Raw genomic sequence first — 55,393 nt, 5'->3', positions numbered from 1 at the left:
ATTCGTCGAACAAAGCCCGATTCTCGGTTTCGCGGTTGAGCCAGCCTTGCAGCGCGCGGGTCGAGGCCTCGGCCTGCACCGCCTCTGCCGGGCAATCGGCATCCTTCTCCGCCGTGTCGATCCCGACCACGCTGCTGTCGCCCAGCTTGTGCGTGTCGCCATCGACCACGGAGTAATAGCCGCGGCCCTGCCCGCGGCGGGTGCAGGGCCCTTCGATTACCTGCGGTTCGCTCGGCAGGAAGCCCGGGCACGGGAAAGGCGCAGGGCTGTGTAACGGGATTACCACCGGCCACATGCCACCGGGTTGCCAACCGTACCGCGATGGCAGAAAGACCTATTGCGTCAACGCGCTAGCGGCGTCTCGCTGACCGCCTATCGAGGGGAGATACAGCGGTGTCGAAATTGCAGGTGCTCGAACTCGCGACCTATTATCTGATCGCGGTCAATTTCCTTACCTTCCTCGCCTTCGGCTACGATAAGATGCAGGCCGAGAGAGGCGGCTGGCGTGTGGCCGAGGCGACGCTGGTGTTCTTCGTCGTCATAGGCGGTATCGTCGGCGCGCTCGCCGGCCGGGCGCTGTTCCGGCACAAGATCCGCAAATCCTCCTTCACCGCCAAGCTGGGGGGCGGGGCACTGCTCAATCTGGGCATCGTCGGCGGGCTTGTTGCGTTGGAGAACCGGACATCGCCCGAAGAGCAGGCGAAGCTCGATGCGGTCATGGCGAGCGTCCATTACCCCGGCTGCAACGAAGTGCGCGCGGCGGGCAAGGCGCCGCTGCGCTATGGCGAGCCGGGCTACCGGACGGACATGGACGGCGACGGCGACGGGGTGGCCTGCGAACCGCATTACTGAGCGCTCGCGCGAACGGCTTGCGTCGTATCGGCCACGGTGCGAAGCTGCACGGGCACCATCCCGTGACAGGAGTATTGCCATGACCACCCGTTTCACCGCCGCTGCGCTGCCCTTGGCCGCCGCATTCGCTCTCGCCGCTTGCGGCGAAGCCGAGGACACCACCTATGAAGTCGACGCGACCGATGAGGGCGGCGGCGAACTGATCGTGACCGAGGAAGTGCCCGGCGCGGTCGAGGTCGACACGCCCGACACGCCGATGACCAATGTGCCCGAAGAGGGTGCGGAAGAAACCGCCGAATAGCACTCAGAACCCCTCTCGCACGCGGGAGGGGCGGCTACCTAGCCCTTACCAGCCCCACGCGGCCGGCGGCGTTTCCACCGGCGCGCTGGCATCGATTTCGACGCGGAACAGCCGGGTCGGGTCGTTGCGGCGCGTGAGCTGGTAGGCGAAGCGCGCGTCGGCGCTGCCGCGCCGGGTGACTTCGATCCGCCAGACATTGGTCAGCGAGGCGGCCAGCCCTTCACGGGTGAACAATGCCACGCTTTCGGCGTCCACGGGGAAGTCCTGCGCGCCCGCGCTGCCCGCGTCGGCAGTCGTCCCGCCATAAAAGGTCACTGCATCGGCCTCGCCATCGGCATGACGGTGGTCGTGCTTGAGCGTGAAACGCGTGTCTGCGCCGGTGCCCTCGCGGGTCACGATCCACGTGCGACTGCGGTTCCAGGGTTGTTCTTGTCCTACCGCTTCGCTGCCTGAGGACGGTGGCGCTTCCTCGACATGAAAGGCGATCGCCACGCGGGTTTTGTCGCACTCGGCCCAATGCGCGACCATGCGCTTGCCCGCCCAATCGGTATCGCGCGCATCCGTGCTGGCGAGCCCGCCCGCATAGGCCTTGCCGCAATGGCTCGACAACGCCTGCCAGAATGCCTCCTGCGGGTGGGCAAGGGTGCCAGCGGCGGGGCCGGGCGCGGGCGCGCAGGCGGCGAGGGCGAGAGCCGCGAGCGGCAGGAGAAATCGGGCGATATGCATCGCGCCAGCCTAGGGGCTTGGCCAGCCAACGCAAAGCCCGATGAATTTCGCGCTCGCGCCGCATGCCCACGCAAAAAGGGGCGACGGGATTGACCCGCCGCCCCCGATGCGGCCGCTGTGCGGGAAGAGGAGGGATCGCCCGCCGCGGCCGATCGTCTGGTTTATCCTCAGCGCTCGGGCTGGGTATCCACTGTGGTCTCCGCCTCGGCATCGACCGCGGCGTCGACGCCGGGTGCCGACGCATCGGCATTGGCGCTGCCATCGACCTGCGTTTCGAGATCGGCAGCCTGCTCCGTGCGCTCGGCGGTATCTTCGAGGCGGTCCTGAGCGGCGTCGGTCGCTGCCTCGGTCCGCGTGCGGGCCCGCATTGCGGCGGTCTCGGCCCGATCGGTCACGCTGTCGGTCGTGCGCTGGGCGCGGTCGAGTGTCGGCTGTGCATCGACGCGGGCATTGGCGGTCGCATCGACGGCGCCGGTGACCGGTCCGGCAAGCTGCGCGCTTGCGGCGGTGGCGCCGGTGGTGGCAAGCAGGGCGGCGGCTAGTGCGGTAAGCTTGGTCATATCTGCGTATCCCGTTTTCGTTCTTGGGACCCGGGATACGGCGGGGGCGGCAATCCGGCTCCCGCAATTGCGCCGAAATGTGCCTGGGAATTGGCGGGGCGAGCCGGTTCATCACCCGTTTATCGCGGGTTTATCTGCGGTTCAGGAAGCCCAGCCATTGCCGCCCCTCTTCCAATTTCTTTGCCTCGCGGCTCTGCCACCGCTATTTCGCCGCCGATGAACGAGACACGCGATATCCATGCCAAGGCCGAAACGCTGATCGAGGCGCTGCCCTATTTCCAGCGCTATGCGGGGCGCAGCTTCGTGGTCAAATATGGCGGCAATGCCATGGGCGACGAACGCGCGGCGCGCGAGTTTGCCGAGGATGTGGTGCTGCTGAAAGCGGTCGGTATCAATCCGGTGGTGGTCCACGGCGGCGGTCCGCAGATCGGCGCGATGCTCGAAAAGCTCGGCGTCGAGACGACCTTCGTCGATGGGCTGCGGGTCACCGACAAGCAGACCGCCGAGATCGCCGAAATGGTCCTTTCGGGCGCGATCAACAAGGCGATCGTCGGCTCGATCGCGCGCGCCGGGGGCAAGGCGATCGGCATCTCGGGCAAGGATGGCGGGCTGGTCACCGCGACCAAGCTGCAGCGCACGCGCAAGGACCCCGACAGCAATATCGAGAAAGTGCTCGATCTCGGCTTCGTCGGCGAACCCGCCAGGGTCGACACGGCGATCCTCGAAACCGCGACCGGCGCGGGGATGATCCCGGTGGTCGCGCCGATCGGCGTGGGCGAGGACGGCCATACCTACAATATCAATGCCGACACCATGGCGGGCGCGCTGGCGGCGGCGCTGGGCGCGGCGCGGCTGCTGCTGCTGACCGACGTTCCGGGCGTGCTGAACAAGCAGGGTGAGCTGCTCACCGATCTGACGCCCGCCGACATCCACCGGCTGCGCGATGACGGGACGATCTCGGGCGGGATGATCCCCAAGCTCGAAACCTGCGTCCAGGCGGTGGAATCGGGCTGCGAGGCGGCGGTGGTGCTCGACGGGCGCGTGCCGCATGCGATGCTGCTCGAATTCTTCACCGCCCGCGGCGCGGGTACGCTGGTCAGCCGCGGGGCCTAACCCGTCGGATGGGGGTAGCGCGGGGCGTGTCGCGCTTGTAGGACGCGCGACACGGCAGCTTCAAGGGAACGCTCGATCACATGCAGGCGCTCAGCACTATCTACCAGATCATCGCCATGCTCACCAACGTACTGGTGATGCTGATCATCATCCAGTTCATCATCGGGCTGCTGTTCGCCTTCAACGTGGTGAACCGGTCGAACGAGTTTCTCGCCGGCTTCTACATGGCCATCAACCGCTTCCTCGAGCCGGTCCTGCGCCCGATCCGCAACCTCCTGCCAAATACGGGCCAGATCGACTTCTCCCCCCTGGTGCTGATCATCCTGCTCAACATCGTCCTCATCGTTCTCGGCAATGTGATCTACGGCTGATGCCGGCGCAGGTCATCGACGGCAAGGCATTCGCCGCCAGGCTGCGCGAGCGCGTTGGCCAGGAGGCGGCGAAATTCGCGGAGGCGGCGGGCCGCAAGGCGGGCCTCGCGGTGGTGCTGGTGGGCGAGGATGCGGCGAGCCAGGTCTATGTGCGCAGCAAGCACAAGGCGACCGTGGCCGCGCACATGGAAAGCTTCGAGCACCGCTTGCCCGCCGATACGGCGGAGGCCGACCTGCTCGCGCTGGTCGCGCAATTGAACGCCGATCCGGCGGTCGACGGTATCCTCGTGCAGCTGCCGCTGCCCGACCATCTCGACGAACAGGCGGTGATTGCCGCGATCAGCCCCGACAAGGATGTCGACGGCTTCCACGTGACCAATGCCGGGCGCCTCGCGGTCGGGCAGAGCGGCTTCGTGCCCTGCACGCCGCTGGGCTGCATGATGTTGCTCACCGACCGGCTAGGCGATCTGTCGGGCCTCGAGGCGGTGGTGATCGGCCGCTCGAATATCGTCGGCAAGCCGATGGCGCAGCTGCTGCTCGATGCCAATGCCACCGTCACCATCGCGCATAGCCGCACCAGGGATCTGCCCGCAGTGGTCCGGCGCGCGGATATCGTGGTTGCGGCGGTGGGCCGTGCCGAAATGGTCAAGGCCGAATGGCTCAAGCCGCAAGCGACGGTGATCGATGTCGGTATCAACCGCTTGCCGCCCGAACCGGGCGCGGACAAGGGCCGGTTGGTCGGTGATGTCGACTATACCGGGGCGCAAGGCGTCGCTGCGGCGATCACGCCGGTCCCCGGCGGGGTCGGACCGATGACGATCGCGGTGCTGCTGCGCAACACGCTGGTTGCGGCCTATCGCAACGCCGGTCTCGACCTGCCCGAAGGCGCGCTGTGAGACTGGCGATCGCCCTGCTGGCGCTGGCGCTGACCGCTTGCTCCACGGGCCCGAACCCGCGCGATCGCTATGCACGGATGCTCAAGCCGACCGCCAATCCTTCGAAGGTGGTCGCCGCCGAACTCGGCTTCGCGCGCATGGCGCAGGACGAGGGGCAGTGGACCGCCTTTCGCGAATATGCCGCCGATGACGGCGTGATGTTCGTCCCCGAACCGGTCATCGCGCGCGACTGGCTGAAGGGCCGGGCGGACCCCGCGCAGGCCGTGCGCTGGCAGCCGCATCACGTCTGGTCGAGCTGCGACGGCTCGCTCGCGGTGACGCGCGGTGCCTGGCAGCGGCCCGATGGCTCAAACGGCTATTTCACTACCGTCTGGCAACGCCGCCGCGATGGCGAATATCGCTGGACGCTCGACCAGGGCGATAGCCTCGAGACACCGCTCGAAGCCCCCGAATTCGTGCGTACCGATGTCGCCGACTGCCCCGCTCGCGGGCTCGCCGCCGAACTGCGCGAACAAGCCGAACAATCGCGCCCGGTGACAGGCGGTACCTATTTCGACCAGGTCAGCGCGGACAGCAGCCTGTTCCTGACCTTCGTCGTGTCGCCCGACCTGTCGCGCAACTGGAAACTGATGCTGCACCGCGACGGCATGATGGTCGACGCCATGACAGGCAGCGTAATCGCACCTTCGGAGGATTAGCATGACCGCGCTGTTCTTTTCGGCTTTCATTACGCTGTTCGTCGTTATCGATCCGCCCGGCTGCGCCCCGATCTATGCCGGTCTGACCAAGGGCGCGGCGCCTGCCGAGCGCCGCAGCATGGCGATCCGCGCGGTGGTCATCGCGGGCATCATCCTCATCGGCTTCGCGCTGTTCGGCGAGGATCTGCTCGACGCGCTGCATATCGAACTCGACAGCTTCCGCATTGCGGGCGGCATCATGCTGTTCCTTATCGCGCTCGAAATGGTGTTCGAGAAGCGCACCCAGCGGCGCGAAGACCGGGCCGAGAAGGTCGCTGCGACGCCCGAGGTCGAGGATGTCTCGGTGTTCCCCATGGCGATGCCGATGCTGGCGGGTCCCGGCGCGATCGCCGCGATCATGCTGCTGACCAATGAAGCGCGCGGGACCGAGGAAACGCTGGTCGTGCTCGGCGCGATGCTGGCCGTGCTCGCGCTGACCGCCGCGGCGCTGATTGCCGCGGGTCCGCTGATCCGCGTGCTGGGCGACCGGGTCGAAGCGGTGATCACGCGGCTGCTGGGCGTCCTGCTCGCCGCGCTCGCGACGCAATATGTGCTCGACGGGCTGAAGGGCACTTTCGTCGGGTGACGCGGTTCCGTGCCGGTTCAGTCCGGCGCCTTAGATAGACCCCATGCACCGCTTCGCTTCCTTCCTGATGCTCGTCTGGTTCATGGCGGCGTCTCCTGCGATGGCGCAGCCGCTGCCCGACTATTCCATCGCCGAGCTCGAAGCGGCGATTGCTGCGGGCAAGCTCGATCGCATTGCCGTGCTTGCCGCAGAACAGCATGGCGAGACGGTCTATGAAAAGCGCTTCGATGGTGAAGCTGCGGGAACGCCGATCGATATCCGGTCCGCGGGTAAGTCACTCACCGCGCTGGCGGTGGGCGCAGCGATTGCCGACGGCGCGCTGGCAGGGGTGGATGTCGCGGTCTGGCCTTATCTCGGCCATCCCCGCGGTGAACCATGGAATTCGATTACGGTCGCGGACTTGCTCGGCATGTCGTCCGCGCTCGATTGCAATGATTGGGATCGCAAGTCGCCGGGGCAGGAAGAGCGCATGTATCGCACGCGCGTATGGCGCGATTTCGCACTCGCCTTGCCTGCGCGGGACTATGTGCGCGACCAGCGAGGGGAAGGGACATTCTCCTACTGCACCGCGGGGGTCTTCCTGCTCGGTCAGGTGGTCGAACGCGCCACGGGCGAGCGCTTCGACGCCTATGTCCAGCGCCGCTTGTTCGATCCGCTCGAGATCGACGGCTTGGCCTGGCGGCACTCGCGCAGCGGGGAAATCCAGTCGGGTGGGCAATTGACCATTGGTTCGGATGCACTGCTCAAGATCGGGCGCATGGTCCTCGATGGCGGACGCTGGAAGGGCGAGCAGCTGCTACCCAAAAGCTGGATCGACGCGATGCTCTCGCCGCGTCACCAGCTTGGCGAGCATGTCTATTACGGACATCTGTGGTGGTCCACGCCGATCCGGTCGCCGCGCGGCTATGAAGGGGCGTGGATGATGAAGGGCAATGGCGGCAATTTGGTCGCCATCCTGCGCGATTACGACGCGGTGCTGGTGGTGCAGGCGGAAAACTACAATCGCGAGGATGCCGATCGGCACGCCTTCACCGCGTTGGCAGCGTTGCTCGCCAGCCTGGAGCCGCCCGAAGCGGCTACTGCAAGGTAACGATTTCGTCGCCGTCGTCGCGCAGCGCGAAGAACTGCATCAGCTGGATCATCAATTCGCAGCGCTGCTTGAGGTCGGGCACTTCGAGCAGGGCCTGTTTCGAGGCCGGGTCGAAGGGGGCGATCTGCGCAACGCCATTGATCAGCGTCTCGTCGTCGAGCCGTGCGACCGAGTCCCAATCGACCGAATAGCCCTGCATGTCGGCAAAACGGCGCGCCTCGAATTCGAAGCCGGCCCGCTCGACGCTGGAAAGCACTTCGTCCTCGGGCTCCTCGATCAGCTCGGCCTCGACCTGGCGAAAGGCGGTTGCGACATCGATTTCGCGCAGCACGCGGAAGCGCGATTCGCCGTCGAGGACGATGTTGTAGCGCCCGTCTTCGAGCGCCTCGACATCCGCGATCCGTCCTACGCAGCCGATCTCGTAGAGCGGGGCACCGTCCTTCGACTTCTGCGGCTGGATGATCCCGATCAACCGGTCCTTGGCCAGCGCATGCCCGACCAGGTCGCGATAGCGCGGTTCGAAGACATGCAGCGGCAGCTGCAGGCCGGGAAACAGGATCGCACCGGGAAGCGGGAATATGGAGAGACGGACGCTCAAGCTGCCGCTTACCCGAAAAGGAGCCTGGAGAGGCGGCGGCGCGTGCTCACCACCCACGGATCTTCCAGCCCGACGGCTTCGAAGATCTGCAGCAGCTTGGCCTTGGCCGCGCTCTCGTTCCACTCGCGATCGGCTTCGAACATGCCCAGCAGCTCGTCGGCTGCGGCATCGCGGTCGCCCGCGGCGAAGGCCGCCTCGACATATTCATAGCGCGCCTGCATGTCGCCGCCGGCGGCCTTGTCCTTGAGCGCTGCCAGTTCGCTGTCGTCGACGCGGTTGCCGGCCAGTTCGAGCGCGGTCTTGGCCTGCTCTACCTGCGGGTCGGCGGCCAGCGCCGGATCGGCTTCGGCAGCCGCCAGCGCAGCCTGTGCCTGTTCGATATGCCCGGCCTGCACCAGCGCGCGGACCAGTCCGGCATGCGCGGCGGCATTGTCGGGTGCCATCTGCACGACCTGCGCGAAAATGCCCGCGGCGCGTTCGGCATCGCCTTCGGCCAGCACGTCTTCGGCCATGGTCACGAATTGCGAGACATCCTGCTGCGGCTGTCCACCCGCGGCGCCCTGCTCCCCGCCCGCCTGGATCGGCAGCTGCGCAAGGATCTGGTCGAGCGTCTGCTTCATCTGCGATTCGCTGCGCGCATTGGTCAGGTCGGCGACCGGCTGGCCCTGGAACAGCGCATAGACGGTCGGGATCGACTGGACCTGGAACTGCGCGGCGATGAACTTTTCCTCGTCGACATCGACCTTCCTGAGGATCACGCCCTTGTCGGCATATTCCGCCGCGACCTTTTCGAGCATCGGCGCGAGCGCCTTGCACGGGCCGCACCATTCGGCATGGAAATCGAGAATGACCAGCTGCGACATCGACGGTTCGACGACCTCGGTCTTGAAGCGTTCGACCGCTTTCTGTTCATCGATGCTCAGACCCATGCTCGCCACGTAAATCCACCTTTCGTTCGAAAATCGCGTCTGCCCCATGTGGGCATTCGCACGCCAATGTGAAGGAGCGCCGGTCCACCCGCAAGAGCCGCAAAAATTCTGCATTTTTCGGCTTGCGGGACTCAGGGACCGCTGCTAGTTGGCCGCCTCCCCACCGGGCCTACGGCTTCCGGTAGCGCCAGTGAGCGGGCGTAGCTCAGGGGTAGAGCACAACCTTGCCAAGGTTGGGGTCGGGCGTTCGAATCGCCTCGCCCGCTCCATCTTTCGTAGTCAACTCAACGGTTTAAAAGAACTGTTCTTGAAGCTGACTAGCGATTTTCACGGCAGGTGACCACCGGGTGACCACCGCTTTTTCGCTGGAGAACAGGTCGTCTCGGACGGCTAGATATTCGCCAGACGCGTACCAACCCGTCCCACCGCCGATCCTGCGAGGGCACTGGCGATTCGCGACATCGGTGCGAAAGGCGGAGCATGACACGGCTCGTTATCTCTTCGAGACTACCGACAACTAGCTGGCCATATTGTGGATCGGAATGCCCGCTCGCCTTCATCACCTACATTGGCGAATTCGCCAAAGCGCGGCGCCGGGCAACAAGTACTGCATCGGGCCGAAGATGACCGACTGCTTTGAGTCCCGAAAAGTAGGTATTGCTGACTATTTTCTTCCAACCTTGACGATTTATCAAAGACCCGCGAGCCATTGTTATTCGCGACCGGGTGTCGATGCGTATGTCCAGGCTGCACGCTAAAGGTATCGATGCGCCTGCCAACGGGCGTTTTCATCGCCCGGTCACATCCGCAATTTGCGGGCTGATTTATAATGGCATTATAAGTTGGCCGTTTTCTTTGCTCAGCTTCAGTCTTGGGGTTGCGACACAATGAGTCGTGAATCCAGAAAGAGGAGTAAGTGATGAAGGATTTCGAACATAATGAGAATGAGGTCATTGACCTCGGAAAGGCCTCGGTGGAGACCAAGGGCAACGCCCTGTTCGATATCGATGTGAGCAGCGGCCGGCTGTCTTACGCGACTGGCCTCGCCGAAGGCTGAGCCTCGCGGGGGCGCGCGTTCTTGCAGGGCGCGCCCCTTCGCCGCGATCCTACCGCCGTGACCGAGTTGAGCAACAGCGATATCGCTTGGGCCGAATGCAGCGGCAGGTTCGTTTTTCTCGACATTGCGCAAGATCGCTACTTTCAGCTGTCAGCGCCTCGCGAGGAGGCTTTTCGCGCCCAGGTTGAGGGCCAAGACTGGTATCAACCTACCGCTTTCCCGCGCCCACCTGAATGGACCAGACCGCGTATTGTTTCGCCCGAGATCCATGAGGGGCCCTTCCGGCTTGCCAGCGTTTCTGCGGCAATCTGGACCCAGCGCCGGGTCGAGCGCCGAATTGAAGCGCGTTCTTTCCGCGAAGTCCTGCTGGAGCTGAAACGCCTGAAAGGTCCGCTGGTGACCAGTGATACAAGTGAGACCGAGCGGGCTATTGAGCTTCGCGCCTTTGAACACGCCCGGCTCCTGCGCAGTGCAGCAGATCGCTGCTTGCCGCGCTCGATTGCGCTATCTCTGCGGCTGGCCCGGCGCGGTATCCACGCCCATATTGTTATAGGCGTCAGAAGCGATCCGTTCGGCGCTCATTGCTGGGTCCAGCACGGCGAGGCCGTGCTCAACGACACTGCCGAGGAAGTGCTGCGGTACACGCCGATACTGGTTGTATGACCACACTGCGCTTTGCTCTCGCATTGCCGCGCCTCAGATCGGGGGCGTCTGCTCGGCTGCAGACGATGCCAAGCCTGAAGGATCTGTGCGGCGATATCCCGCGGCTCTGGACAGCGAGAGACACGCGTGTCGCGGACCTTAGCTCTGCCGGATGTGTGATCGGCACGCTCTTCTCCCGGGACACCGCGCATCGCGTTTCTCAGTTGCCAGAGGTGGGTGCTCGCTCTGCGAAATGCCTCGCCGCCAAACTCGCCGCGAACTTCTGGGGTGCCTATATCGCAATTCTGCCCGATCAGGACCGTAGCGATTTGGCTGTACTGCCGGATCCTTCCGGACTGGTTCCGATCTACCGCCTGGTGACAACAACCCATGTGGTGCTCACCTCTGATCCGAAACTTTTCGAGCAGGCCTGCGGCAAGAGGATGAGTATATCTTGGGATTCTCTGGCTCGCTTTTCGATGTGTTCCGAATTGCGCGCGAGACAAACCTGCCTCGTCGGTGTCGACGAGCTTCGGCCCGGTGCCTTGACCTATCCGGCTGCTTGCGATTCCGAAGAATTCCCAATCTGGCGCGCGCAGCAGTTCCTGCCGGGCAGACTATCGCTCTCCTATGATGAAGCGAGATCACACCTTCGTGAAATGGCGATCCGTGTCATGGGCGCATGGGTCGACGAGCTTGGGCCCGTAGCAGTGGCGGTGTCGGGCGGCGTCGACTCTTCCCTCGTCTGCGCCGCGCTTGCGAGGGCGCAAAAACCGTTTTCCTGCGTCACGCTCGCGACAGCGGACAGAAGCGGCGACGAGCGGGACTATGCTCGCCTTCTGGCGGAGCACCTGGGTGCAGAATATGCCGAGCGGATTTACGATCCTGCGCGTTTCGATCCCCAAATCAGCGCCTCGGCCGGTCTTCCGCGTCCGAGCCGCAGATCGTTTCTGTCGACCATCGATGCGCTGCTCGCCGATGCCGCAGGTGACCTCGGAGCGCAGATCGTCTTCGATGGCAATGCCGGCGACAATCTGTTCTGCTTTCTTCATTCAGCGGCGCCGGTCGTCGACCACTTGCGTGTTGAGGGACCCGGACGCGGTGCGGTCGCAACCATTCTGGACATGTGCCGGGTTACCGGCTGCGATTTGCCTGCCATGGTCAAGGCGACGCTAAAGCGTTTGGTGCGCCGCCCATGCGGCGAATGGCCTTGCGACCGGCGTTTGCTTGCCGATCATCTTGCATCGGATGAGCCGCTGGACCCCGTAACACCCTGGGTCGATATCGATGTGGGGCGCCATGGGGGGAAACACGATCATCTTGCCCTGATTATGCGCGCCCAGCACCATGTTCACGGGCTTGGCATCGGGCCTGAACGCTTCTCACCACTGATGAGCCAGCCTTTGCTCGAATTGTGCCTGAACATCCCCACATGGCTTTGGGCCAAAGGCGGTCGCAATCGTGCGCTCGCGCGCGACGCTTTTGCCGCTGACCTTCCGCCGAGCCTGTTGGCACGCACCTCCAAATCAGGACCAGACAGCTTCATCCGCCTCGCGTTCCACCACCATCGAAGCGCCCTTCGCGAATTGTTGCTCGATGGCCTGATTGCACGGAATGGATTGCTCGACCGCGCAAGTGTTGAAGCCGCATTTGAACTCGATACGTCGCTCGATGGATCGACCATCTACCGGCTTCTGGATCTGGCCGAGGCCGAAACCTGGACCCGGTCATGGCAATAAGGATTGCCCGTCGAAACATTTCAACTCTTCGGAAGAGGGGGCGCCTTCCATCTCGCTCCACCGCCGGTATTGCTGCACCCGTGCCGGATCGCAGTTGATACGATCCATCAGCCAGAATTCGAACCATTCGGTCGATCGCTCGTAGATCGCCTGCCGGTGGGCGGGCTGCCATTTCACATGCGTTTCGTTCTCCAGCACGTAGAGTTCGATGGCCCGCCCGCGATGCGAATAGGTTTCTATCACATCGAGGCCGCCTTCATATTCGCTGTCGCCAGTCTGGATGAGGATCGGCACATCTACCGTGTCGACATTGAGGATGAGCGACATGGGTCTCCAGAATTCTTCGGTCCCGGCCTCGAAGTGGCGGTAGCCCATCGCGCGAACGAAGTCTGTAAACCGGGGCCCGGCTGCCGTCGGATAGGAATACATATCTTCGCAGCATGAGCCCATAGAGGCCACTTGGAACAGGTCGGAGTTGATAAGAGCCCACTGCACTGTTGATCCGCCGTCGCTGAATCCGCTGATGCCCATCCTCCCGGCATCGACCGCACCCGTTTCGATGGCGAGCTCGAGCGCGATCTCCAGGGACGACTGCACTCTGCGGCGGTCGATCCAGTCGGCGCGGTTGGCGCGGACAAGCTCCTCTTCACTCGTTGCGGTGAGCGCTGCAGCCGAGAAGGTCGGGCGATCAAAACTGAGCACAGCAAAGCCGCGGTTTGCCAGCGGGTGGATCGGCACTTCGTCGCCGGTCCCGCCGCGCAGGAAGCCGTCACTGGTGTATTGCACGACCACCAATGGGTGTTGCTGCCCCGGTCTGTGATCGGGCGGCAGAACAAGATCGGCGAAGCTTTCCGAACCATATGCATTGCGAAACCGGAGCCGCTGTACGGTTCCGAAAACTGCGTTCGCCAGGTCTGGGTTGGGATCGTAGACCACCCGCTCGGCGCCCGTTCGGATATCGATGGCAACGATGCGCCGGGGCCTCGCAGCCCCTTCGCGCGCGCAGATCAGTTCGTTTGCAAAAGGGCTGCACCCGATCAGAACGTCATCGGTTGTCAGCAGCGAACGGGGCTGGCCCTCCTCCATATCCCAGCGCAGGATCGCCATCTGGCTGTTCGCCCAGCCCGTTCCCTGGAGGGCAAGCAATGTCTGGCCTGCGGTTGTCCACCACAGTTGGCGGATCCCTTCGCACGCCTCCGCATCGCAGGAGATCCGGCTGCCGCCGGGCTGCATCACTGCGATGCGCGATGGACTTATCAGCCGGTCGGGATGCTTGGGTTCAAGCCACGCCGCATATCCATCCGGCCCTGCGGCATATTCGCGTGCTTGCGCAGGCAGAGTGGCAGGCCGGTGGGCAACGAGAAGCTCGGCCTCGCTGGCTGTCGCCGGACGGACGCTGCCATCGCCGAGGGCCACGAAGACATATTCCGGGGCAATCTCACCAGTCGGGATCGGGCGGTCGGCAAATTGCGGGGAGAAGCGATCGTCAAACAGGAAGCCTCGCGCAGCCTCTTGCGCAATCGCTTCTGCCTGCTGGCGAATGCCCGGACGTGTTTGCACGATGAGGCCATTGCCGTCAGCCGTCCAGGCAAAGCGGTCGACATCGTCGGGCATGGCCGTTGCCCGATGCGTTGGATTTCCGCCTGCTGGATCGGCAATCCAAACCTGCGTCGAACCATCGATGCGCTTGAGATAGCCGATGCGTGCGCCGTCAGGAGACCAGCGGGGCGCATTGGGCCTGTCCCATCCACCCATGATCGTCGGAAAATCGCGGAGCGGAAAGTCATCCCGGATAAACTCACCGCCCCTGTCGATTTCGGTTTCAGTCTCGCTTCCATCCATCGTGGTCACCATGAGCCTCAGGCAATACGCATTGGCTTGCGGGTTTGCGCGCTTCACAACAAAAGCGATCCGTTCGCCATCGGGCGAGATTTCGAACGCCGAAGGCGCGCCGGTCGGAGCTGTCCTGCCGATGTCCGCAATCCGGACCTGGTCGTCGAGCGTGAATGCCGATCTTTGCGCTTGCGCGCTGCTCGGCGTTTCATCGAACAAAGCACACGGGTCCTGGTCGCCAGGATCGATATATGCCGTCGGCACGATAGTCTGCGAAAGAGCGGCGGCAAGCAGTATGATTGTCACCAGTGCCTCCGGATGCCGAAGGTGACGAACCGCCCGATCGGCGAATAATTGGTTGAATCATAGGGTGTGTCGGTCGGCCCAGTCTGGCCGAGCGTTTCGGGTTCGTCGTCGAACAGGTTCTGGATCGTGAGCGAGATTTCGAGGCCTGGTTCGCGGCCCTCACCGCGAACAATTTCATAGCTCAGGCCGAGATCGACCGTGGCGCTGGGCGAAAGGCGGCGCTCTTCCTCGAAGCGGCGGTCGCGCAGCGCGCCGATATAGTTGGCGGCGATATTGGCCGCGAACCCGCCAGACTGATAGCGTGCCGTACCTCGCGCACGGTAGCGTGGTGGATTGAAAACCGTTCCGGCGAGCTGAACCTCGGGCAGATCGGGCGTGACCTGTTGCTGGCTATCGAGAAAACTGCCCGAGAGATCGAAGGAAAGTGACTGTTCGTCGCCCAGGTTCTGGTTCCAGGCGATCCTCGCATCCACGCCTTCGATGGCCCAAACCGCAACGTTTCTGTTCCGGTTGTCGACAAAGGCGGCAACATTGGCGGGATCGTAGGGGGAGCCCGAGAAGTTTTCGAGACCGAATAGCGATCCAGCAATGAGCTCGGATAAAGTTGTCGGATCGGGAGAGAAATCGATCAGGTTTGCAAACCCCGGGTCGCGGAAAGCAGCCGCAATCGAGCCCGCAATAGGTCGCACCACCCGGTCTTGATAGCGAATGTCGTACCAGGTGGCCGAAAACGTCAGTTCGGGAATGGCGACCGGCTGCAGTTCCACACCCGCGGTCCAGCTGCGCGCGCGTTCCGATGTCACGTCCGGATTACCGCCGCTTGTGAAAAACACCGTGTCGGACCCCGTTCCGGCGCCGAATACGGCCGCTGGCAGCAGAATGGTCTGGTAGGGTATGAAACGCTGAAAGAGGGTCGGAGCCTTGAACGAGCGCGCCCAGCTGCCGCGCAACGTCAGCCCTTCGACCGGTGTGTAGCTCAAACCAAAGCGCGGCGTCGTCTGTTGATCGAGGCCTGGATAATCTTCGTGACGCGCCGCCGCCGAAAGGGTCAGCTCGGCGACTCCATCGATTGCATTACGCGGCGAAACGACCGGCAGGAAGAGTTCGCCATAGGCGAAACGCGCGCGCTGCGTCTTGTCGAAAGCGATCAGTAAATTTCCCGCTTCGCTGCGGCTGAAATCGAGCGTGTTGTTTCGCAGACCCCCGCCGACAGCCAGACGCGCCTCGCCTCCGGGAAGCGTGAACAGCGGACCCTCCAGACCCGCTTCGAGTGAGAAAACCTCATTGCAAAAACATCCCTCGGTCACGCTCGACGACCCGTCCTGCAGCGCGAAGGCGGTTCGGTAGTGCGTCCGGTCGCGGCCGAACACTCCCAGCACTGTTGCCTGCCAGTCTCCTGCGACGTCGAATTTCAGTGACGGGGCGAGCGTATAGGATTCCACCTCCGGATCGGCTTCCGATCGAAATGCCGATGATGCGGCCACGAGCGTTGAGCTTCGGCTTGAATAAAGCGCGTCGATACTGGCCTCGAGGCCGGGCGCGAGTTCGTGATGTGCCGAAAGCGTAACGGCATGGCGTTGCTGCGAGGGGAAGAGCGTGGTCTCCGGATCAAGCGAGCTGGCATAGGAGCGCTGGCCAGCCTCGATCGCCGAATTGTTTGCAAAATCGTAAGCGACGAAGAACCCGCCCCCGCTCCAGCGCGTGCCCGCCACTATATCGGCCTGCTGGCGGAAATTGCCGCCATCCGTGCTTGCGCCGATCTGCGCGGATGTCGTGATGCCTTCAAAATCGCGGCGAAGGATTACATTGACCACGCCCGCGACCGCATCTGAACCGTAGAGGGCCGAGGCTCCGTCCGGAACGATTTCAATCCGGTCGACCGCCGCGAGCGGGATGGATGAAATGTCGACCCCTGCAAAAGCGGAATCATAGGGTAGCCGGTGGCCGTTGAGGAGTGTCAGCGTCGCATCTGGTCCGAGACCGCGCAGATTTGCGCTTGAGGCCGAGTTTACGTTGCTGTTGGCGAACCCTGCGCCTGATCCAATACCTGGATTTTGCCCGCCGGAAAAGTTCTGCGGAAGTGTCCGGATCGCTTCGCCGAGATCGATCTGGCCCGCTTCGACGATCGCCTCGCGGTCGAGCGAAATTGTATCGCCAATGATCCGCGCGCCCCGGATCCGCGTTCCTGTAACGACGATCGCGTTGTCCCCGCTGGCGACATCCGAATGATCGTCCTGCACTTCATCGACTTCACTCTGGGGCGGCCCTGCGGATTGGGCGAGAAGCGGCGAAGAAAAGCCTGCCAGGGCGGTTCCTGCCAAGAGCGCCGTAATTGTCCGGATTGTCGATTGCATTGTCATCTCCCTGATCTGTTGCGATTATGTCGCCACAGGGAATGACGCAGGCATTCACGAGCACCTTAGTTTCAAATGAAATTAAATTTGCAGAGCCTGATCTTTGCGCGGTAAATCTGTCGCGCGCATTCAGACCCGATCAGCGAAAACCGTGCGAAGATGCGCGAGCGCTTTCATCATGTGATAATCGACTGTCGGCAGCGCGATGCCCAACTCTTGGTGGATCTGGCGGTAGGATTTTTTCTCGAAGCGGTTCATCCTGAAGATGCCCGCCGTTTTGTCGGGCAACTGCGCCAACGCGGCCTCGAAGCGCCCGGTCGTCTCTTCCACCTCAATTCTGTCTTCCTGCTTGGCGCAGCACGGCGCATCGGTGTTTTCGACCAGTGGCACCGTCTTGATACGGCATTTCTGTCTGCGGGCTTCATCGACCAGCAGATTGCGAGCGATCCGGAATAGAAATCCTGCCGGGTTCCGGAGATCTGTCAGTTGCGGGCTGGTCGCAGCGCGCACGAAAACGTCCTGAACCAGATCGCGGGCTCGCTCACGACCGACGCAGCGCGAAAAATAGGCAAGCAGGCATGCGCTCTCTCGGCGGTACAGGGCGTCGAGCGGGCAGGGCGAGCTTACCCGAGCTTGCGGTGCCGGGGTTCGCAGCGCGGAGCTCGATAGTCGATGATCGTCTCGCAGGGTGTCGGCAGAAAGCTGGTTCATGCAATGGACTGGGAGGCAACCGCAATCGGCGGCTCCTCATCGCAAGCCGAATGCGGGATCCAGAACTGTGCCGCCGTTCAGGACGTATCGACGTCCCTTGACCGGTTGGGCCGCCGGGCCTTGAGCGGACCGGCGTGCATGATGGCTGGCGGAAATATCCACGCGGTCGGCGCCAGAGTTTCAAACCGCGCGGGTCGAATGTGCCCAAGACAAAAGCAGCTTGCAAGGGGCAAGTGCCTCCATTTTCGAGGCAGCATGATACCCGCCCGGCGTTGCGGTCGCGCCGATATAAGGCACTCACATGCCTAGTACTGGGGAGGGCTCCTCCACATGCTTGGAATGTCCGCTGTTATCCCGCGGCGCTAGCCATCCGAGCCGAAAGGAGGTGCTCTATGGCTCGATCATCTGCCGACGATACTGGTACAGGCGACTTCGATTTTTCGGACTTCGCGCAGGAATTCCTGCGACGCAATCCGGCGTACAAGGATCAATATGCCGGACTTCATTTGCGCGATACCGGCGACAAGAAACCATCCGCCGCGCGGCGAATGGCTCGGTCATGGGGCCTAGAATTTCCCGTTCGATCCGAGTGTTTCGGCCACAGACAGCCCGGCGATCTGGAGAAGCGATGCCAATGCAAGCGTCGTTATCGTGGCTGGCGGCGCCCGGGACCTTGCCGGAATCAGAGGCACATTGGCTGAGTGCAAGGTGATTGCCCAGCACGAGAACGATGCCGGACAGCACATGGTGGTTTCCGATACGCGAAATCGTCACCGCGTCCTGTTGGCGCGCGAGCCATCTCCCGGCATTGATGGCTATGTCGTCCCCGACGATGCCGATCTTGGTGTCCGCGTAGCAGCTCTCAGTGAATTCGACCGGTCGAAAGAAGGCGCGGCGACAAAGGCGCACCATCGGCTCCTCAAGCCATCTGCTTACAAAAGCTACAGGCTGAGCATCCTGCTCGCCATTCTCGATCTGCTCGAAGACGCTTCACCCAAGCAGGTGACATTGCAAGAGGTCGCCAAAGCACTGATCTATCCCGGCCTTAAAGTCGGCCGCGCGATCGACTGGAAAACATCATCGCATCGCCGGCAGACACAGCGTCTCGTCGCTGAAGCGCATCGCATGGCGGCTGAGGGTTATCGTGAATTGCTCAATCCCTCACGGGGCAAGCGTTGTGCGAATTAACTGGCGTCGAAATCGTATTCGCCCGGCTGGCCTACCAGTCACAGGCCAGACGAATATCAGGCCTACGTCCTTGCAAAGACTTCCCAAATTCGCTGAAGTCGTTATGCCTCTCCTTGTGGCGCGATCTGCATCTCGCGACCGACGCCGCAAGGAACCCGACCTTCGGGGGCGCAACTGCAGCAGCCGGAACCGGTGCAATGGAAGCGCCGGGACTGGCCACCAGCAGCGATCGGACGGCGGCGTGTTGGATAGCGCCCTGCCGATCGGACGGGCAGGGCTATGCAGGCTTATTTCGCGGAGGAATTCGCATCCGAACTGGTCAATGTCCAGTCAGACGAGGAACTCGACGAGGCGCTGAAGCAAGTCTCTCGGCGGCTTGGCTTCGACCACTTCGCCTTGAGCCTCGAGCTGCGTTCAGGATCGTGCGAGGCTCCCGGTTTGCTCCTGCATGATTATCCCGACGAATGGGCCAAGGTGTATGTCGGGTTCGATCTGGCCGGACAGGATCCGGTCCGGCGAGCCTGCGACAAGTCGTTTGTCGGCTTTGCGTGGGGCTCACTGGGCGAACTGATCCCGCTAACTCGCGGTGATCGCCAGATGCTGGCGGTGGGGCGCGAATGCGGAATCGGTGATGGCTACACTGTCCCGCGACATTTGCCCGGTCTTGCGCGCGGAACGTGTACATTTGCGGTCTGCCCCGACCGAGACCTGCCACACAGTCGCTTTGCGGTCGCAGAAATGGTCGGTACGCTCGCGCTGAGCTGTGCACTGGGACTGGGCTCAGCTCAATCCGAGGAATCGGTACCGGTCCTGAGCGATCGGCAGCGCGAATGTCTTCTGTGGGTCGCACGAGGCAAAACCTCAGCCGAGACGGCCATGATCCTTGGGATTGCGACCGAAACAGTAATCCAGCATCTCAAAATGGCGCGAGAACGCTATCAGGTTCACTGTAAGCAATCTTTGATCGTTTCGGCGCTGTTCGATGGTCTGATCGGGTTTTCCGATATCATCCGATGGCGCGATGCGGGATGAATGGCGAAACAGAAGCTCTAAGGCCGGAACCGCTCGGAGACCGTCAATTGCTGACCATCACGCTCGATGGAAAGTGAATATTCTACGCCCCAAACCATGCAAGCAGCTAAAGTCTTCACCAGAAGCCGACGATCAACAGCTGGTATCGAGCAGATTACAGCATGGACCCTAAATCCGAGCCAACCGAGGGGTAGGCCGCGACCAATTTCTTCAGATCTCGAGTTGTCAGTGACAATCTCATTGCAAGGCCGAAGAAATTGATGATCTCCCCGTATTCGGGTCCAAGCAGATGCGCGCCGAGGATAGTGTCGGTGTCTTTATCGATGATAATTCTGGTGGCAGCACAGGTCTCGCCAACGCGAAGATTGGAATACCAATTGCCTGTGTCGTTTTCCGCGACGCGGATATTGTAACCGGCTTCCTCTGCTTCTTCTTCGAGCATTCCGACGCGGGTTAATTCCGGAATTGTAAACACAGCGCTGGGCACGCCGCGATAGTCTGGCTTGGTCTGATTGCCCTTGAGCATGTTGGAGGCAGCGACCTTGCCTTCGAATACTGCGACAGGTGTCAACGGAGGCCCGTGCGTGTTGGCCGCATCGCCTGCGGCGTAGATTTTCGGGTTGGACAGGCTCTGCAAATATTCATTGACTGCTATTCCCTTGTCTCCCGCCTCGATATTGGCAGCGCTCAGGTTCAGGCGATCGATTTCAGGCACGCGTCCCGCACCGTGCACGACCAGATCGGCGTGCAAGTCTTCGGTTTCACCATTCTTTTCGACAGTGACGATGAATTCGACGCCGTCAGTGGCGATCGATTTCAGCGATGTGCGCCGACGCAATCCCACCCCAATTTCCTCACCTCGTGCTACAAGCTTTTCGACGAGGTTTGTGTCAAAGGCCTTCAATGGCCTGTCACCGCGATCAATGATCTGCACCTCGCTGCCAGCTCGTGCAGCGATATGACCGAACTCGAACGAGACGAACCCGCCGCCGATAAACAATATACGCTTCGGGAGGGCGTCCATCCGCATGAATTCGGTGCTGTTGGTGAGGTGTTCGGCACCTGGAACATCCACCGGGCGGGGCTTGGCGCCAGTAGCGATCAGGATATGGTTGGCTTGAAACCGCCCTTGCCCCTCGATTTCGATCGTGTCTTCGCCAACGAATTGCGCCGTGCCGTGAAGCGTGGTGACGCCATTTCTCTCGAGACCACCCTCGATCTTCTCAGGCATTCTGCCGGTAAAGGTCTGGGCGAAGGCAATGAGATCAGGCCAGTTGATCGCGAGATCATTCGGTTCAATACCCTTGCCCTGCATCAGGCGAGCACTATCGATGATTTCAGCGCCTCGCCGCAGCATCTTCTTGGGGTCGCAGCCGCGCAGTGCGCAGGTGCCGCCATAGGGAAGTTCGTCGACCACTGCGACTGACCAACCAGCATCGGCGCATTTGTTCGCGGCATTCACCGCCGCCATTCCGACGCCGAGTACGATAAGATCGAAAGATTTATTCATAAGTATTCCTTCACGGAGAATCTAGCTGGATGCGCTGTTGAAGAAGTCTTGAGATCCGCGATGATCCATCGCTTGGGCAATGCGGCCAATACCTTGCATATAAGCCGCGATGCGCATTGAAACGCCTTCATCGTCAGCTAGCTGAAAACACGACTTGGCTTCACGGTCGAGACGCTCAGCCAATCGGTGTTCCACGGCTTCTTCAGCCCAGTAATCGCCGGACCGGTTCTGAACCCATTCCAGATAGCTAACGATTACGCCGCCCGAATTCACAAGAACGTCGGGCAGGATCTCGATGTTGCAGTCGCTCAGAATTGAGTCGGCTTCCGGGCTGATCGGGCCATTGGCGATCTCCAGAATTAATGCCGATCTGACGCCTTCGGCATTTTCTTGAGTAATGGCATTTTCCAAGGCGGCCAGCACCAGCACATCTACATCGAGCTCAAGTAGCTCGTCATTTGTAAGCTGATCGAAGTCTGCTTCTTCGCATACGGAGGTGTCGCAGTAGACCATACCTTTAAGCTCACGCGTTTTGTGCTTGTGGCGCCAGATCGGTTCGGGATCTAATCCGTCGTTGGAATAGATGGCTCCCTTCGAATCGGAGACTGCAACGACCTTGTATCCTGCTTCATGGGCAAGACGGGCGAAATGGTATCCTGCGTTGCCAAACCCTTGCACAGCGACCGTTAGATCTTCCGGCGACTTTCCTGCTCGCTGGGCCCATATATTCAGAACCTGTAGCGCGCCTTGTCCTGTCGCCGCCTCACGCCCCTGGGAGCCGCCAAGCCCCAACGGTTTTCCTGTGATGACCGCCGGAACTTGACGGCGCTCAATCTGAGTAAATTCGTCGGCCATCCATCCCATTACAGTCGCATTGGTATTGACGTCGGGTGCAGGTATGTCGCGGTCAGGCCCAACAACATCATAAACTGCGCGCATATAACCGCGAGACAGCTGCTCCAGTTCGAGCCGAGACAAAGTCTTCGGATCGACACAAACACCGCCCTTTGCGCCACCAAAGGGCAAATCGACGACAGCACATTTGATGGTCATCCAGAAACTTAGCGCGGTCACTTCTTTGGCTGTAACGTCCTCATGGAACCGGATCCCACCTTTGCTCGGGCCGCGCGTGTCATCATATTGAACGCGCCAGCCTTGAACTACTTTTAGTGAACCGTCATCCATTCGCACTGGAATGTTCACGGTGATGGTCTGTTTGGGTTGCGCCAATCTTCGCCGAGCATCTTCCGAGGCTTCCAAATGATCGAACACTATCTCCAATCGGGATTGCTGCTGGCTGGATATTCGAATGGAATCTGTCATCGCAGTGGTTTTCCTTAATCTTTGTCGTCGGCCTAGAGTGCTAAGATCGGGGTGAGCAAAGACTGCGTTGGTTCGAACGCCTCACGCCGCTGTCTTGGAATTGAGCTAACAACATGCCGATCCTGACTCACTAAACAGGCCCTTGAAGTCAGTTTTTCCGGTCAAGCGATCGAGATAGAAGTCCGGGTCTTTTGCAAAAACCTCTGCGCAATGGGGGCAGCGACAGAACCGAAGTTCCTGTCCATTATGCGCTACAGGAACCGTGTAGGCGGATGGTTTTTCAGCAAGGCATGAAGGGCAAACATGCATGTCCTTAACCTCTTCGACAAAATGATCGGGCTGTTCTTGGAAAATATCGGCGCATCCCTGGCAACAGAAAAAATACGTAGACCCAGCATGGTCAAGTTGTACCGCCTGAACTTCGGCAATTCCAAGCCGCACCAAAGAACATCCGCAGCTCGGGCAAATTTTAACGTTCACTACACTTGCCTCTCTATAGTTCTTCTCGGCTAACTTTTGTTAGCCCGCACAGCACGAAAGTTTGGTTACGTCCTTGTCGAATGTCTGGGCCGCAAGTTTTAAACCTTCGACAGTTGTCAGATACGGAAAAATCGTTTCTCCCAATGCCTTTGCCGTCATCTCGAATTTAAGGGCCATAGCCAGTGTCTGGATGCTGTCCGAACCTTCGGGTGCCATGATCTGGCCGCCGAGTAACTTGTCGGTGTTCCTGTCGGCGACGAGCTTGATCAGGCCCCTCGTATCGCGCGCAGCCAATGCACGAGGCACTTGGTCTAACGGGACAATTGAAGTCTTTACTTCAAAGCCGGCTTGCCGCGCCTCGGCTTCACTCAAGCCGACGCCCGCAACTTGGGGATCTGTAAAGACGACCCATGGCATTGCCGATTTGTCATAGACTTCCGCCCCCGATGCGACAGCATTCCTGGCCGCAAGCTTAGCACCGTACGCCGCCATATAGACAAACTGGTCGCGGTTGGTCACATCGCCTGCGGCATAGATAGCGGGGTTGCTGGTTTGCATATTGTCGCCAACGACAATCGCGCCGCGACTATCGAGCGCAACGCCGGCATTCTCGAGACCTAACCCCTCCGTGTTTGGTGTCCGACCGGTCATAACTGCAAGGCTTTCGGCGGTAAGTTCGAGCCGTTCGCCTTCGTGCTCGATACAGATCGTGACCCCGGAATGATCCTGGTGGCAAGCATCATAGGTGCTTCCGCAATACATGGCGACACCTTCCGCGCGGAAGGATTCAGTCAATGCCTCAGAAATCTCCGGCTCGGCGCCCGGTAATAGGCGTGAACGGCAGATAATCGTTACTTCGACACCCATTCTCGCCATCATCAGTGCGAGCTCGGAACCGATATAGCCGGCGCCGATGAAGATCAGACTTTTTGGTAATGTTTTCAGGTCGAGCAGTTCGGTGCTGTCGAGTGTGGAAACCTCGTCAATTCCCTTGATCGGAGGGAGCGAGGGGCGACCGCCCGTTGCGACAATGATTTTTGGAGCCACAATAACGCGCTCGCCAATTTGAACGCCGCCTTCGACAACGCGCGCCGACCCCTCATCGAAATAGTTGATATTTTCATATTCGGGCAGCAGATCGGCATATTTTTTTTGTCGCAACCCCTCAACGAGATTGTCCTTCGCGGCGATCAGCTGGGTCCAATTCTTGACTTTGGCGCTGCCGGTAACACCGGGAAAGCGGTTCGCCGATTTGGCGCCATGGATTGACTCTGCCGCGCGTATCATTGCCTTGGATGGGACACAGCCGACATTGACACAGGTGCCGCCGATCGTGCCATGCCCTATCAAAGCAACCTTGGCTCCCGCACCGGCAGCCGTGATAGCGGCGGAAAACCCTGCCGACCCAGCACCCACGACGACAAGGTCGTAGCGCCTGCCACTACCTGGCGTGCAACAATCATTCATTAAGCTTCCAATCAAACAGCAGTGTCGGAGCGCTTACTGCGCCGACGAACTGCATAAACAGTAAGTCCAAGAAATATGAGCAGCGCCGGTATCAGCACATAATCCAGATAACCCGTCAGCGCGGACAGACCGACCGCAGCTACTAGAATTACCAACACCGGTGTGAAGCAGCACAGAGCGACAATGATTGTGCCGACAATACCTAGACGCAGCAGTGTTCGATCGTTCACCTTTAGCGCGATGCGGTCGAACGCGCAGGATATCCGGCGTTGGTTGAAGCTGCGGCGATCGCAGAGATCGTTGTTTGGCGCGGATCGAACAGGACTGTCGCGGTCTTCGATTCGAAATCAACCTCAACCGAGGAGACACCGTCGACATTGCTCATGGCCTTCTTGACAGTGATCGGGCACGTCGCACAGGTCATGTTTTCAATCGCAAATGTCTGACGTTCAAGGGCATTTTGGGGCGTAGCTTCCGAACCTGCCAGAGCTCCGGAAGTCGGCAACAGAGCCATCGTACCGAGGCCACCTGCTCCGAGGGCAATAACTGCTGAAAATATGATTGAAGCGCGTTTCATGATCGGTCTCCTAGTAGAAAAATGGTGCCCACCAATCGATCGTGATCGATAGAGCAATGAGTATTGTTCCGGCCCAAAGGAAGCTTTTTGTGATGATGGACGATTGTGGACGCGCACAATATGAGCCGTCTTCGCAGGCGGGAGGTGCGCTAAAATACACGTGCCAAAAACCTGCAGCCAGAAATCCGACGGTAAGCGCAACAAAATACCACTTGTAGGGTTCGAGAGCGGTCAGGTTACCAATCCATGCTCCGCTTATGCCAAGCGTGACCAGAACAAGCGGCAGAATGCAGCAGGACGATGCAACCACGGCCCCGGTTATACCCCCCATAGCCCACCAACTGCGCTTTTCAGGCGGCTGTGCGGGCATTTGGTTCTGACGCTTCACTGCGGTCATGCGAATTTTCTCATCATTGAACATCGTCAAAAATGGATATAATCTCTGTAGTACCTACAGGTTCAAGCACTATTTTCAGGATTTTTTGAATGAGCCAAACACAGATGATAAAACGAGGCGAGCTAGCCATTCGGTCAGGCTGCAATCTGGAGACTATCCGCTACTATGAAAACATAGGTCTTCTTAGACCCCCGGAGCGCACGGATAGCGGTCACCGGCTCTATTCCAAGGATGATCAGGCCCGGCTTGGCTTCATTTTGCGCGGGCGCGAGCTGGGTTTCTCAATTGAAGAACTAAAGAGTCTGCTCAGTCTCGTCGATTCTCACGGCTATAGCTGCGGCGAAGTTTTCGATTTGACGCGTGACCATCTAACGAGCATTCGGCAGAAAATTATTGACCTGAAGAAGCTCGAGCGAACGCTTGCCGATGTCTCGGCTCAGTGCGAAGGCGGCGACGTTCCCGAGTGCCCCATCATCGACGCGCTTTACGGGCATAAGGTCATTGCGCCCAATTGAGGTTTCACGTCGCCAAAGCCCGTAAATTGGCTGATTTGAGATTTGAAGAAAGGAGCAGAACAGAGCTAGGTCGCCGGTGCGGTTACATCCAATAGCACGATTATGAGTACCTCAAAGTCGCAGCATCCCCAGTTCTTGGTATGTCTGCGATCGCCCCGATCTGGTGAAAGGCGACCTGTCTTCAAATCGCCAGGTAGCCGCCATGCAACACCCCCCAGTTTCTCTCCAAGCTTGCCCTTCGGATCCAGCGCTTCGCGCAATGTTCGAGGCGCGCAAGCGGGTCTTCGTCGATCTCCTCAAATGGGATGTTCCCGTTTTGGATGATGCATACGAGATCGACCAGTTCGATACGCCCGATGCGAGCTATTTGGTGCTGACCGACGGAGAAGGCCGTCATCGCGCTTCAGCGCGCCTGTTGCGGACTGACGGCGCTCACATTCTCGGGGAGCTATTTCCCTGTCTGTGCGATGGTCCGATACCCTCTCGGTCCGATTTTCGCGAGATCACGCGTTTCTGCATCGAACCCACGCTCTCGCGGTTTGAGCGCCGCTCGGCACGCGACCAACTTGTGACCGCGCTTGCCGACCATGCCCTGAAGACCGGCCTGTCGGGCTACACCGCTGTGGCCAATAGAGCTTGGTCCCGCCAAATCGAAAGCTTCGGCTGGCAATGTCGCACACTTGGTGGCGGCTGCAGAATCGACGGTGAGGACCTTGTCGCCTTGCAGATCGATATAGATTGCGACACGCCGGACGATCTCGCTCGCGGCGGTATCTATCGAAAAGGTGCCTATCGGGTCGCCGAGGCGGCATCGGAGGTGGTGTCATGAGCGATATCAAATCAATCGATTGGCTCGAACGGCTGCAGAAGGATGGCTATTGCATCATTCCGGACCTCCTTCCTCAGAGCAGCATCGCGGCGCTCGATGCAGATCTTGAACGGGATTTTACCGAAACCCCTATGGGTCACGGCGATTTCTACGGGTTTCGCACGAAGCGTTTCGGTAGTCTGTTGCGCCGCTCACGCTGGGCCTGTGATCTTGTTCTGCAGCCTCTCATCCTTTCGCTGGCCCGCGAAGTCCTCGGTAAGGCTTGCGACCGAATTCAGCTTAACGTTGCCCAGGCAATCGCCATTCATCCCGGCGAGATCGAACAGTTCCCGCATTGCGATCACGACATGTGGGAAGGTGCCAAGGGTGAACACGAATATCTGCTCAATGTCATTTGGCCGCTAACCGACTTCAGCTCATCCAACGGCGCGACCCGCATCTATCCCGGGACACATAAACGTCCTGTCGAGAGCCTCGATCAGCTCGGTGATCCGATGGTCGCGGAAAGCAGACCGGGTGATGCGATCTGCTTTCTTGGTTCGACCGTGCACGGTGCTGGGCCAAACTCGACCGAAGACGTGCGGCGCGGTGTTGTGATCGGCTATAGTCTTGGTTGGCTCAAGCCCTACGAGAACCTTTGGCTGGCCTATCCGCCAGAGGTCGCGCGAAATTTTCCGCCCGAACTTGCTGAATTGGCAGGCTATGCGCAGCACCGGCCCAATCTTGGGAACTACGAAGGTCAGTGTCCATCCATTCTGCTCCGTGAAGATGTAGCCAATTATCCGCAGGCTACCGATGCGCTTCGGCCCGAGCAGCTTGCAGCTGTCCATGAATTTGCGGAAGCTCGTCGTTCCAAGAGATGAGCCCGGCACACGTCCTGGAACCGACCTATCGCCGCCTGAAAAGGGCATTGATGGAAGGTACTTGGCCGATCGGCCAGAAACTCGAAGCGATGCGATTGGCAGACGAGTTCGGTGTCAGCATGACGCCCGTGCGAGATAGCCTCAATCAACTTGTCGGCGAAGGTCTTGTCGATCTGACCCCTGGCGAGGGGTACCGGGTCACGCTCCTGACCGAACATTCGTTGCGCGACATGCTCGCAGTAAATGCTCTTCTCTTGGAAAGCGTAGTCGATCCAGTACCACAGACGATCGATGAAGATGATTTACCGGCACCGATCGCAACATACGCTGACCGCGTTGGCGATGTCTTCTCGATTTTTGCCTTGGGTTCGGAAAACAGGTTCCTGAGGCAGACGGTCGACCTGATCAGCGACCGATTGCACATCGTAAGGAGGCTGGAGCCTGACGTCCTGCCAAACGCTCTGGAGGCGCTTGCGGAGCTGGAGGACAGTGCTTTGGCGACTCCGTCAAAGCGCGTCCAAGCACTAAGGCGATATCATGACCAATGCCTCGCGAACGTCTCCCGGCTGATTGCGGTGCTCGCGGACCAGGGATCGACCTGAGATTTGCAAGCCATGGCTCCTCAAGCGTATGCTTCATGCCTGTTCGGCGCCGTTCAGGATCTTGACCAGATGCTCATTCCAATCATTGAGCGCTTCTCTCTTCTCGTCTTTCCAGTCGTGGCGCTGGTAGATTCCTGCAACGCCTGCTCTTGAGCCGCTGACATGGTTCAGGACTGCCTCTGTAACCTCGAAGCGAACGCCGAGGCGCTGGAAGTTGGTCGCAAGCGTGCGCCGAAGATCGTGCAGGCGCCAGGGTTGCAATGGCTCACCAAGCTTTTGCTCTATGAGATCGTCCAGTTTCTTCTTGCCCTTGGCGTAGCCGGTAAAGCCTGCCCCGCTTGACGTGGCAAAAACGCGTCCTTTCTTCGGCCAGTTCGCGCCGCCTGCCTGCCGATCGAGTTCGGCAACGGCAAGGTCGTTCAGCGGGATCGCGTTTGGCTCACTATTCTTTGTTCGTGAACCGGGCAGCGTCCAGAACCGGCCTTTCCGATCAACCTCTTGCCAATGTATTCCTGAAACCTCTTCGCGGCGTTGCCCTGTCGCAATGAGCAAGCGGACAATTGGACCAAAGCAAAGATAGCAATCGGGAGCTGCTTCCCAGATGTGTCGAAGCTCGTCGTCCTGCAGCCAACGATCCCGCGGTCTTACCGGCGGTGGTGCTTCCATTCCCTCCATAGGACTGCGCTCGATATCGCCACGACTGACAGCCCATCGGAATAGGCGCCGCATCACCGCAAAGACATTCCGGCGATTGGCAACCTGCTGCTCGGGCATATTGTCCAGGACGGCTACGATGTCCGGCCTCGAAATTCGGGGAAGCGGCTTTTTTCCGATAACCGGTTCGAGGTAAAGCCGGATGACGCGTTCAACGAGTCTCGCCCAGCCAACACCCTTGCAGGACCGAGCGAAATGCGACGCATAGTTGTCGAATGCAAGATCGACGGCGTCGCGGCGCCTCTGCTTATCATCGTCTACAGGGTCGATACCTTGCGCAACTAATAACTGAAGGCGCTCGGCCTCCACTCTCGCTGTCGTCGGTGTCCACGGCGACCCGTGCGCCCCGATAGTATAGCGTCTTGTTCGAGCTTCACGGCCGCCCATTCGGAACTGCAGCACATAGGATATCGAGCCGGCTGGAGTGATTTTTGCACCGAATCCTTTGAGGTCCGTATCCCAAAGGAGCTGGCTCGAGCTGCTCGGCTCCAGCGCATCTATCGATTTTTTCGTGATTTTTCCTGTTGCCATCCGAAACCTCGTGTCCCTTTTCTGGCAATCACCGGGCAATCACGCAAGCGGAAAAAGGGGCGAAATGGAGGCAATTCTAGCGTAAGGTGAATCTGCTAAGTACATTGTTTTACAATGATTTCGTACTTTAGCGTCGTCTGAATCGAAAGTACCAGACTTCGTGGTTATAGACCGTGCGCGCCTTGTGCTCGTAGCGCGTTTCGGGCCAGCCCGAGGGACGGTTCTGCCAGCTCGCCGGGCCATCGACGACCCATTCGAACTCGTCGGTAAAACGGCGCATCACCATCAGCGCGTGGCGCAGATAGACCGCGTGATCGGTGCCGAAGCGGAACTCGCCGCCGGGCTTCAGCTTGTCGGCAATCATCCGCACCGGCCCGTCGTTCATCATCCGCCGCTTGGCATGCTTGTTCTTGGGCCAGGGATCGGGGTGGAGCAGATAGACCATCGTCAGCGCGCCATCGGGTACGCGGCGCAGCACCTCCAGCGCATCGCCATGCTGGATCCGGATATTGGCCAGCGTCCGGTCGCGCACATGGGTCAGCGCCTGCGCCACGCCGTTGACGAAAGGCTCGGCGCCGATGAAGCCGTGGTCGGGCAGCATGTCGGCGCGCTCGGCCATATGTTCGCCGCCGCCAAAGCCGATTTCGAAATGCAGCGGGCGATCGAAGCCGAACAGGCGTTCCGCCGTCACCGGACCATCTGCCGGCACTGCGATCTGCGGCAGCAATTTGTCGACCAGTTCCTGCTGCGACGCGCGCAGCGGCTTGCCCTGGCTGCGGCCGTACAGCCGGTTGAGGGTGGTGGGGTCGCCTTCTTTAAACGCGCTCATGGCGCGGCCGCCTACAAGCCTACCCCCACGCCGTCCAGATGCCGTAGGCGCTGGTCACGCTCAGCGCGATGCCGACAAGGACCAGCATCAGCTTGGGGCTGAAATGCTTGGCCGCCATAGCGCCGAAGGGCGCGGCAGTGATCCCGCCGATGATCAGGCCCAGCGTCGCGCCCGCGATATGCGAGATGCCAAGGTGATAGATGAAGCTCGCTGAAATGCTCAGTGTGAGGAAGAACTCGACCGAATTGACCGTGCCCACGACCTTGCGCGGTTCGGCCCCCTGGACCAGCAGGTTGGAGGTTACCACCGGTCCCCAGCCGCCGCCGCCTGCCGCATCGAGGAAGCCGCCGACCAGCCCCAGCGGCGCGACATGCTTCGCCTGGCGCAGCTTGGGCGGGTAGAGCAGGCCGCGGATCAGCAGCCACACGCCGATCCCGGCGAGATAGATCAGCACGAAGGGCTTGATCGTATCGCCGTCGATCGAAGTGATCAGATAGGTCCCCAGCAGGCCCCCGATCACGCCGGGGACGAGCAGGCGGAAGAACAGCCCTTTGTCGATATTGCCGTGCAGCAGATGGCTGATGCCCGACGTCGCGGTGGTGAAGCATTCGACCAGATGCACGCGCTGCGAGGCGAGCGCGGGAGGCACGCCAAGCAGACCGACCATCAGCGTATTGGTGATGACCCCAAAGGCCATCCCCAGTGCGCCGTCGACCATTTGTGCTGCAAAACCGATCAGGATGAATGGGACGATGGGCCCCAGATCGAAACCGAACACCTCCATTGCGGGGGCGGGCCTTTCGCTGTTGATACCAGCGGCATCTACAGCGATTCGCGAAACCGCGCGAGATAGAAAATCTCTGCCGGTCTCGGGGGTTGAAGCGGGCTCCCGCCTGCGGCTAGGCAGCGCGCCATGGACGGACTTCTCGACCGCTACGCCGGCCTCGCACTGTGGCTCCAGTCGCTGATCGCCCTCGCCGGCCTGGTGGTGGTGGCGCTGGCAGTGAACTGGCTGATCAAGCGCGTGCTGCTGCGCGCCGCAGCGCCCTATCTCGACCGGCGCAGCGATACTGCCGATCGCGCGGTGGCATGGCTGGCGACGGTTATCCCGCTGCTGGTGGTGTCGCGCGGGATCGATTGGGTGCCCAACCTGCCGCCCGAACTGGTCACGGTCACGGTCAATGTCGTGCGCGCGTTGATCGTGCTGTCGGTGGCGATGGCGATCAGCGGGGCGCTCGATTACGCCAACGAGCTTTATGCGCGCCGCCCCGAAGCGCGCAGCCGCCCGATCAAGGGCTATGTCCAGGTGGTCAAGATCGCGATGTTCTGCGGTGCGGCGATCTTGATGATCGCGGTGCTGATCGAACAATCCCCGCTGCTGCTGCTGTCGGGGCTGGGCGCGATGGCGGCGGTCCTGCTGCTGGTGTTCAAGGACACTATCCTCAGCCTCGTCGCCAGCGTCCAGCTGACCAGCAACGACATGCTGCGCGTGGGCGACTGGATCGAAATGCCGAGCATGGATGCCGATGGCGATGTCATCGATATCGCGCTGCACACGGTGAAGGTGCAGAATTTCGACAAGACCATCACCACCATCCCGACGCACAAGCTGATCGCCGACAGCTTCCGCAACTGGCGCGGGATGAGCGACAGCGGTGGCCGGCGGATCAAGCGGGCGCTGGTGCTCGACCAGAATTCGGTCCGGTTCCTGGACGAAGACGAGGTCGCCGGGCTCAAGCGGTTCCGCCTGCTCGAGACGTATCTGGCGCGCAAGCAGGACGAGATCGCCGAATGGAACCGCCATGAACTGGCGAGCGATACGGATGCCATCAACGCCCGCCGGATCACCAATATCGGCACGCTGCGCGCCTATGTGATCGCCTATCTGCAAAGCCATCCGCGGATTGCGGACGAGGGCTTCACGCTGATGGTGCGCCAGCTACCGCCCAGTCCGCAGGGCCTGCCGCTCGAAATCTATTGCTTTGCGAACACGATCGACTGGGCCGAATACGAAGCGATCCAGGCCGATATCTTCGACCACATGCTGGCGATCCTGCCCGAATTCGGGCTGCGCGTGTTCCAGCAGCCGAGCGGGCTGGATTTGCAGGGCCTGGCCACGCCAGGGTGACACGCAGCGACCCCGGTCGTCACCGCCGATTCATCTGCCTGGTCTGTCCCGCATAAGCGAAACGCCCGGTAGCCGAAGCTCCGGGCGTCGCTTGCTATCCCGTCCAGGGCAGCTGGATCAGGCCGCTTCGGCCTCTTCGTTCGGGTCGCGCAGCACATAGCCGCGGCCCCAGACGGTCTCGATGTAGTTCTCGCCGCCGCAAGCATGGCTGAGCTTCTTGCGCAGCTTGCAGATGAAGACGTCGATGATCTTGAGTTCGGGTTCGTCCATCCCGCCATAGAGGTGGTTGAGGAACATTTCCTTGGTCAGCGTGGTGCCCTTGCGCAAGCTGAGCAGCTCGAGCATCGCATATTCCTTGCCGGTCAGGTGGACCCGGGCGCCGTCGACTTCGACGGTCTTGGCGTCGAGGTTCACCGCCAGCTTGCCGGTGCGGATGATCGACTGGCTGTGGCCCTTCGAACGGCGCACCACGGCGTGGATGCGGGCGACCAGTTCCTCGCGGTGGAACGGCTTAGTCACGTAATCGTCGGCGCCGAAGCCGAAGCTGCGGATCTTGCTGTCCATTTCGGCAATGCCCGAGAGGATCAGGACCGGGGTCTGCACCTTGGCGACGCGCAGCTTCTTGAGCACGTCGTAGCCATGCATGTCGGGCAGGTTCAGGTCGAGCAGGATGATATCGTAATCATACAGCTTGCCCAGATCGAGGCCTTCCTCGCCGAGGTCGGTCGAGTAGACATTGAACCCTTCGGTCGTGAGCATGAGCTCGATCGCCTTGGCGGTTGTCGGCTCGTCTTCGATCAGCAGTACACGCATGGGAACTCCCCTGTCTGGCCCCTAGTGTCTCGCGGTAACTCCCGGGTGGGAGGAGTTGCCATGTATTAACCACACAACATCTGAATGGAAAAGGTTAACGCGAGGTAAAGGCCGTTAACTTTTTCTGCAGGGATCGTGGAAAATCAAATCGCTGCGAGCTTTTTCTGGCGCCGTCGCTGCGCGCTCGAGCCGATGCCGATGGCCTCGCGATACTTGGCCACGGTGCGCCGCGCGAGGTCGAAGCCCTCTTGCTTGAGCAGATCGGCGAGCTTCTGGTCGGACAGGACCTTCTTGGGATCCTCGGCGTCGCACAGCGTCTTGATATGCGCCTTGATCGCTTCGGAGGATGCGCCTTCGCCATCGGCTGCCGAAACCCCGCTGGAGAAGAAATACTTCAGTTCGAAGGTGCCGCGCGGGCAGGCGAGATATTTGTTGCTCGTGACGCGGCTGACGGTGCTTTCGTGCATCTCGATCTGTTCGGCGACCTCGCGCAGCGTGAGCGGGCGCATCGCGGTCACACCTTCGCGGAAGAAGCCTTCCTGCTTCTTGACGATTTCGGCAGCGGTCTTGAGGATCGTCTTCTGGCGCTGGTCGAGCGCGCGGATCAACCAGTCGGCCTCGCCCAATTGTTCGTTGAGCCAGCTGTGCGAGGCCTTGTCGCGCGCGCCGGTCTTGAGCTCGAGATAATAGTCGCGGTTGACCACCAGTCGCGGCAGGCTCGCTTCATTGAGGCGGATATCCCAGCCATCCGCGCTCGGCGTGATCAGCACATCGGGCACGATGGCGGATTCGGCGCTGCCGCCGAAAGCCAGCCCCGGCTTGGGGTCGTAGCCGCGCAATTCGCCGAGCATGCCGGCAAAATCCTCGTCGTCGACTTCGCACATCCGTTTGAGCCGGGCGATATCGCCCGTCACCACCAGATCGAGATTGTCGATCAGGCGCGCCATGCACGGATCGTAGCGATCCGCCTCCTGCGCCTGCAGCGCGAGGCACTCGGCCAGCGAGCGCGCACCCACGCCGGTCGGGTCGAGCGACTGCACCGTGGCCAGCGCCCGCTCGGCTTCGGCCAGCGGGACGCCCATTTCCTCGGCAATCAGCCGCAGCTCGCCGAGCAGATAGCCGGCTTCGTCGAGATCGCCGATGATGCGCTGCGCGACCAGCGCCTCGCGATTGTCATGCGCCACCGCGCCAACCTGGTTGGACAGGTGTTCGGCCAGCGTCGGCCCGTTGGCGGAGCGGTTTTCGAGATCGGGCAGTTCGGCGCTGCCACTACCGATATCGCCGCGGCTCCAGTCGCCCATGTCGCCGGGTGCGGCTTCGGGGTCGATCGCGTGGTCGGCGATATCGAGCGCGTTATCGCCATCGAAATCGGGCGCGCTGTCGTGTTCCTGCGGTTCGGGGGCGCTATCCTCGCCCGCTTCGCGCTGGACTTCGCCCATTTCCAGCAGAGGGTTCGACTCCAGCGCGTCGCCGACGAAGGTCTCGATTTCCAGATTGGACAGCGCCAGCAGCTTGATCGCCTGCTGCAGCTGCGGCGTCATCACCAGCGACTGGGTTTGCCGCAGATCGAGGCGCGGACCCAGCGCCATTGATCAGTTCCCCGTGACTGTCGGCATCACAGTGTGAAACTCTCGCCGAGATAGAGGCGGCGCACGTTCTCGTCGGCGACCAGCGCTTCGGGCGTCCCGGCGAACAGCACCTGCCCGCCATAGATGATGCAGGCGCGGTCGACGATCTCGAGCGTTTCGCGGACATTGTGATCGGTGATCAGCACGCCGATCCCGCGCGTGCGCAGATCCTTGACGAGGTCGCGGATGTCGCTGATCGACAGCGGATCGATCCCCGCAAAGGGTTCGTCGAGCAGCATGATCGAAGGCTTGGCGGCAAGCGCGCGGGCAATCTCGCAGCGGCGGCGTTCACCCCCCGACAGTGCCATCGCCGGGCTCGCGCGCAGGCGGGTAAGGCCGAATTCGCCGAGCAGGCGCTCCAGCTCCGCGGCGCGCGTGTCCTTGTCGGGCTCGACCATTTCGAGCACGCAATTGATGTTCTGCTCGACCGTCATGCCGCGGAAGATGCTGGTTTCCTGCGGCAGATAGCCCAGCCCCAGGATCGCGCGGCGGTACATCGGCAGATTGGTGACATCCTCGCCGTCCATCAGGATGCGTCCGGCGTCAGGGCGCACCAGCCCCATGATCGAATAGAAGCAGGTGGTCTTGCCCGCGCCATTGGGGCCGAGCAGGCCGAGCACTTCGCCCTTGCCCACCGATAACGAGATATCGGTCAGGACTGCACGCTTGTCATAACTCTTGGCGATCGAGATTACCTCGAGCCCGCCCTGCGGGATCGGCGGGGCGGCATCGTGCAGCGCAGCGTGGTCCGGGTCGGTTGCGATATCGGCCATGCGCGGCGACATAGCATGCCAACTGCGCGTGAAAACCCCGCAGGCACGCCTTTTCGTTAATCTGGCAGGATTTGTGCATGGGCGGCAGTCGAGGAGGGCATGTGCCGCAAAAGGACGCCGCGTATCGCAATTACGCAGGATTGCTTGCCACACGGAAGCAATTTTGAAACAATACGATTCGGGTTGGAGAGAGCAAGGAGAGACGCGTTGAACAAGGCGCTCCGGGAAAACGATATCGTCAGCGGTCCGATGACCGAACGCAGGCGCGACTGGCGCAAGGCCATGAGCGACAATGTCGCGCTCGCGCTGCTGGTCTATACCGGCCTCCAGATCTTCATGACCGTGGGGGCGATGAAACAGGGCGTTTCCTCCATCGTGCCCTATCTCGCGCTGGTCATCCTGGTCGCCGGGATTATCCCCGCCTGTCGCTGGTTCGAACGTCGCTGGTCCGATCTGTCGGACGACGAAGCCGCCGACCTCGCGCTCAAGCCCGCCTTCCGCCGCGACCAGATCATGCTGTGGGTGCTGGCGATCGGGCTTCCGGTCGTGCTTACGCTCATCTTCAAGCTGATCTTTTCCTGACCGGCCGGGCGGTTGCCAGCCGGCGGCGCGGGGCCTACCTCGCGCGCATGACTGCCCACTCCCGGACCTTGCCATGATCACTTCCGACGCGGCGCTTGCCCGCTGCCAGGACCTCGTCGATCTCGCGCGCCAGATGGGCGCGGATGAAGCCGATGCGGTTGCCCGTGCCTCCTCTTCCGAAAGCGTCAGCGTCAGGCTCGGCGCGCTGGAGGAGGTCGAGCGGTCCGAAAGCGAGGAGATCGGTCTGCGCGTCTTCGTCGGCCGCCGCTCCGCTTCGATCAACACCAGCGATTTCGCGCCCGAGGGGCTGAGGACGCTGGCGCAGCGTGCAGTCGAAATGGCGCGGCTCGCCCCCGAGGACCCCTATGGCGGGCTGGTACCGCGCGAGGCGCTGTTCAGCGGTGACGGTACCGATCTCGATCTGTCCGATGGCGGTGAACCGTCGCCCGGCGAATTGCGCGAGGCCGCGCTGGCGACCGAGGACGCCGCGCGGGCGGTGGCCGGCGTGACCAACTCCAACGGCGGCAGCGCGTCCAGTTCGCGCTCGGTTTTCGCATTGGTCACCAGCAATGGCTTTGCGCGCGGCCATGCGGGCGGGGCGCACACGCTTTCGGCCAGCGTCGTCGCGGGCGAGGGCGGGGACAAGCAGACCGATTACGCCTATCGCACGCAGCGGCATCGCAGCGATCTGCCCGATCCTGCGGGGATCGGCCGCGAGGCGGGCGAGCGCGCGGTGCGCAAGGTCGGACCCGGCTCGATTCCCTCCGCCAAAATGCCCGTGGTGTTCGACCCGCGCGTGGGCGGCGGGATCCTGGGTCATCTGCTGGGCGCAATGGCTGCCCCCTCGATTGCGCGCAAGGCGAGCTTCCTGATCGGCCGCGAGCAGGACCAGCTGTTCGACAGCGCGCTGCGGATCGTCGAGGACCCGCACCGCCTGCGCGGCCTGCGCTCGCGCCATTACGATGGCGAAGGCACGGCAAGCGTGCCGCGCGCGCTGGTCGAGGAAGGCCGGATCACCGGCTGGCTGACCAATGTGGCCAGCGCGGCGCAGCTCGATCTCGGCCTGACCGGCCATGCCAGCCGCGGCGGCGGCGGCGCGCCGGGGATTGCGCCGGGCAATGTCTATATGGAAGCGGGCGGCCCCAGCGTCGCCGAGCTGATCGCGGATATCGAGGACGGCGTCTTCGTCACCGACCTGTTCGGCCAGGGCGTCAACCTCGTCACCGGCGATTACAGCCGCGGCGCCAGCGGGCTGCGCATCCGCAATGGCGAGCTGGCGGGGCCGGTGGCCGAGATCACCATAGCGGGCACGCTGCCCGAGATGTTCCGCGCGCTGGTGCCCGCCGACGACCTCGAGCTGCAGCGCGGGATCGACGTGCCGACCTTGCGCATCGACGGCATGTCGGTGGCGGGCCAGTGAGGGCTCTGCTCGCCGCGCTTGCCCTGCTGTGGGCGATGCCGCTGGCGGCGCAGCTTGAAACCACCGCCGAACCTGCCGCGACTCCAACCCCGGTCCAGACCATCGCCGCGACGCAGGATGCGGGCGACGACGAGCGTATCGCCGAGCGGATTTCTGGCATTTTCGCCGAACTGCCCGCCTTCGCCGCGGTCGAAGTGGCGGTCAGCGAAGGTGTGGTCTCGCTTACGGGCACTGTGCCCAAACCCAGCGATATCGCCCGCGCGGAAGCCATCGTGAACCGCGTCACGGGCGTGGTGACGGTCGAGAACGGGCTCGAGCGCGACTTGTCGCTCTCCGCCGACAGCGCGGGCATTTCGAGCCTCGCCGAACGCTGGAACTCCTTCGTCCGCATGCTGCCGCTGATCGCTGCGGCGCTGGGCGTGTGGCTGGTCATCGCCGCGATCGGCTATCTCATCGCGGGGCTCGGGCGGTTGTGGAAGCGCGTCGCGCCGAACAATTTCCTCGCCGAACTGATCGCCAGCGCGATCCGTTTCGTGTTCGTGGTCGGCGGGCTGGTGGTGGCGCTCGACATGATCGGCGCGACCGCGCTGCTGGGCGCGGTGCTCGGCGGGGCGGGGGTGATCGGCATCGCGCTCGGTTTTGCCATGCGCGACACGATCGAGAACTACGTTGCCTCGCTCATGCTCAGCCTGCGCCAGCCCTTCCGCGCCAATGACTGGGTGCGGATCGACACTTTCGACGGCCGCGTGATCCGGCTGACCAGCCGCGCTACCGTGCTGATGACGCTCGACGGCAATCATTTGCGCATCCCCAACGGGCAGGTGTTTCGCGCGGTAATCCTCAATTACACGCGCAACCCGCAGCGCCGCTTCGAATTCGACCTTGGCGTCGATGCCGATGACGATGCCCGCGCGGCGCGCCAGCTGGGCCGCGATACGCTGGCCGGGCTCGAATTCGTGCTCGCCGATCCGCCACCCGAGGCGCGGATCATGGAAGTGGGCGATTCCAATGTAGTGATCCGGTTCCTCGGCTGGATCGACCAGCGCGAGACCGATTGGTGGAAGGCGCAAAGCCAGGCGATCCCGGCGGTCAAGCAAGCGCTGGAAGATGCCGGGTTCGGCCTGCCCGAGCCGATCTACCGGCTGCGCTTCGACCCGCGCTCGGCCAGCGTTCCTTTCGCGACCGAGGCCAGCGCCGTGGCCGATACGGCTGCGCCGGAAAAGCCGCGCCCCGTCCAGACCATCGCCGCCGCGCAAGCCGACGAGGATGTGCGGCCCTCCGACGAGATCGCCGCCATGGTCGAGGAAGAACGCCGGACCGGAGGGGAGCAGGAAACCGACCTGCTCGACCCCTCCCGCCCGGTCGAATAACCGTTACTTCGCGGCGTTGTACCGCTCGATGCTTTCGAGCACGATGTCGCGCGCTTCGGCGGCATCGCCCCAATTGCCGATCCGCACCCATTTCTCGCTTTCGAGATCCTTGTAGTGGGTGAAGAAGTGCTCGATCTGCTGGAAGATGATGCTCGGCAGGTCCTTGGTTTCGGCGATGTCCGAATAATAGGGGAAGGTCGTGTCCACGGGCACACAGATCAGCTTCTCGTCGCCGCCATGCTCGTCTTCGAGGTTGAGCACGCCGATCGGGCGGGTGCGCACGACGCAGCCGGGGACAAAGGACGACCGCGCGATGACCAGCGCGTCGAGCGGATCGCCGTCGGGGCTCAGCGTGTGCGGGACAAAGCCGTAATTGGCCGGATAGCGCATCGGCGTGTGCAGGATACGGTCGACGAACAGCGCGCCCGAATCCTTGTCGAATTCGTATTTCACCGGTTCGCCGCCGGTGGGGACTTCGATGATGACGTTGAGGCTTTCGGGCGGATTGTCGCCCGTGGGGATCATGTCGATGCGCATTGTGTGTCTTCTCTCTTTGCGGTCAGCCCCTCTCCCGGAAAGACTTCGCGGCGCCGATAGCGGCTTGTGAAGCATTGCGGAAGGGGGACGATGGCCCTAATCGCGCGCACCATGGCAAAGACACCCCAGGCAATCCGCGGCACGCAGGACATTTTCGGCGCCGACGCCGAGGCATTCGCATTCGTGGTCGAAACCTTCGAGCGCGTGCGCAAGCTCTATCGCTTCCGCCGCGTCGAAATGCCCGTGTTCGAAAAGACCGAAGTTTTCAGCCGCGCGATCGGCGAAACGACCGACGTGGTCAGCAAGGAAATGTACTCCTTCGACGATCGCGGCGGCGAAAGCCTGACGCTGCGCCCCGAATTCACCGCCGGGATCGCGCGCGCCTTCCTGTCGAACGGGTGGCAGCAGCACGCGCCGGTCAAGCTGGCGACGCATGGCCCTCTGTTCCGTTACGAACGCCCGCAAAAAGGCCGCTATCGCCAGTTCCACCAGATCGATGCGGAAATCATCGGCGCGGGTGAACCGCAGGCCGATGTCGAACTGCTCGCCATGGCCGACCAGCTGCTCAAGGAACTGGGCATCACCGGGGTGACGCTGCATCTCAACACGCTGGGCGACGGCGACAGCCGCGAAGCCTGGCGCGCTGCACTGGTCGAGTATTTCCTTGGCGTGAAGGATGAATTGTCGGAGGATTCGCAGGAGCGGCTGGAGAAGAACCCGCTGCGCATCCTCGACAGCAAGGATCGCCGCGACCGGGCCTTCGTCGCCGATGCGCCCAAGATCGACCAGTTCCTGTCGGATGATGCGCGCGCCTTCTTCGACGCGGTCACCAGCGGGCTGGAGGCGGCAGGGGTCAAGTGGCAGCGCGCCGAAAGCCTCGTCCGCGGGCTCGACTATTATCGCCACACCGCGTTCGAATTCATTCCCGACGAGGGCAGCGAGGCCGCGGGCAAGCTCGGCAGCCAGAGCACGATCCTGGGCGGCGGGCGCTATGACGGGCTGATGGAAAGCCTCGGCGGCGCGCCGACGCCTGCGGTCGGCTGGGCCGCGGGGATCGAGCGGCTGGCGATGCTGGTGGGGGAGCGTAGTGATGCGACCCCCGTAGTCATGTTCGTCGTCGAGAACGATCAGATGCTTCCCACCGCGCAAAAACTCATGGCTAGCTTCCGGGCGGATGGGTTCGCCTCGGAAATGTTGGCGACGGGATCGCCGCGCAAGCGCTACGACAAGGCTATCAAAATGGAGCCTGCCGTCGTTGTATCGTTGAATGTCATCAATGGTGTGGAAGACGTGGGCATGAAGGCCCTCAATGGCGAAGGCGACCGAATTCTTGGAGCGGTCAGGGAAGGCCTGCTTGCATCACTGAACTAGCTGTCGCCCCGGACTTGATCCGGGGTCGGTGCTGCTTCGGGTGCGCCGGAAGAACAGCACGATCCCGGATCAAGTCCGGGATGACGTCGGAGGTTCTCGTCGCCGGATCATCGGCTGAGCGAAAGACTTTCCTACAGGGCGCCTCCTTGGCTACAGCGCTAAATGCAGGCTGCGGGATCGACCCCCGGGGGGCTCCCCACTCAGGCGCCGCCCGGCATCTTTGAAGAATTACAATTACGAAAGAAAGGGTTAGGCTGAAGAATCGCGGGCGACACACTGTCGCCTTTGTCGCCCATCTATCGCCCGAACACGCATGACCATACCCGCCGAACGCCTTGACCAGATCGCCCATCGCTTCGCCGAGCTCGAGGCGCGCATGGCGTCGGGCCAGCTCGTGGGCGATGCCTTCGTCCAGGCGAGCCGCGACTATGCCGAACTCGAACCGGTGGCCAAGGTCGCTGCCGAGGTAAAGGCGGCGCGCGAGGAGATCGCCAGCCTCGAGGAGATGCTTGCCGATCCAGAGATGAAAGCGATGGCCGAGGAAGAGCTGGCCGAGTTGCGCCAGCGCCTGCCCGAGGCCGAGCGCGAACTGGCCATCGCCATGCTTCCCCGCGACAGCGCCGATGCCAAGCCCGCCATGCTCGAAATCCGCGCGGGCACTGGCGGCGACGAGGCGGCGCTGTTCGCGGGCGATCTCTATCGCATGTACGAACGCTTCGCCGCCGAGCAGGGCTGGAAGGTCGAACCGGTCAGCATGAGCGCGTCCGAGGTCGGCGGCTTCAAGGAAGTCGTCGCCAATATTGCCGGCACGGGCGTGTTTGCACGGCTCAAGTTCGAAAGCGGGGTCCACCGCGTACAGCGTGTGCCCGAAACCGAAAGCGGCGGGCGCATCCATACCAGCGCGGCAACCGTGGCCGTGCTGCCCGAACCCGACGAGGTCGATGTGCAGATCGATGCGGGCGATCTCAAGATCGATACCTACCGCGCCAGCGGCGCGGGCGGGCAGCACGTCAACACCACCGACAGCGCGATCCGCATCACCCATCTGCCGACCAACACCGTGGTCACCTGCCAAGATGGCCGCAGCCAGCACAAGAACCGCGAGAAGGCGATGCAGGTGCTGCGCGCACGATTGTTCGAACAGCAGCGCGAGGCGACCGAGGGCGCCGAAGCCGAAGCACGCAAGGCGATGGTCGGCTCGGGCGACCGGTCCGAACGCATCCGTACCTACAATTTCCCGCAAGGGCGCGTGACCGACCACCGGATCGGGTTGACGCTGCACAAGCTGCCCGAGATCCTCGCCGGGACCGGGCTGGGCGAACTGGTCGATGCGCTGATCGCCGAAGACGAAGCCAAGCGCCTCGCGGCGATGACCGAGTGAGCGACGGACAGACCGTCGCCGATGCGCTGCGCGCTGCCGCGACCCGGCTTGGCGCAACCAGCCCGACCCCGCGGCTCGATGCCGAATTGCTCATGGCGCAGGCGCTTGGCGTATCGCGCTCGCAAATGCTGCTGCAGCGCATGGGCGAGGGCGCGCCCGCCGGCATCGACGATCTGCTCGACCGCCGTGCCGCGCATGAACCCGTCGCCTATATCCTCGGGCACCAGGAATTCTACGGTCGCGAATTCCGCGTCACCCGCGACACCCTGATCCCGCGCTCGGACAGCGAGGCGGTGGTCGAGGCCGCGCTTGAAGCAGGCACCGGGCCGGGCCGTGTGCTCGACATGGGCACCGGCACCGGCGCGCTGCTCCTGACGCTGTTGGCGGAACGGGGCGGCGAAGGGGTGGGCATCGACCGCAGCGCGGCTGCCATCGCGGTGGCGGCGGAAAACGCGGCTGCGATCGGGCTGTCGCAGCAGGTGCGCCTGCTGACCGCCGACTGGACCATGCCCGGCTGGAACGAGGGGCTGGGCCAGTTCGGCCTGGTCCTGTGCAACCCGCCCTATGTCGAGGCGGATGCCGAGCTCGATCCCGATGTGCGCGACTTCGAGCCGGCCTCCGCGCTTTTCGCCGGGCCTGCCGGGCTGGACGATTATCGCGTGATCATTCCGCAACTTGTCCAGTTGCTGCTGCCTGGCGGGGTCGCAGTACTCGAGATCGGGGCCACGCAGGACGCGGCGGTCAGCGCGCTTGCGCGCGAATCGGGCTTTGCCGTAACCCTGCGGCGCGATCTGGCGGGACGCCCGCGCGCACTGGTCCTGCGATAAAAGACTTGGCAAAGTCGATTGGAACCCTTAATCGTGGCCACAGGCCTGCGGTGTACGGCTAACGCCACCCCGCCGGTTCCAGCTCCGACATTGCAGTTACGGTGCGCAGCCTACCGCTACGCATACCATGCACAAACCGGAGCACGCGAGCTGCGACAAGCGCAGGCGCGCAAGGGGTCACGCGGCCATTTGCGAACCGGATACGGTTCGCGCCGCGCTTTGTATGAGGACCAACTACCCTTGAACATGAATCGCAATAACCGTCGTCGTGGACGCGGTAACCGAAATCAGGGCGGCGCCAATTCGGCCAACCGCATCGACAGCCGCGCGCGCGGCAATGCCCCGCAGCTGCTCGACAAGTACAAGAAGCTTGCACAGGACGCCCAGCACAATGGCGACCGCGTGCAGGCCGAATACTACCTGCAGTTCGCCGACCACTATCTGCGCGTGATCGCCGACAACAAGGCCCGCCAGGAAGAATCCAAGGGCAAGCGCGGCGACGATCGCGGCCAGAACCAGTCGGACGATGACGACGATGAGGATGCCGGCGACGATCGCCGCAGCAACCGTCGTCCGCGCAGTCGCGGCGACGATCAGGAAGGCGGCAATCGTCAGCGGAGCCGCCGCGATGACCAGGATGACGGCAATCGCAAACCGCGGGCGCGCAAGCCGCGCACTGGCGATGACGGCGACGCCAATGATTTCGAATCCTCGGACAATCCCTTCACGCGCGAGGAAGAAAGCGAAGCGCCCAAGAAGCGCCGCGCTCCGCGCAAGGCGAAGAAGGACGAGGAAGGCACACCCGGCAGCGAAGGCGAAATCGATGCGACGGTCCTGCCGCCCTCGATCGGCGCGAATGACGCCGATGGGGATGCCAAGCCCGCCCCGCGTCGGCGCAAGCGCAAGCAGGAAGACGACAGCGAAGTGAGTGCGGTCGGCTGATCGCGCTTGCACCGCTGACCTGACGATCTAAGGGGCAGGCCGATGGAGAGAATCCCCGGCCTGGCCCGCACCCACCCGAACATCGCTGCCCTCCTGTTGGGCGTGTTGTCGGCTTTCGGCTTCCAGCCCTTCCATTTGTGGCCGCTCGGCCTCGCCGCAGTGGGCGCGTTCGGCTGGCTCGCGTGGCGTATGCCCAGCTGGCAGCGCGCGCTGCTCGCCGGCTGGCTGTTCGGCGTGGCGCATTTCACGGTCGCGAACAATTGGATCGCGACTGCCTTCACCTATCAGGCCGAAATGCCCGCCGTCCTCGGCTGGGCGGCGGTGCCCCTGGTCTCGCTCTACCTCGCGCTATGGCCCGCGCTGGCGACCTGCGCCGCGTGGCTGGTGGCGCGGCGTGGCAGCCTGTTCGCTTTTGCGCTGGCCTTTGCCGCGATGTGGATTGCCGCCGAGTGGTTCCGTAGCTGGGTCTTCAGCGGATATGCCTGGGGACCGCTGTCGATGATGCTGCTGGGCCCGTGGGACCGGCCGGGTCTGGCGATGGCGCTGCCCTTCGTCGGCAGCTATGCGCTGTCGGGTCTTACCGCGGGGTTCGCCATCCTGCTCGCAGATTTCGTGCGCAACCGCCGCTGGACAGGTTTAGGGCTCGCCACCGTCGCGCTTGCCGCGCTGCTCTACCTGCCCGCCGGTGCGGGGCGCGAGGGCACGCTGCCGCTGACGCTGGTCCAGCCCAATCTCGGGCAGGACGAGATTAACGACGCCTCGCGGTTCGAGGAACAATTCCAGCGCACCGCGCGGCTGAGCAGGCCGCTGAAACCGCAAAGCCACCGCCTCGTCCTGTGGCCCGAAAGCGGCATCCCCGATTACCTGCGCGATGGCTATCCGCAGCGCTATTACACCCAGATGACCGCAGCCGGCGATCCTGCCTTCGCCCGCGCGCGCATCGGCCAGACGATCGGCGAGGGCAGCCTGCTGCTGACCGGCGTGGTCGATCTGGAAATTGCTACGGTCGACGGGCGCGAGCGCGCGGTGGGCGCCTATAACGCCATCACCTCGATCGACCCCGCGGGACGGCTGGGTGCGCGCTATGCCAAGGCGCATCTGGTGCCCTATGGCGAATATCTGCCACTGCGCACATGGCTCGAACCGCTGGGCCTGTCGCGGCTGGTTGCAGGCACGCTCGATTTCATTCCGGGCCCGGGACCGCAAAGCTACGATCTGGGCGATCACGGTACCGCGGGCATGCAGATTTGCTACGAGATCGTCTTCTCGGGCGAGACCGTCGACCGGGCGAACCGGCCCGATTACATCTTCAATCCCTCGAATGACGGCTGGTTCGGCATGTGGGGCCCGCCGCAGCATCTGGCGCAAGCGCGGATGCGCGCGGCCGAGGAAGGCCTGCCCGTGCTGCGCTCGACCACCACGGGGATCAGCGCGGTCATCGATGCGCGCGGTGTGGTACGCGAACATATCGGACGCAATGTCGCCGACCGGATCGATACGCTCGTCCCCCCGCCGCATGCGCCCACTTGGTTTGCGCGGATGGGTCACTGGCTCACGCTGCTCTGGGCGATCGCCCTGCTGACGCTATCGCTGGTTGCCATGCGTCGTTCGGGAGGCTACCCCGCAAAGAACACATAAAGATTTCTTTATATCGGGAATTCGACCTTCATGCGCGCCAGTTTCCTCTTCACTTCCGAGAGCGTTTCGGAAGGCCATCCGGACAAGGTTTCCGACCAGATTTCCGATGCCATCGTCGATCTGATGCTGGCCAAGGATCCCGAGGCGCGGGTTGCCTGCGAAACCATGACCACGACGCAGCGCGTCATCCTCTCGGGTGAAATCCGCTGTGCGCCGATGTATGATGCGAAGAACCTCGACTGGGCCGAAAACGCGGGCTGGGCGCCGGGCGCAAAGGAAGAAATCGAGAAGGCCGTGCGCCGTACGGTGCGCGAAATCGGCTATGAACAGGACGGCTTCCACTGGAAGACGCTGACCTTCGAAAACCACCTGCATGGCCAGTCCGCCGAAATCGCGCAGGGCGTCGATGCCAATGGCAATAAGGACGAAGGCGCGGGCGACCAGGGCATCATGTTCGGCTTTGCCTGCGACGAGACCCCCGACCTCATGCCGGCGACGATCGACTACAGCCACAAGATCCTCGAACGGCTGGCGGCGGATCGCAAGAGCGGCGCGGCGCCTTTCCTTGAACCCGATGCCAAGAGCCAGGTCACACTGCGCTATGAAAACGGCACGCCGGTGGCCTGCACTGCGGTGGTTGTCTCCACCCAGCACGCCAAGGGCTATCACGAGGGAGCCAAGGAAGCCGAGCTCAAGGCCTATGTAAAAGGCGTCGTCACCGAGCTGCTGCCCGAAGGTTGGATCGATGATGATACACAATGGCATATCAACCCCACGGGGGCGTTCGAGATCGGGGGCCCCGATGGCGACGCAGGGCTGACGGGGCGCAAGATCATCGTCGATACCTATGGCGGCGCCGCGCCGCATGGTGGCGGCGCGTTCAGCGGCAAGGACCCGACCAAGGTCGATCGCTCGGCCGCTTATATCACCCGCTACCTCGCCAAGAACATCGTCGCGGCAGGCCTCGCCCGGCGCTGCACCATCCAGCTGGCCTATGCGATCGGCGTGTCGCAGCCGCTGTCGCTCTATGTCGACACGCACGGCACCAGCGCCGCGGGAGTGACCGACGAAGCGCTCGAGGATGCCATCCGCGGGATCGAAAAGCTCGGCGGACTGACCCCGCGCGGGATCCGCACGCATCTCGGCCTCAACCAGCCGATCTACCGCAAGAGCGCCGCTTATGGCCATTTCGGGCGCCAGGCCGAAGGCGCGTTCTTCCCGTGGGAACGGACCGATCTGGTCGAAGATCTCAAGGCGGCGCTCGCCTGACCCGGTCGGGCGAGCAGGATCGCCTACCCGCTCTGCCATTACGGATTTCGAACGCGGCCGGTGCGCTAGCCGTGTTCGCCCTTGCGCGGGCTGGGGTGGTCGAGCGCGAGTTCGGCTTGGGAGAAGGTGAACGGGCTGCGCACCCCTGCAATGCCGTCGAGTTCTATCCGCATGCCGCGGGCGCGCACTTGCGGATCGGCGAACACCGCGTCGATCGGATTGATCGGCCCGGCGGGAATTCCCGCTTCGCCGCATGCGCCGAGCAATTCCGTGAGTTCCCACTTGCGCGTCTCGTCGGCGATCATTGCGTCGAGTTCGGCGCGGTTGGCGAGGCGGCTTTCATTGGTGGCGAAGCGCGCGTCGCCCAGCAGGTCGTCGCGCCCCAATAGCGCCAGCAGCCGCCGGAACAGCCCGTCATTGGCGGGCGCCAGCACCACTTCGCCATCGGCCACGGGGAAGACGCCATAGGCGCTCACCTGCGCATGCTCATTGCCCATCCGTGGCGGGTTCTCGCCAGTAGTGAAGAAATGCGTCGCCTGGCTGGCGAGCAGGCCGACCGAACAATCGAGCAGCGCCATATCGACATGCTGGCCGCGCCCGGTGCGTTCGCGCATCGCCAGCGCGGCCTGGATGCCGATGACGGCATAGAGCCCGCAGGTCAGGTCCGAGATCGAAATACCCATCTTCATCGGCTGGCCCGCAGGTTCGCCGGTCAGCGCCATGAAGCCGCTCATCGCCTGGACGACGAAATCGTACCCCGCCTCATGCGCGCGCGGCCCCGTCTGGCCGAAACCGGTGATCGAGCAATAAACGAGGCGCTGGTTGGCCGCCGCAAGGCTGGCGTAATCGAGCCCGAATTTGGCCAGCGTCCCGGTCTTGAAATTTTCGAGCACCACATCGGCCGAAGCGGCGAGATCGCGCACTCGCGCAAGATCCTGCTCGTCCCTGAAATCGGCGACGATCGAGCGCTTCCCGCGATTGGTGGCATGGTAATAGGCGGCTTCACGCTCGCCATTCTCGCGTTCGATCCATGGCGGCCCCCATAGCCGCGTCCCGTCCCCCTCGGGGCTTTCGACCTTGATTACATCCGCGCCGAGATCGGCGAGAATCTGTCCGGCCCACGGCCCTGCCAGGACGCGCGCGAGTTCGAGGACCTTCAGTCCGGCGAGAGGAGCCTGCGGGTTGCGCGGTTGATCGAGCCACATGGCCCGCGGCTTGCGCAGCCCTGACCCCGCGGTCAAGTCACTGCGTGTCCATCGCCGCCATCAGCCCGCTTACCGCGTCGATAAACTCCTCGCGAAAATCCTGCACCACCTGCCGGCTCGAACGCACCTGCTCGACCAACCCGACCCCCTGGCCGACGAAATAGCTGACCAGTTCACGCGCGCCTGCATTGCCCGCGGCTGCCTCGCGCTCGATCCGCGCGAAGGCGGGTTCGGAGACCATGCCCATCAGCGGCATCGGCAAGGTGCCCGGCCCTTCGGGGGCATCCCAGGCGGCGTGCCACGGCGTCCCGAGCTGGCGCGCAGGCTTGCCGGTGCGGCTGCGCGAACGCACCGTATCGCGGCTGCGCGCGGCGACCATCTTCTCGCGGAACGCGTCGCTGGTTTCGGCTTCGGGCGTGGCGAGCCAGATCGATCCGGTCCAGGCGCCTTGCGCGCCTGCCGCCATCATCCCCGCCATCTGTCCGCCGGTCATGATCCCGCCCGCGGCCAGCACCGGAATATCGTGGCCCGCGCGCGCCAGTTCGCGGACGACCTCTGGGATCAGCACCAATGTCGAGACTTCGCCGCAGTGCCCACCCGCTTCGGTGCCCTGCGCCACGATGATGTCGACTCCGGCCTCGGCCTGGCGGATCGCGTGTTCCTTGGCGCCGACCAGCGCCGATACGGGCACGCCGCGCTGCTTGCCTTCCTCGATCATCGCGGGCGGGGCGATGCCCAGCGCATTGGCGATCAGCCTGATCGGATGGCGGAAGGCGACTTCCATCAGCGCGAGCCCGTTTTCGGGCGTGATGCCCATTCGTTCGCGCAGGATCGGCAGGTCCGCTTCGGGGGCGATGCCATATTCGCCCAGCACCGAATTGACGAAGCCCTGGTAGGACGGGTCGATCATCGCGGCCCGGCTCTTGTTGTCGGCCAGTTCGCGGACACGCGGGTCGACGACTTCGGGGACGAGGACGTCAACGCCGTAGGGGGCGCCATCGACATGCGCATCGATCCAGGCGAGTTCTTCCTCGAGCTGGTCGGGGCTGAACCGCGTCGCACCGAGTACGCCGAAGCCCCCCGCCTTGCTGACTGCGGCAACGACATCGCGGCAGTGACTGAAGGCGAATAGCGGGAACTCGGCCCCCGTCATTTCGCATACGCGGTTCATCGGCATTGGTGTCTCCTCTCGCAGGCCACCCTATCCGCAAGCCGCGCCGGCGCAAGCGCGCGTTACTGGCGCTCCATGATTGCCGGCGCAGCGCCCGGCGTGGGCTTCCAGCGGGTGGCGGGCGGGAAGACCTCGCCCACGCTGCCGTGCTGCCAGCCGCCGTAGACCGGGTTCGGCATCAGGAACCAGCCATTGCCCCACAGCTGCGCATATTCACCGCGGGCGACCATCGCGCGGCGCGCGGCAATCGCGCTTTCGTCGGCATTGAAGACGTCGGCGAAGTCGCCGAGATTGTCGCCCGCCATGGCGATCACGCAATAGGTTTCGGCGATCATCGCGCGGCGGCCATCCTTCCGGCTGCCCATATCGTCGTCGCCGCGCAGATAGAGCGTTTCGAGATGGACCGCGGGCCCGGCGCCCGCCGCCTCGAGCGCGGCCACCGTTCCGGCCGCGGTGTCCGAATTGCGGTTGGTGTTGAAGATCACCGTGATGCCCGCCTCGCGCAGCCGCCTGAGACCGGTGACCGCACCCGGGACGGGTGGGGCGATACCTGCGCCCTCGTCCGCCCATTGTTTCCATTCGTCCGGGTCGAAACCCTTGCCCGTCAGCGCCTGCCAATATTCATAGCCGGTGTTGAGCAGTACGGTCTCGTCGACATCGAACACCGCGGCAAAGGGCTTCGCCGTCCCGTCTTCGGCCACACATGACGGCGTGCCGATCCCGCCTGCCGCATCGGGCAGGCCTAGCGGCACCGAACGCGGCGCGCTGCGCTGGCGCGACACCGCGATGGTGTAATCGGCCAGCTGGCGCCATGTCTGGATCGATGCCCCCGCAGCTTCGCCCGAACCATAGAGCCAGCGCATCGTATCGGGGGCGGGCTGGTCCTCGCCCGTGACTGCAGCGGGAGCAGCGGCGATCGGGGCCGCCTCCACGGTTGCACAACCGGCAAGCGCAATGGTGCTGGCGGCAAGCAGGAAAAAGCGGGTCATCGGCGGGTCTCCATATCGGCGGGAAGGGGGCAGGCGGGCGTTTCGACCAGCCAGAGCAGCGAATGGATTCGGCAGCGTCCGGTTTGGTCGCGCCTTACCTGGAACGAGTTGATGCCGCGAGTCGCCCCCGTGGTGCCGTCCGCTTCGGTCCATGCGCCATCATAGGATGACCATGCATGGCCGATGTCGCCATAAACCTCCACGCGGTTGACCAGCGCGGTCTCGCCAAAGCCGTTATCGGTGAGAAAGGCGCGCTTGCCGGCGATATATTCGTCGATCGTACAGCTTTCGCTGCCGGTTGGGCGCAGCGCGGTCATCCGCGCTTCGGGCCAGTACAGTGCGCGCATCGCCGCCCAGTCACGTTCCGCACCAGCGGGACCGGAGATGACTGCATAAGCATCGGTGACCAGCTGCTCGATCGCGGCGGCGGTGTCAGACATGGCATTCTCCTCGCGTCCTGCCTAATCCGCCGAAGAGGGGCTGTCACCTCGCTGCGTGCGCCGCGATCGGCAGTGCGATTGTGCGGCGCAATATGAAAAATGTGAAGCACGCGCACTTCCGAGCGACGGTAAATCAAGGGTTTACGATATCTGGAACCTCATATGTTGCGGTTCATGCAACAAAACTTGTTCTTTTCGCACTTGCACAATATCCGGATGCCGCGCATATCTCCTCGTGCCTTTTAGGCATCCTCTCCCAAGACTTCCAAGCCCGGTTGGTTCGCCAGCCGGGCTTTTTTCTGTCTGCGGCAGACCCGCTGCCCGCGCTCGTGCATTGCATCGGCGGCAACCGGTCCCCAAGTGGGGCCTCACCAGACCACAGGTAAGCGGAGCCCCACCCAGATGCCCGACGCGGACGCTTCAACAGCAGCAGAAGAAACCACCGTCAGACTGCAGGTTGCAGCGGCGCGCCAGGACGAAAGCGGGCAAGGCATCGCGCGCATGCCGCGCTCGGCCTTCCAGACGCTTGGCATTACCGAAGGCGATGTGGTCGAGATAACCGGCAAGCGTGCCACCGCGGCGATTGCCATGGCCGCCTATGACGAGGACCAGAGCCTCGACGTGGTGCGGCTCGACGGGCTGCAGCGCGGCAATGCCGAGGTCGGTTCGGGCGAACATGTAAAGATCGCAGTAGGCCAATCGCGCCCCGCGACGCGCGTCGTCTTCGCCCCCGCGCAGCGCGAAATGCGCCTGCAGGGCCCGGCGCAGGCGCTCAAGCGCAATTTCTTCCGCAAGCCGCTGGTCGCGGGCGATCTGGTCGCCACCACCGGGCAGCAGCCGGTGCAGAACATGCCGCCCGAAGTGCGCCGCATGTTCAATGCCCCCGCTTATGCGCTGACCCAGATCCGCCTCAGCGTCGTATCGACCACGCCCAAGGGCATCGTCCATATCGACGAGGATACCGAGGTCGAACTGCGCGCCGAATTCGAAGCCCCGCGCGATGCCCGCGCGGTGGTGAATTACGACGATGTCGGCGGGATGGAGGATACCATCCAGCAACTGCGCGAGATGGTCGAACTGCCGCTGCGCTATCCCGAACTGTTCACCCGGCTGGGTGTCGACCCGCCCAAGGGCGTGTTGCTGCATGGCCCGCCGGGGACCGGCAAGACCCGCCTGGCGCAAGCGGTCGCCAATGAAAGCGACGCCAATTTCTTCACCATCAACGGTCCCGAAATCATGGGCTCGGGCTATGGCGAGAGCGAGAAGGCGCTGCGCGAGGTGTTCGAACAGGCGGGTAAGTCCGCCCCTGCGATCGTCTTCATCGACGAAATCGATTCGATCGCCCCCAAGCGCGACCGCGTGCCCGGCGAAGCCGAAAAGCGCCTCGTGGCGCAGCTGCTGACGCTGATGGACGGGCTCGAAGCGCGCTCGAACTTGGTGGTGATCGCAGCGACCAATCGCCCCGACGCGATCGACGAGGCATTGCGCCGCCCCGGCCGTTTCGACCGCGAAATCGTGATCGGCGTGCCCGACGAACAGGGCCGCCGCGAAATTCTCGGCATCCATACCCGCGGCATGCCGCTGGGCGACAAGGTCGATCTCGATGAACTGGCCAAGGCGACCTACGGTTTCGTCGGCGCCGACATCGCGGCGCTGGCGCGCGAAGCGGCGATCGACGCGGTGCGGCGGATCATGCCCAAGATCGATCTCGACGAGCGGACCATTCCGCCCGAAGTGCTCGACGAGCTTTACGTCGGGCGCGAGGACTTCCTTTCCGCGCTCAAGCGGATCCAGCCGTCCGCCATGCGCGAAGTCATGGTCCAGATGCCCAAGGTCGGCTGGTCCGACATCGGCGGCGTCGGCGATGCCATCGGCAAGCTCAAGGAAGGCATCGAACTGCCGATGAAGAATCCCGAGGCGTTCCATCGTCTCGGCATCCGCCCGGCCAAGGGCTTCCTGCTCTATGGCCCCCCGGGCACCGGCAAGACGCTGCTCGCCAAGGCGGTGGCGCGCGAGGCCAAAGCCAATTTCATCTCGATGAAGAGTTCGGACCTGCTGTCCAAATGGTATGGCGAAAGCGAGCAGCAGATCGCGCGCATGTTCAAGCGCGCGCGCGCGGTGGCACCCTGCGTCCTGTTCATCGACGAAATCGACAGCCTCGTTCCCGCACGCGGGTCGGGGCAGGGCGAACCGCAGGTTACCGGACGCGTGGTCAATACGATCCTCGCCGAAATGGACGGGCTGGAGGAATTGCAGTCGGTCGTGGTGATCGGCGCTACCAACCGCCCCACTTTGGTCGATCCCGCACTGCTTCGTCCGGGTCGCTTCGACGAACTGGTCTATGTCGGTACGCCCGACCGGCCGGGCCGCGAACAGATCCTCGGCATCCATACGCAGGACATGCCGCTGGCCGACGATGTCGATCTGGGTGATGTGGCGGGCAAGACCGCGCGCTTCACCGGCGCCGATCTCGAGGATGTCGTTCGCCGCGCGGGTCTCAACGCGCTCCACCGCGCGGGCGGCGATGTGCAGGAAGTGGCGGGAGTCGACTTCACCGAAGCGCTCAAGGATAGCCGCGCGACGGTCACTTCGAAGATGGAAGCCGAGTACAAGAAGATGCGCGGCGAACTGAAGAAGCGTGCGGCCGAAGTGCGCCCGATCGGCTTTCTCTACGACGGCATGGTCGAAAGCACCCGCGACGCGAAGCACGGGCCCGAAACCGAAGGCTAGCCGCCGTCTGCGGCGCGCGCGTTGGCGGCCTCCACCTCGAGCCGGTGGCGGATCAATGCCTCGGGCTGGTTGGTCTTCAGCCAGCCCAGCATGTGTTCGCGCACCGCGCAGCGCAGCGTCCACAGATCGCCGATCGTCTCCGCGCTCATCGACAGGCGCAGCTCGACGCTTTCGGGGTGCGCTTCGGTCATCAGCAATTGGAGGTTGCGCCCGTCCCACAACGGGTGGGCCTGGACGTAACGCTCGAATTCGGCGCGGATCGGCTCGATATCGGCGATCGGGTCGAGATTGAGCATGACCGGGCCGGTCAGCTTCTCGTCGACCCGCGACCAGTTCTCGAAACTCTCGTCGAGGAAGCGCATGGTCGGCACCACCAGCACCCGCTCGTCCCAGGTCCGCACGGTGACAAAGCTCATGCGGATTTCCTCCACCCGCCCCGCCTGATCATCGACCTTGACCAGATCACCGATCCGCAGCGGCTGGGTGGTCGCCATCTGCAGGCCCGCGATCAGCGATTTCAGCGCGGGCTGGGCGGCGGCACCGACCGCGAGCGCGGCAAGGCCCGCCGAAGCGAGCATGGTCGTCCCGACATCGCGCACGCCGGGGATGTTGAGCATGATCAGCGAGACGGTGATGATGATGATCCCCACCTTCACCGTGCGCGACAGGATCGCGATCCGGGTCAATCGTCCGCGTTGCGCCACCGGGTCGTCGGCTTCCCCGATCTGCGCTTCATACCCGCGTGCCAGGCCGCGCACGACCGCATAGGTGACCCAGCCGATCACTGCCGGGGTGAGGAATTTGGCGAACAGGTCCCAGCCGCGTCCGACCAGCGCATCGTTTTCCGCGGCGGCGGTAATCGCGAAGGCAATCGCGGCCCAGCGCAGAGGCCTGCGCACCGCTTCGACCACCACGTCGTCGAGCGTGCTTTCCGAAGCGCGCGCCAGGCGGCGCAGGATGGCGAAGATGATCCAATGCGCGATCAACGCGACCACGACCGCCCCGCCCAGCACGATAAGCGTGTGAATCAGGCCGTCGTAGGAAATGGGCCAATTGCGCGGATCGTAGCGTTCGAGCATCTGCGGCGGGAGTATGGGTGCAGGCGGGTTAACGCAAGCTAGTCGTCGGTGGGAAGCTCGATCGTGACCTGCAGACCGTCGTCTGCAAAGCTGCGGTCGAACGTGCCACCGAACTGGCGCGCCGCGCTGGTCATCAGCAGACTGCCGAAGCCCTTGCGTTCGGGCATCTCCGTCAGTTCAGCCCCGCTTTCGCGCCAGCTCAGGATGACAGTGCCATCCTGCTGGGTCCAGCTGACATGCACCGTGCCCTCGTTTTTCCACGCGCCATATTTGACTGCATTGGTGGTGAGTTCGTGCAGCACGAGGCCGAGCGGGGTGACCTGCTTGGCGGGCAGCAGGATTTCGGGCCCGTCGATCTGTGCCGGATGCTTGCTCGACCGATAGGGCGCGAGCGAGGTCTCGACCAGCGCGCGGAGCGAGGCGACGGGACGCTCAAGCTCGCCCTGGCTCACCTCATGCGCGGTCAGCAGGGCGCGGATGCGCTGCGCGATGCTGTCGGTCACTTCCTTGGCTTCGGGCTTGTCGCGTGCGCTCATCTGCACGATCGCGAGGATCACCGCGAAGAGGTTCTTCACCCGGTGATTGAGTTCGCGCGCCAGCAGGTCGGCGCGGTCGCGCGCTTCGCTGACGATGGCCGCCTGCGCCGCCTCGGCCTCGGCGCGTGCCGCACGCCCGACGAGCCGCGTCCCGGCGAACATGGCGAGCACCAGCAAGACCAGCAGAGCGCCGAGCAGCGGCAACACGCGGGCTTCGGACCGTGCGGCCTCGGCGCTGTGATCGGCGAGAATCTCGTTCTCGATGTCCTCCATCTCGGCAATCGCGCGGACGAGCCGTTCCATCGA

At 62.9% G+C, this 55,393-nt stretch carries 56 protein-coding genes, 1 tRNA gene and 1 pseudogene (1 of these 58 cut by a window edge); 30 read left to right on the top strand and 28 right to left on the bottom strand.

The genetic code is table 11. The annotated features are described in order from the left end of the window. Positions 1-393: 393 nt before the first annotated feature. Complete coding sequence (locus VWN43_RS13115; protein ID WP_320181461.1) at positions 394-852, top strand: DUF1294 domain-containing protein; 459 nt, start codon at positions 394-396, stop codon at positions 850-852. A gap of 79 nt (positions 853-931) precedes the next feature. Next, complete coding sequence (locus VWN43_RS13110) at positions 932-1,153, top strand: hypothetical protein (RefSeq protein WP_320181462.1); 222 nt, start codon at positions 932-934, stop codon at positions 1,151-1,153. 45 nt (positions 1,154-1,198) lie between these two features. Here the strand turns inward: VWN43_RS13110 and VWN43_RS13105 are convergent, their stop codons facing one another. Both VWN43_RS13105 and VWN43_RS13100 read right to left on the bottom strand, forming a co-directional pair. Continuing rightward, on the bottom strand, positions 1,199-1,879 hold the full coding sequence (locus VWN43_RS13105) for a hypothetical protein (RefSeq protein ID WP_320181463.1): 681 nt from the start codon (positions 1,877-1,879) through the stop codon (positions 1,199-1,201). A 167-nt stretch (positions 1,880-2,046) separates the two neighbouring features. Beyond that, positions 2,047-2,439, bottom strand: coding sequence for a hypothetical protein (locus VWN43_RS13100; RefSeq protein ID WP_320181464.1), 393 nt, complete (start codon positions 2,437-2,439; stop codon positions 2,047-2,049). Positions 2,440-2,655: 216 nt separating this feature from the next. On the opposite strand from VWN43_RS13100, the gene argB reads away from it, so the two are divergent. The 6 genes from argB (at position 2,656) to VWN43_RS13070 (ending at position 7,232) form a co-directional block, all read left to right on the top strand. Further along, the gene (gene argB, locus VWN43_RS13095) at positions 2,656-3,552 is read left to right on the top strand and encodes an acetylglutamate kinase (RefSeq protein WP_320181465.1); all 897 of its coding nucleotides are present in this window, start codon (positions 2,656-2,658) and stop codon (positions 3,550-3,552) included. Between the two features lie 80 nt (positions 3,553-3,632). Then, the gene (locus VWN43_RS13090; RefSeq protein ID WP_253521646.1) at positions 3,633-3,923 is read left to right on the top strand and encodes a YggT family protein; all 291 of its coding nucleotides are present in this window, start codon (positions 3,633-3,635) and stop codon (positions 3,921-3,923) included. Continuing rightward, entirely contained in the window at positions 3,923-4,819 is an 897-nt protein-coding gene (gene folD / locus VWN43_RS13085; protein ID WP_320181466.1) for a bifunctional methylenetetrahydrofolate dehydrogenase/methenyltetrahydrofolate cyclohydrolase FolD, read from the top strand. The genes VWN43_RS13090 and folD overlap by 1 nt, the downstream gene beginning before the upstream one ends. Continuing rightward, complete coding sequence (locus VWN43_RS13080; protein ID WP_320181467.1) at positions 4,816-5,517, top strand: YybH family protein; 702 nt, start codon at positions 4,816-4,818, stop codon at positions 5,515-5,517. The genes folD and VWN43_RS13080 overlap by 4 nt, the downstream gene beginning before the upstream one ends. 1 nt (position 5,518) lies before the next feature. After that, positions 5,519-6,142 (top strand): MarC family protein, encoded by a 624-nt coding sequence (locus tag VWN43_RS13075; protein ID WP_253521656.1) that lies wholly within the window; start codon positions 5,519-5,521, stop codon positions 6,140-6,142. A gap of 43 nt (positions 6,143-6,185) precedes the next feature. After that, on the top strand, positions 6,186-7,232 hold the full coding sequence (locus tag VWN43_RS13070) for a serine hydrolase domain-containing protein (protein ID WP_320181468.1): 1,047 nt from the start codon (positions 6,186-6,188) through the stop codon (positions 7,230-7,232). On the opposite strand, the gene VWN43_RS13065 is transcribed toward VWN43_RS13070, so the two are convergent. Both VWN43_RS13065 and VWN43_RS13060 read right to left on the bottom strand, forming a co-directional pair. After that, positions 7,219-7,830 carry an LON peptidase substrate-binding domain-containing protein gene (locus VWN43_RS13065; RefSeq protein ID WP_320181469.1) on the bottom strand — a complete coding sequence of 204 codons (612 nt, stop codon included), beginning with the start codon at positions 7,828-7,830 and terminating at the stop codon, positions 7,219-7,221. The two genes, VWN43_RS13070 and VWN43_RS13065, sit on opposite strands and share 14 nt — an antisense overlap. A gap of 8 nt (positions 7,831-7,838) precedes the next feature. Next, entirely contained in the window at positions 7,839-8,759 is a 921-nt protein-coding gene (locus tag VWN43_RS13060) for a tetratricopeptide repeat protein (RefSeq protein WP_320182168.1), read from the bottom strand. A gap of 194 nt (positions 8,760-8,953) precedes the next feature. Here VWN43_RS13060 and VWN43_RS13055 point away from each other — a divergent pair. The 4 genes from VWN43_RS13055 to VWN43_RS13040 all read left to right on the top strand — a co-directional run bounded on the left by VWN43_RS13055 (position 8,954) and on the right by VWN43_RS13040 (position 12,197). Further along, positions 8,954-9,028: transfer RNA gene (locus tag VWN43_RS13055), tRNA-Gly, on the top strand. 650 nt (positions 9,029-9,678) lie between these two features. After that, on the top strand, positions 9,679-9,816 hold the full coding sequence (locus VWN43_RS13050) for a benenodin family lasso peptide (RefSeq protein WP_157052181.1): 138 nt from the start codon (positions 9,679-9,681) through the stop codon (positions 9,814-9,816). Positions 9,817-9,873: 57 nt separating this feature from the next. After that, positions 9,874-10,479 carry a lasso peptide biosynthesis B2 protein gene (locus VWN43_RS13045; RefSeq protein WP_050601701.1) on the top strand — a complete coding sequence of 202 codons (606 nt, stop codon included), beginning with the start codon at positions 9,874-9,876 and terminating at the stop codon, positions 10,477-10,479. Further along, positions 10,476-12,197, top strand: a complete 1,722-nt coding sequence (locus VWN43_RS13040) for an asparagine synthase-related protein (RefSeq protein ID WP_320181470.1) — start codon at positions 10,476-10,478, stop codon at positions 12,195-12,197. Before VWN43_RS13045 ends, VWN43_RS13040 begins: the two co-directional genes overlap by 4 nt. On the opposite strand, the gene VWN43_RS13035 is transcribed toward VWN43_RS13040, so the two are convergent. From VWN43_RS13035 to VWN43_RS13020, 4 genes and pseudogenes are all read right to left on the bottom strand, one after another. Next, positions 12,186-14,249, bottom strand: a complete 2,064-nt coding sequence (locus VWN43_RS13035; protein ID WP_253521664.1) for an Atxe2 family lasso peptide isopeptidase — start codon at positions 14,247-14,249, stop codon at positions 12,186-12,188. The genes VWN43_RS13040 and VWN43_RS13035 overlap by 12 nt on opposite strands. Before the next feature lie 83 nt (positions 14,250-14,332). Further along, entirely contained in the window at positions 14,333-16,048 is a 1,716-nt protein-coding gene (locus VWN43_RS13030; RefSeq protein WP_330768587.1) for a TonB-dependent receptor plug domain-containing protein, read from the bottom strand. A 111-nt stretch (positions 16,049-16,159) separates the two neighbouring features. Beyond that, positions 16,160-16,690, bottom strand: a pseudogene (locus tag VWN43_RS13025) (TonB-dependent receptor plug domain-containing protein); the annotation flags it as partial. 129 nt (positions 16,691-16,819) lie between these two features. Continuing rightward, positions 16,820-17,401, bottom strand: a complete 582-nt coding sequence (locus tag VWN43_RS13020; protein ID WP_082847605.1) for an RNA polymerase sigma factor — start codon at positions 17,399-17,401, stop codon at positions 16,820-16,822. 392 nt (positions 17,402-17,793) lie between these two features. On the opposite strand from VWN43_RS13020, the gene VWN43_RS13015 reads away from it, so the two are divergent. The 3 genes from VWN43_RS13015 to VWN43_RS13005 all read left to right on the top strand — a co-directional run bounded on the left by VWN43_RS13015 (position 17,794) and on the right by VWN43_RS13005 (position 19,621). After that, the gene (locus VWN43_RS13015; RefSeq protein WP_233996616.1) at positions 17,794-18,102 is read left to right on the top strand and encodes a transcriptional regulator domain-containing protein; all 309 of its coding nucleotides are present in this window, start codon (positions 17,794-17,796) and stop codon (positions 18,100-18,102) included. A gap of 7 nt (positions 18,103-18,109) precedes the next feature. Next, the gene (locus VWN43_RS13010) at positions 18,110-18,589 is read left to right on the top strand and encodes a DNA -binding domain-containing protein (protein WP_320181472.1); all 480 of its coding nucleotides are present in this window, start codon (positions 18,110-18,112) and stop codon (positions 18,587-18,589) included. A 279-nt stretch (positions 18,590-18,868) separates the two neighbouring features. Beyond that, positions 18,869-19,621 carry a LuxR family transcriptional regulator gene (locus VWN43_RS13005; RefSeq protein ID WP_320181473.1) on the top strand — a complete coding sequence of 251 codons (753 nt, stop codon included), beginning with the start codon at positions 18,869-18,871 and terminating at the stop codon, positions 19,619-19,621. A gap of 154 nt (positions 19,622-19,775) precedes the next feature. Here VWN43_RS13005 and VWN43_RS13000 read toward each other — a convergent pair whose 3' ends face one another. The 7 genes from VWN43_RS13000 to VWN43_RS12970 form a co-directional block, all read right to left on the bottom strand. Next, positions 19,776-21,131: a dihydrolipoyl dehydrogenase family protein gene (locus VWN43_RS13000; protein WP_320181474.1), complete on the bottom strand. Its 1,356-nt coding sequence runs from the start codon at positions 21,129-21,131 to the stop codon at positions 19,776-19,778. A gap of 21 nt (positions 21,132-21,152) precedes the next feature. Then, entirely contained in the window at positions 21,153-22,454 is a 1,302-nt protein-coding gene (locus tag VWN43_RS12995) for a Glu/Leu/Phe/Val family dehydrogenase (RefSeq protein WP_320181475.1), read from the bottom strand. A gap of 105 nt (positions 22,455-22,559) precedes the next feature. After that, on the bottom strand, positions 22,560-22,934 hold the full coding sequence (locus tag VWN43_RS12990) for a YHS domain-containing protein (protein WP_320181476.1): 375 nt from the start codon (positions 22,932-22,934) through the stop codon (positions 22,560-22,562). A 39-nt stretch (positions 22,935-22,973) separates the two neighbouring features. Next, the gene (merA, locus tag VWN43_RS12985) at positions 22,974-24,401 is read right to left on the bottom strand and encodes a mercury(II) reductase (RefSeq protein WP_320181477.1); all 1,428 of its coding nucleotides are present in this window, start codon (positions 24,399-24,401) and stop codon (positions 22,974-22,976) included. Between the two features lie 11 nt (positions 24,402-24,412). Beyond that, positions 24,413-24,631 carry a mercury resistance system transport protein MerF gene (gene merF / locus VWN43_RS12980; protein WP_103022977.1) on the bottom strand — a complete coding sequence of 73 codons (219 nt, stop codon included), beginning with the start codon at positions 24,629-24,631 and terminating at the stop codon, positions 24,413-24,415. A 2-nt stretch (positions 24,632-24,633) separates the two neighbouring features. After that, on the bottom strand, positions 24,634-24,978 hold the full coding sequence (locus VWN43_RS12975) for a heavy-metal-associated domain-containing protein (RefSeq protein WP_103022978.1): 345 nt from the start codon (positions 24,976-24,978) through the stop codon (positions 24,634-24,636). A 10-nt stretch (positions 24,979-24,988) separates the two neighbouring features. Next, a complete protein-coding gene (locus tag VWN43_RS12970; RefSeq protein WP_320182169.1) occupies positions 24,989-25,399 on the bottom strand; it encodes a mercuric transporter MerT family protein in 411 nt (136 codons plus the stop codon). 65 nt (positions 25,400-25,464) lie between these two features. On the opposite strand from VWN43_RS12970, the gene VWN43_RS12965 reads away from it, so the two are divergent. The 4 genes from VWN43_RS12965 to VWN43_RS12950 all read left to right on the top strand — a co-directional run bounded on the left by VWN43_RS12965 (position 25,465) and on the right by VWN43_RS12950 (position 28,184). After that, complete coding sequence (locus tag VWN43_RS12965) at positions 25,465-25,890, top strand: MerR family transcriptional regulator (RefSeq protein ID WP_320181478.1); 426 nt, start codon at positions 25,465-25,467, stop codon at positions 25,888-25,890. Positions 25,891-26,149: 259 nt separating this feature from the next. Further along, positions 26,150-26,719 carry an acyl-homoserine-lactone synthase gene (locus tag VWN43_RS12960; protein ID WP_320181479.1) on the top strand — a complete coding sequence of 190 codons (570 nt, stop codon included), beginning with the start codon at positions 26,150-26,152 and terminating at the stop codon, positions 26,717-26,719. After that, entirely contained in the window at positions 26,716-27,582 is an 867-nt protein-coding gene (locus VWN43_RS12955; protein WP_320181480.1) for a phytanoyl-CoA dioxygenase family protein, read from the top strand. The genes VWN43_RS12960 and VWN43_RS12955 overlap by 4 nt, the downstream gene beginning before the upstream one ends. Continuing rightward, a complete protein-coding gene (locus VWN43_RS12950) occupies positions 27,579-28,184 on the top strand; it encodes a GntR family transcriptional regulator (RefSeq protein WP_320181481.1) in 606 nt (201 codons plus the stop codon). Before VWN43_RS12955 ends, VWN43_RS12950 begins: the two co-directional genes overlap by 4 nt. 33 nt (positions 28,185-28,217) lie before the next feature. Here the strand turns inward: VWN43_RS12950 and VWN43_RS12945 are convergent, their stop codons facing one another. The 3 genes from VWN43_RS12945 to VWN43_RS12935 form a co-directional block, all read right to left on the bottom strand. Beyond that, entirely contained in the window at positions 28,218-29,429 is a 1,212-nt protein-coding gene (locus VWN43_RS12945) for a tyrosine-type recombinase/integrase (RefSeq protein WP_320181482.1), read from the bottom strand. Positions 29,430-29,556: 127 nt separating this feature from the next. After that, a complete protein-coding gene (gene trmB, locus VWN43_RS12940; RefSeq protein WP_320181483.1) occupies positions 29,557-30,258 on the bottom strand; it encodes a tRNA (guanine(46)-N(7))-methyltransferase TrmB in 702 nt (233 codons plus the stop codon). Between the two features lie 19 nt (positions 30,259-30,277). Then, complete coding sequence (locus VWN43_RS12935) at positions 30,278-31,042, bottom strand: sulfite exporter TauE/SafE family protein (RefSeq protein ID WP_320181484.1); 765 nt, start codon at positions 31,040-31,042, stop codon at positions 30,278-30,280. Between the two features lie 129 nt (positions 31,043-31,171). Between VWN43_RS12935 and VWN43_RS12930 the strand changes: the two genes are divergently transcribed. Continuing rightward, entirely contained in the window at positions 31,172-32,386 is a 1,215-nt protein-coding gene (locus VWN43_RS12930; protein WP_320181485.1) for a mechanosensitive ion channel family protein, read from the top strand. Positions 32,387-32,503: 117 nt separating this feature from the next. Here the strand turns inward: VWN43_RS12930 and ctrA are convergent, their stop codons facing one another. The 3 genes from ctrA to lptB form a co-directional block, all read right to left on the bottom strand. After that, the gene (gene ctrA, locus VWN43_RS12925) at positions 32,504-33,199 is read right to left on the bottom strand and encodes a response regulator transcription factor CtrA (RefSeq protein WP_142787809.1); all 696 of its coding nucleotides are present in this window, start codon (positions 33,197-33,199) and stop codon (positions 32,504-32,506) included. 143 nt (positions 33,200-33,342) lie between these two features. Beyond that, positions 33,343-34,788, bottom strand: coding sequence for an RNA polymerase factor sigma-54 (rpoN, locus tag VWN43_RS12920; protein ID WP_320181486.1), 1,446 nt, complete (start codon positions 34,786-34,788; stop codon positions 33,343-33,345). Positions 34,789-34,814: 26 nt separating this feature from the next. Then, on the bottom strand, positions 34,815-35,600 hold the full coding sequence (gene lptB, locus VWN43_RS12915) for an LPS export ABC transporter ATP-binding protein (protein WP_253521705.1): 786 nt from the start codon (positions 35,598-35,600) through the stop codon (positions 34,815-34,817). 207 nt (positions 35,601-35,807) lie between these two features. Here lptB and VWN43_RS12910 point away from each other — a divergent pair, with 207 nt between their 5' ends. The 3 genes from VWN43_RS12910 (at position 35,808) to VWN43_RS12900 (ending at position 38,972) form a co-directional block, all read left to right on the top strand. Then, positions 35,808-36,182, top strand: a complete 375-nt coding sequence (locus VWN43_RS12910) for a hypothetical protein (protein ID WP_320181487.1) — start codon at positions 35,808-35,810, stop codon at positions 36,180-36,182. Between the two features lie 73 nt (positions 36,183-36,255). Then, on the top strand, positions 36,256-37,602 hold the full coding sequence (locus VWN43_RS12905; protein ID WP_320181488.1) for a TldD/PmbA family protein: 1,347 nt from the start codon (positions 36,256-36,258) through the stop codon (positions 37,600-37,602). Next, positions 37,599-38,972, top strand: a complete 1,374-nt coding sequence (locus VWN43_RS12900) for a mechanosensitive ion channel family protein (RefSeq protein WP_320181489.1) — start codon at positions 37,599-37,601, stop codon at positions 38,970-38,972. The genes VWN43_RS12905 and VWN43_RS12900 overlap by 4 nt, the downstream gene beginning before the upstream one ends. 3 nt (positions 38,973-38,975) lie before the next feature. On the opposite strand, the gene ppa is transcribed toward VWN43_RS12900, so the two are convergent. Beyond that, entirely contained in the window at positions 38,976-39,509 is a 534-nt protein-coding gene (ppa, locus tag VWN43_RS12895; RefSeq protein WP_253521712.1) for an inorganic diphosphatase, read from the bottom strand. A gap of 111 nt (positions 39,510-39,620) precedes the next feature. On the opposite strand from ppa, the gene hisS reads away from it, so the two are divergent. The 6 genes from hisS (at position 39,621) to metK (ending at position 46,937) form a co-directional block, all read left to right on the top strand. Then, positions 39,621-40,880, top strand: a complete 1,260-nt coding sequence (gene hisS / locus VWN43_RS12890; RefSeq protein WP_320181490.1) for a histidine--tRNA ligase — start codon at positions 39,621-39,623, stop codon at positions 40,878-40,880. A gap of 313 nt (positions 40,881-41,193) precedes the next feature. Beyond that, positions 41,194-42,261 (top strand): peptide chain release factor 1, encoded by a 1,068-nt coding sequence (gene prfA / locus VWN43_RS12885; protein ID WP_320181491.1) that lies wholly within the window; start codon positions 41,194-41,196, stop codon positions 42,259-42,261. Further along, positions 42,258-43,088 (top strand): peptide chain release factor N(5)-glutamine methyltransferase, encoded by an 831-nt coding sequence (gene prmC / locus VWN43_RS12880; protein ID WP_320181492.1) that lies wholly within the window; start codon positions 42,258-42,260, stop codon positions 43,086-43,088. Before prfA ends, prmC begins: the two co-directional genes overlap by 4 nt. 246 nt (positions 43,089-43,334) lie before the next feature. Continuing rightward, a complete protein-coding gene (locus VWN43_RS12875; protein ID WP_320181493.1) occupies positions 43,335-44,030 on the top strand; it encodes a DUF4167 domain-containing protein in 696 nt (231 codons plus the stop codon). Between the two features lie 42 nt (positions 44,031-44,072). Further along, positions 44,073-45,668 (top strand): apolipoprotein N-acyltransferase, encoded by a 1,596-nt coding sequence (gene lnt / locus VWN43_RS12870; RefSeq protein WP_320181494.1) that lies wholly within the window; start codon positions 44,073-44,075, stop codon positions 45,666-45,668. A 30-nt stretch (positions 45,669-45,698) separates the two neighbouring features. Beyond that, positions 45,699-46,937, top strand: coding sequence for a methionine adenosyltransferase (gene metK / locus VWN43_RS12865; RefSeq protein WP_320181495.1), 1,239 nt, complete (start codon positions 45,699-45,701; stop codon positions 46,935-46,937). Positions 46,938-47,002: 65 nt separating this feature from the next. Here the strand turns inward: metK and VWN43_RS12860 are convergent, their stop codons facing one another. From VWN43_RS12860 to VWN43_RS12845, 4 genes are all read right to left on the bottom strand, one after another. After that, the gene (locus tag VWN43_RS12860) at positions 47,003-48,142 is read right to left on the bottom strand and encodes a CaiB/BaiF CoA transferase family protein (RefSeq protein WP_320181496.1); all 1,140 of its coding nucleotides are present in this window, start codon (positions 48,140-48,142) and stop codon (positions 47,003-47,005) included. Positions 48,143-48,179: 37 nt separating this feature from the next. Then, on the bottom strand, positions 48,180-49,313 hold the full coding sequence (locus tag VWN43_RS12855) for a nitronate monooxygenase (protein WP_330767541.1): 1,134 nt from the start codon (positions 49,311-49,313) through the stop codon (positions 48,180-48,182). Positions 49,314-49,375: 62 nt separating this feature from the next. Continuing rightward, the gene (locus VWN43_RS12850) at positions 49,376-50,302 is read right to left on the bottom strand and encodes a 5'-nucleotidase, lipoprotein e(P4) family (protein WP_320181498.1); all 927 of its coding nucleotides are present in this window, start codon (positions 50,300-50,302) and stop codon (positions 49,376-49,378) included. Beyond that, the gene (locus VWN43_RS12845) at positions 50,299-50,742 is read right to left on the bottom strand and encodes a Cif family virulence factor (RefSeq protein WP_320181499.1); all 444 of its coding nucleotides are present in this window, start codon (positions 50,740-50,742) and stop codon (positions 50,299-50,301) included. Before VWN43_RS12845 ends, VWN43_RS12850 begins: the two co-directional genes overlap by 4 nt. A gap of 402 nt (positions 50,743-51,144) precedes the next feature. Between VWN43_RS12845 and VWN43_RS12840 the strand changes: the two genes are divergently transcribed. Beyond that, complete coding sequence (locus VWN43_RS12840; protein WP_320181500.1) at positions 51,145-53,472, top strand: CDC48 family AAA ATPase; 2,328 nt, start codon at positions 51,145-51,147, stop codon at positions 53,470-53,472. Here the strand turns inward: VWN43_RS12840 and VWN43_RS12835 are convergent. Together VWN43_RS12835 and VWN43_RS12830 are read right to left on the bottom strand one after the other, a co-directional pair. Continuing rightward, on the bottom strand, positions 53,469-54,551 hold the full coding sequence (locus VWN43_RS12835) for a mechanosensitive ion channel family protein (protein WP_320181501.1): 1,083 nt from the start codon (positions 54,549-54,551) through the stop codon (positions 53,469-53,471). The two genes, VWN43_RS12840 and VWN43_RS12835, sit on opposite strands and share 4 nt — an antisense overlap. A 38-nt stretch (positions 54,552-54,589) precedes the next feature. Next, on the bottom strand, positions 54,590-55,393 hold the 3' portion of the coding sequence (locus tag VWN43_RS12830; protein ID WP_320181502.1) for a sensor histidine kinase. The gene runs 492 nt beyond the window's last position; the window shows 804 of its 1,296 coding nt (coding positions 493-1,296); its start codon lies beyond the right edge, outside the window; its stop codon occupies positions 54,590-54,592.

It is taken from the genome of Qipengyuania sp. HL-TH1, from assembly GCF_036365825.1.
GTDB lineage: Bacteria > Pseudomonadota > Alphaproteobacteria > Sphingomonadales > Sphingomonadaceae > Qipengyuania > Qipengyuania profunda.
Note: the sequence above shows the minus strand (reverse complement) of the source record. Positions and strands in the feature narration are given on the sequence as shown.

What these genes read in the sequence shown, in the direction of transcription:
- VWN43_RS13110 (WP_320181462.1), top strand. Translation starts at nt 932, where the DNA reads ATGACCACCCGTTTCACCGCCGCTGCGCTGCCCTTGGCCGCCGCATTC.
- VWN43_RS13105 (WP_320181463.1), bottom strand. Translation starts at nt 1,879, where the DNA reads ATGCATATCGCCCGATTTCTCCTGCCGCTCGCGGCTCTCGCCCTCGCC.
- VWN43_RS13100 (WP_320181464.1), bottom strand. Translation starts at nt 2,439, where the DNA reads ATGACCAAGCTTACCGCACTAGCCGCCGCCCTGCTTGCCACCACCGGC.
- argB (WP_320181465.1), top strand. Translation starts at nt 2,656, where the DNA reads ATGAACGAGACACGCGATATCCATGCCAAGGCCGAAACGCTGATCGAG.
- VWN43_RS13090 (WP_253521646.1), top strand. Translation starts at nt 3,633, where the DNA reads ATGCAGGCGCTCAGCACTATCTACCAGATCATCGCCATGCTCACCAAC.
- folD (WP_320181466.1), top strand. Translation starts at nt 3,923, where the DNA reads ATGCCGGCGCAGGTCATCGACGGCAAGGCATTCGCCGCCAGGCTGCGC.
- VWN43_RS13075 (WP_253521656.1), top strand. Translation starts at nt 5,519, where the DNA reads ATGACCGCGCTGTTCTTTTCGGCTTTCATTACGCTGTTCGTCGTTATC.
- VWN43_RS13070 (WP_320181468.1), top strand. Translation starts at nt 6,186, where the DNA reads ATGCACCGCTTCGCTTCCTTCCTGATGCTCGTCTGGTTCATGGCGGCG.
- VWN43_RS13060 (WP_320182168.1), bottom strand. Translation starts at nt 8,759, where the DNA reads ATGGGTCTGAGCATCGATGAACAGAAAGCGGTCGAACGCTTCAAGACC.
- VWN43_RS13050 (WP_157052181.1), top strand. Translation starts at nt 9,679, where the DNA reads ATGAAGGATTTCGAACATAATGAGAATGAGGTCATTGACCTCGGAAAG.
- VWN43_RS13040 (WP_320181470.1), top strand. Translation starts at nt 10,476, where the DNA reads ATGACCACACTGCGCTTTGCTCTCGCATTGCCGCGCCTCAGATCGGGG.
- VWN43_RS13020 (WP_082847605.1), bottom strand. Translation starts at nt 17,401, where the DNA reads ATGAACCAGCTTTCTGCCGACACCCTGCGAGACGATCATCGACTATCG.
- VWN43_RS13015 (WP_233996616.1), top strand. Translation starts at nt 17,794, where the DNA reads ATGGCTCGATCATCTGCCGACGATACTGGTACAGGCGACTTCGATTTT.
- VWN43_RS13005 (WP_320181473.1), top strand. Translation starts at nt 18,869, where the DNA reads ATGCAGGCTTATTTCGCGGAGGAATTCGCATCCGAACTGGTCAATGTC.
- VWN43_RS13000 (WP_320181474.1), bottom strand. Translation starts at nt 21,131, where the DNA reads ATGAATAAATCTTTCGATCTTATCGTACTCGGCGTCGGAATGGCGGCG.
- VWN43_RS12995 (WP_320181475.1), bottom strand. Translation starts at nt 22,454, where the DNA reads ATGACAGATTCCATTCGAATATCCAGCCAGCAGCAATCCCGATTGGAG.
- merA (WP_320181477.1), bottom strand. Translation starts at nt 24,401, where the DNA reads ATGAATGATTGTTGCACGCCAGGTAGTGGCAGGCGCTACGACCTTGTC.
- VWN43_RS12975 (WP_103022978.1), bottom strand. Translation starts at nt 24,978, where the DNA reads ATGAAACGCGCTTCAATCATATTTTCAGCAGTTATTGCCCTCGGAGCA.
- VWN43_RS12970 (WP_320182169.1), bottom strand. Translation starts at nt 25,399, where the DNA reads ATGTTCAATGATGAGAAAATTCGCATGACCGCAGTGAAGCGTCAGAAC.
- VWN43_RS12965 (WP_320181478.1), top strand. Translation starts at nt 25,465, where the DNA reads ATGAGCCAAACACAGATGATAAAACGAGGCGAGCTAGCCATTCGGTCA.
- VWN43_RS12960 (WP_320181479.1), top strand. Translation starts at nt 26,150, where the DNA reads ATGTTCGAGGCGCGCAAGCGGGTCTTCGTCGATCTCCTCAAATGGGAT.
- VWN43_RS12955 (WP_320181480.1), top strand. Translation starts at nt 26,716, where the DNA reads ATGAGCGATATCAAATCAATCGATTGGCTCGAACGGCTGCAGAAGGAT.
- VWN43_RS12950 (WP_320181481.1), top strand. Translation starts at nt 27,579, where the DNA reads ATGAGCCCGGCACACGTCCTGGAACCGACCTATCGCCGCCTGAAAAGG.
- VWN43_RS12945 (WP_320181482.1), bottom strand. Translation starts at nt 29,429, where the DNA reads ATGGCAACAGGAAAAATCACGAAAAAATCGATAGATGCGCTGGAGCCG.
- trmB (WP_320181483.1), bottom strand. Translation starts at nt 30,258, where the DNA reads ATGAGCGCGTTTAAAGAAGGCGACCCCACCACCCTCAACCGGCTGTAC.
- VWN43_RS12935 (WP_320181484.1), bottom strand. Translation starts at nt 31,042, where the DNA reads ATGGAGGTGTTCGGTTTCGATCTGGGGCCCATCGTCCCATTCATCCTG.
- VWN43_RS12930 (WP_320181485.1), top strand. Translation starts at nt 31,172, where the DNA reads ATGGACGGACTTCTCGACCGCTACGCCGGCCTCGCACTGTGGCTCCAG.
- ctrA (WP_142787809.1), bottom strand. Translation starts at nt 33,199, where the DNA reads ATGCGTGTACTGCTGATCGAAGACGAGCCGACAACCGCCAAGGCGATC.
- rpoN (WP_320181486.1), bottom strand. Translation starts at nt 34,788, where the DNA reads ATGGCGCTGGGTCCGCGCCTCGATCTGCGGCAAACCCAGTCGCTGGTG.
- lptB (WP_253521705.1), bottom strand. Translation starts at nt 35,600, where the DNA reads ATGGCCGATATCGCAACCGACCCGGACCACGCTGCGCTGCACGATGCC.
- VWN43_RS12905 (WP_320181488.1), top strand. Translation starts at nt 36,256, where the DNA reads ATGATCACTTCCGACGCGGCGCTTGCCCGCTGCCAGGACCTCGTCGAT.
- ppa (WP_253521712.1), bottom strand. Translation starts at nt 39,509, where the DNA reads ATGCGCATCGACATGATCCCCACGGGCGACAATCCGCCCGAAAGCCTC.
- hisS (WP_320181490.1), top strand. Translation starts at nt 39,621, where the DNA reads ATGGCAAAGACACCCCAGGCAATCCGCGGCACGCAGGACATTTTCGGC.
- prfA (WP_320181491.1), top strand. Translation starts at nt 41,194, where the DNA reads ATGACCATACCCGCCGAACGCCTTGACCAGATCGCCCATCGCTTCGCC.
- VWN43_RS12875 (WP_320181493.1), top strand. Translation starts at nt 43,335, where the DNA reads ATGAATCGCAATAACCGTCGTCGTGGACGCGGTAACCGAAATCAGGGC.
- lnt (WP_320181494.1), top strand. Translation starts at nt 44,073, where the DNA reads ATGGAGAGAATCCCCGGCCTGGCCCGCACCCACCCGAACATCGCTGCC.
- metK (WP_320181495.1), top strand. Translation starts at nt 45,699, where the DNA reads ATGCGCGCCAGTTTCCTCTTCACTTCCGAGAGCGTTTCGGAAGGCCAT.
- VWN43_RS12860 (WP_320181496.1), bottom strand. Translation starts at nt 48,142, where the DNA reads ATGTGGCTCGATCAACCGCGCAACCCGCAGGCTCCTCTCGCCGGACTG.
- VWN43_RS12855 (WP_330767541.1), bottom strand. Translation starts at nt 49,313, where the DNA reads ATGAACCGCGTATGCGAAATGACGGGGGCCGAGTTCCCGCTATTCGCC.
- VWN43_RS12850 (WP_320181498.1), bottom strand. Translation starts at nt 50,302, where the DNA reads ATGACCCGCTTTTTCCTGCTTGCCGCCAGCACCATTGCGCTTGCCGGT.
- VWN43_RS12845 (WP_320181499.1), bottom strand. Translation starts at nt 50,742, where the DNA reads ATGTCTGACACCGCCGCCGCGATCGAGCAGCTGGTCACCGATGCTTAT.
- VWN43_RS12840 (WP_320181500.1), top strand. Translation starts at nt 51,145, where the DNA reads ATGCCCGACGCGGACGCTTCAACAGCAGCAGAAGAAACCACCGTCAGA.
- VWN43_RS12835 (WP_320181501.1), bottom strand. Translation starts at nt 54,551, where the DNA reads ATGCTCGAACGCTACGATCCGCGCAATTGGCCCATTTCCTACGACGGC.